Source organism: Breoghania sp. JC706, from assembly GCF_037026715.1.
GTDB lineage: Bacteria > Pseudomonadota > Alphaproteobacteria > Rhizobiales > Stappiaceae > Breoghania.
Genome location: NZ_JBANCG010000009.1, coordinates 1 through 57,671, shown reverse-complemented (window position 1 = coordinate 57,671; position 57,671 = coordinate 1). Strand labels below are relative to the sequence as shown.

The 57,671-nt window shown below is 63.8% G+C and carries 50 protein-coding genes and 1 pseudogene (1 of these 51 running past the window's edge); 39 read left to right on the top strand and 12 right to left on the bottom strand.

All coding sequences use genetic code 11. From position 1 onward, the window contains the following. Window positions 1-466, top strand: the 3' portion of a protein-coding gene (locus tag V2L18_RS18715) for a MurR/RpiR family transcriptional regulator (protein ID WP_336179836.1). It extends 416 nt beyond the left edge of the window; the window shows 466 of its 882 coding nt (coding positions 417-882); its start codon lies beyond the left edge, outside the window; it ends in the stop codon at window positions 464-466. Between the two features lie 43 nt (window positions 467-509). Here the strand turns inward: V2L18_RS18715 and V2L18_RS18710 are convergent, their stop codons facing one another. The 4 genes from V2L18_RS18710 to V2L18_RS18695 all read right to left on the bottom strand — a co-directional run bounded on the left by V2L18_RS18710 (window position 510) and on the right by V2L18_RS18695 (window position 8,053). After that, window positions 510-2,279, bottom strand: a complete 1,770-nt coding sequence (locus V2L18_RS18710; protein ID WP_336179835.1) for a hydantoinase B/oxoprolinase family protein — start codon at window positions 2,277-2,279, stop codon at window positions 510-512. Then, window positions 2,276-4,393, bottom strand: coding sequence for a hydantoinase/oxoprolinase family protein (locus V2L18_RS18705; RefSeq protein WP_336179834.1), 2,118 nt, complete (start codon window positions 4,391-4,393; stop codon window positions 2,276-2,278). The genes V2L18_RS18710 and V2L18_RS18705 overlap by 4 nt, the downstream gene beginning before the upstream one ends. 68 nt (window positions 4,394-4,461) lie before the next feature. Further along, window positions 4,462-7,206 carry a molybdopterin cofactor-binding domain-containing protein gene (locus V2L18_RS18700; protein WP_336179833.1) on the bottom strand — a complete coding sequence of 915 codons (2,745 nt, stop codon included), beginning with the start codon at window positions 7,204-7,206 and terminating at the stop codon, window positions 4,462-4,464. Between the two features lies 1 nt (window position 7,207). Then, entirely contained in the window at window positions 7,208-8,053 is an 846-nt protein-coding gene (locus V2L18_RS18695) for a xanthine dehydrogenase family protein subunit M (protein WP_336179832.1), read from the bottom strand. Between the two features lie 197 nt (window positions 8,054-8,250). Here V2L18_RS18695 and V2L18_RS18690 point away from each other — a divergent pair, with 197 nt between their 5' ends. The 10 genes from V2L18_RS18690 to V2L18_RS18645 all read left to right on the top strand — a co-directional run bounded on the left by V2L18_RS18690 (window position 8,251) and on the right by V2L18_RS18645 (window position 18,614). Continuing rightward, window positions 8,251-9,090 carry a ferredoxin--NADP reductase gene (locus V2L18_RS18690; RefSeq protein ID WP_336179831.1) on the top strand — a complete coding sequence of 280 codons (840 nt, stop codon included), beginning with the start codon at window positions 8,251-8,253 and terminating at the stop codon, window positions 9,088-9,090. A 186-nt stretch (window positions 9,091-9,276) separates the two neighbouring features. After that, window positions 9,277-10,734: a 6-hydroxynicotinate reductase gene (locus V2L18_RS18685; protein ID WP_336179966.1), complete on the top strand. Its 1,458-nt coding sequence runs from the start codon at window positions 9,277-9,279 to the stop codon at window positions 10,732-10,734. After that, window positions 10,713-11,642, top strand: a complete 930-nt coding sequence (locus V2L18_RS18680) for a UPF0280 family protein (protein ID WP_336179830.1) — start codon at window positions 10,713-10,715, stop codon at window positions 11,640-11,642. Before V2L18_RS18685 ends, V2L18_RS18680 begins: the two co-directional genes overlap by 22 nt. Then, window positions 11,635-12,219, top strand: a complete 585-nt coding sequence (locus V2L18_RS18675) for an amino acid synthesis family protein (RefSeq protein ID WP_336179829.1) — start codon at window positions 11,635-11,637, stop codon at window positions 12,217-12,219. The genes V2L18_RS18680 and V2L18_RS18675 overlap by 8 nt, the downstream gene beginning before the upstream one ends. A gap of 32 nt (window positions 12,220-12,251) precedes the next feature. Further along, the gene (locus V2L18_RS18670) at window positions 12,252-13,319 is read left to right on the top strand and encodes an aromatic ring-hydroxylating dioxygenase subunit alpha (protein ID WP_336179828.1); all 1,068 of its coding nucleotides are present in this window, start codon (window positions 12,252-12,254) and stop codon (window positions 13,317-13,319) included. 105 nt (window positions 13,320-13,424) lie between these two features. Then, on the top strand, window positions 13,425-14,627 hold the full coding sequence (locus tag V2L18_RS18665) for an ABC transporter substrate-binding protein (RefSeq protein ID WP_336179827.1): 1,203 nt from the start codon (window positions 13,425-13,427) through the stop codon (window positions 14,625-14,627). A gap of 79 nt (window positions 14,628-14,706) precedes the next feature. Continuing rightward, window positions 14,707-16,569 carry an ABC transporter permease gene (locus V2L18_RS18660; protein ID WP_336179826.1) on the top strand — a complete coding sequence of 621 codons (1,863 nt, stop codon included), beginning with the start codon at window positions 14,707-14,709 and terminating at the stop codon, window positions 16,567-16,569. Then, window positions 16,566-17,345: an ABC transporter ATP-binding protein gene (locus tag V2L18_RS18655; protein ID WP_336179825.1), complete on the top strand. Its 780-nt coding sequence runs from the start codon at window positions 16,566-16,568 to the stop codon at window positions 17,343-17,345. Before V2L18_RS18660 ends, V2L18_RS18655 begins: the two co-directional genes overlap by 4 nt. Further along, window positions 17,338-18,051 (top strand): ABC transporter ATP-binding protein, encoded by a 714-nt coding sequence (locus V2L18_RS18650; RefSeq protein WP_336179824.1) that lies wholly within the window; start codon window positions 17,338-17,340, stop codon window positions 18,049-18,051. The genes V2L18_RS18655 and V2L18_RS18650 overlap by 8 nt, the downstream gene beginning before the upstream one ends. Before the next feature lie 80 nt (window positions 18,052-18,131). Continuing rightward, window positions 18,132-18,614 carry a MarR family winged helix-turn-helix transcriptional regulator gene (locus V2L18_RS18645; RefSeq protein ID WP_336179823.1) on the top strand — a complete coding sequence of 161 codons (483 nt, stop codon included), beginning with the start codon at window positions 18,132-18,134 and terminating at the stop codon, window positions 18,612-18,614. Window positions 18,615-18,713: 99 nt separating this feature from the next. Here V2L18_RS18645 and V2L18_RS18640 read toward each other — a convergent pair whose 3' ends face one another. The 5 genes from V2L18_RS18640 to V2L18_RS18620 form a co-directional block, all read right to left on the bottom strand. Then, window positions 18,714-22,175, bottom strand: coding sequence for a pyruvate carboxylase (locus V2L18_RS18640; RefSeq protein WP_336179822.1), 3,462 nt, complete (start codon window positions 22,173-22,175; stop codon window positions 18,714-18,716). Window positions 22,176-22,516: 341 nt separating this feature from the next. Then, window positions 22,517-23,335 (bottom strand): CoA ester lyase, encoded by an 819-nt coding sequence (locus V2L18_RS18635; RefSeq protein ID WP_336179821.1) that lies wholly within the window; start codon window positions 23,333-23,335, stop codon window positions 22,517-22,519. A gap of 2 nt (window positions 23,336-23,337) precedes the next feature. Then, a complete protein-coding gene (locus tag V2L18_RS18630; RefSeq protein WP_336179965.1) occupies window positions 23,338-24,432 on the bottom strand; it encodes a CaiB/BaiF CoA-transferase family protein in 1,095 nt (364 codons plus the stop codon). Window positions 24,433-24,434: 2 nt separating this feature from the next. After that, on the bottom strand, window positions 24,435-25,595 hold the full coding sequence (locus V2L18_RS18625) for an acyl-CoA dehydrogenase family protein (protein WP_336179820.1): 1,161 nt from the start codon (window positions 25,593-25,595) through the stop codon (window positions 24,435-24,437). Window positions 25,596-25,805: 210 nt separating this feature from the next. Further along, window positions 25,806-26,774, bottom strand: a complete 969-nt coding sequence (locus V2L18_RS18620; RefSeq protein ID WP_336179818.1) for a LysR family transcriptional regulator — start codon at window positions 26,772-26,774, stop codon at window positions 25,806-25,808. A 96-nt stretch (window positions 26,775-26,870) separates the two neighbouring features. On the opposite strand from V2L18_RS18620, the gene V2L18_RS18615 reads away from it, so the two are divergent. From V2L18_RS18615 to V2L18_RS18570, 10 genes are all read left to right on the top strand, one after another. Continuing rightward, window positions 26,871-27,737 carry an ABC transporter permease gene (locus V2L18_RS18615; RefSeq protein ID WP_336179817.1) on the top strand — a complete coding sequence of 289 codons (867 nt, stop codon included), beginning with the start codon at window positions 26,871-26,873 and terminating at the stop codon, window positions 27,735-27,737. Further along, window positions 27,737-28,522, top strand: a complete 786-nt coding sequence (locus V2L18_RS18610; protein ID WP_336179816.1) for an ABC transporter permease — start codon at window positions 27,737-27,739, stop codon at window positions 28,520-28,522. The genes V2L18_RS18615 and V2L18_RS18610 overlap by 1 nt, the downstream gene beginning before the upstream one ends. Before the next feature lie 64 nt (window positions 28,523-28,586). After that, window positions 28,587-29,726 (top strand): extracellular solute-binding protein, encoded by a 1,140-nt coding sequence (locus tag V2L18_RS18605; RefSeq protein WP_336179815.1) that lies wholly within the window; start codon window positions 28,587-28,589, stop codon window positions 29,724-29,726. Window positions 29,727-30,000: 274 nt separating this feature from the next. Continuing rightward, the gene (locus V2L18_RS18600; protein ID WP_336179814.1) at window positions 30,001-31,083 is read left to right on the top strand and encodes an ABC transporter ATP-binding protein; all 1,083 of its coding nucleotides are present in this window, start codon (window positions 30,001-30,003) and stop codon (window positions 31,081-31,083) included. Between the two features lies 1 nt (window position 31,084). Beyond that, window positions 31,085-32,440 carry an aspartate aminotransferase family protein gene (locus V2L18_RS18595; protein WP_336179813.1) on the top strand — a complete coding sequence of 452 codons (1,356 nt, stop codon included), beginning with the start codon at window positions 31,085-31,087 and terminating at the stop codon, window positions 32,438-32,440. 11 nt (window positions 32,441-32,451) lie between these two features. Continuing rightward, a complete protein-coding gene (locus V2L18_RS18590; protein ID WP_336179812.1) occupies window positions 32,452-33,381 on the top strand; it encodes a 3-keto-5-aminohexanoate cleavage protein in 930 nt (309 codons plus the stop codon). A gap of 2 nt (window positions 33,382-33,383) precedes the next feature. Then, a complete protein-coding gene (locus V2L18_RS18585; protein ID WP_336179811.1) occupies window positions 33,384-33,872 on the top strand; it encodes an N-acetyltransferase in 489 nt (162 codons plus the stop codon). Next, window positions 33,869-34,891 (top strand): histone deacetylase family protein, encoded by a 1,023-nt coding sequence (locus tag V2L18_RS18580; protein WP_336179810.1) that lies wholly within the window; start codon window positions 33,869-33,871, stop codon window positions 34,889-34,891. Before V2L18_RS18585 ends, V2L18_RS18580 begins: the two co-directional genes overlap by 4 nt. Beyond that, window positions 34,888-35,988 (top strand): FAD-binding oxidoreductase, encoded by a 1,101-nt coding sequence (locus V2L18_RS18575; protein WP_336179809.1) that lies wholly within the window; start codon window positions 34,888-34,890, stop codon window positions 35,986-35,988. The genes V2L18_RS18580 and V2L18_RS18575 overlap by 4 nt, the downstream gene beginning before the upstream one ends. Window positions 35,989-36,016: 28 nt before the next feature. Next, window positions 36,017-36,364, top strand: a complete 348-nt coding sequence (locus V2L18_RS18570) for a RidA family protein (protein WP_336179808.1) — start codon at window positions 36,017-36,019, stop codon at window positions 36,362-36,364. A gap of 90 nt (window positions 36,365-36,454) precedes the next feature. Here V2L18_RS18570 and V2L18_RS18565 read toward each other — a convergent pair whose 3' ends face one another. Next, on the bottom strand, window positions 36,455-37,723 hold the full coding sequence (locus V2L18_RS18565) for an acetate kinase (RefSeq protein ID WP_336179807.1): 1,269 nt from the start codon (window positions 37,721-37,723) through the stop codon (window positions 36,455-36,457). Window positions 37,724-37,860: 137 nt separating this feature from the next. Then, window positions 37,861-38,772, bottom strand: a complete 912-nt coding sequence (locus V2L18_RS18560) for a permease (protein ID WP_336179806.1) — start codon at window positions 38,770-38,772, stop codon at window positions 37,861-37,863. Between the two features lie 728 nt (window positions 38,773-39,500). Here V2L18_RS18560 and V2L18_RS18555 point away from each other — a divergent pair. From V2L18_RS18555 to V2L18_RS18475, 17 genes and pseudogenes are all read left to right on the top strand, one after another. Then, window positions 39,501-40,091: a DJ-1/PfpI family protein gene (locus V2L18_RS18555; protein ID WP_336179805.1), complete on the top strand. Its 591-nt coding sequence runs from the start codon at window positions 39,501-39,503 to the stop codon at window positions 40,089-40,091. A gap of 95 nt (window positions 40,092-40,186) precedes the next feature. Further along, entirely contained in the window at window positions 40,187-42,688 is a 2,502-nt protein-coding gene (locus tag V2L18_RS18550; RefSeq protein ID WP_336179804.1) for a glycyl radical protein, read from the top strand. Between the two features lie 68 nt (window positions 42,689-42,756). Further along, window positions 42,757-43,938 (top strand): 1-propanol dehydrogenase PduQ, encoded by a 1,182-nt coding sequence (locus tag V2L18_RS18545; protein ID WP_336179803.1) that lies wholly within the window; start codon window positions 42,757-42,759, stop codon window positions 43,936-43,938. Window positions 43,939-44,026: 88 nt separating this feature from the next. Beyond that, a complete protein-coding gene (gene pduA / locus V2L18_RS18540; RefSeq protein ID WP_107991078.1) occupies window positions 44,027-44,317 on the top strand; it encodes a propanediol utilization microcompartment protein PduA in 291 nt (96 codons plus the stop codon). Between the two features lie 28 nt (window positions 44,318-44,345). Next, on the top strand, window positions 44,346-45,161 hold the full coding sequence (pduB, locus tag V2L18_RS18535) for a propanediol utilization microcompartment protein PduB (protein ID WP_336179802.1): 816 nt from the start codon (window positions 44,346-44,348) through the stop codon (window positions 45,159-45,161). Window positions 45,162-45,183: 22 nt separating this feature from the next. Continuing rightward, window positions 45,184-45,462: pseudogene (locus V2L18_RS23460) on the top strand (BMC domain-containing protein); the annotation flags it as partial. 505 nt (window positions 45,463-45,967) lie between these two features. After that, window positions 45,968-46,639: a phosphate propanoyltransferase gene (locus V2L18_RS18525; RefSeq protein ID WP_336179800.1), complete on the top strand. Its 672-nt coding sequence runs from the start codon at window positions 45,968-45,970 to the stop codon at window positions 46,637-46,639. A gap of 29 nt (window positions 46,640-46,668) precedes the next feature. Further along, complete coding sequence (gene eutJ, locus V2L18_RS18520; protein ID WP_336179799.1) at window positions 46,669-47,508, top strand: ethanolamine utilization protein EutJ; 840 nt, start codon at window positions 46,669-46,671, stop codon at window positions 47,506-47,508. Further along, window positions 47,508-48,356, top strand: a complete 849-nt coding sequence (locus V2L18_RS18515) for a hypothetical protein (RefSeq protein WP_336179798.1) — start codon at window positions 47,508-47,510, stop codon at window positions 48,354-48,356. Before eutJ ends, V2L18_RS18515 begins: the two co-directional genes overlap by 1 nt. 11 nt (window positions 48,357-48,367) lie before the next feature. Next, on the top strand, window positions 48,368-48,634 hold the full coding sequence (locus tag V2L18_RS18510; protein ID WP_336179797.1) for a EutN/CcmL family microcompartment protein: 267 nt from the start codon (window positions 48,368-48,370) through the stop codon (window positions 48,632-48,634). A gap of 9 nt (window positions 48,635-48,643) precedes the next feature. After that, window positions 48,644-49,165, top strand: coding sequence for a heme-binding protein (locus V2L18_RS18505; protein ID WP_336179796.1), 522 nt, complete (start codon window positions 48,644-48,646; stop codon window positions 49,163-49,165). Then, a complete protein-coding gene (locus V2L18_RS18500; protein WP_336179795.1) occupies window positions 49,162-50,868 on the top strand; it encodes an aldehyde dehydrogenase family protein in 1,707 nt (568 codons plus the stop codon). The genes V2L18_RS18505 and V2L18_RS18500 overlap by 4 nt, the downstream gene beginning before the upstream one ends. Before the next feature lie 54 nt (window positions 50,869-50,922). Next, window positions 50,923-51,222 carry a BMC domain-containing protein gene (locus tag V2L18_RS18495; protein ID WP_336179794.1) on the top strand — a complete coding sequence of 100 codons (300 nt, stop codon included), beginning with the start codon at window positions 50,923-50,925 and terminating at the stop codon, window positions 51,220-51,222. A 71-nt stretch (window positions 51,223-51,293) separates the two neighbouring features. Beyond that, window positions 51,294-52,211: a glycyl-radical enzyme activating protein gene (locus V2L18_RS18490; protein ID WP_336179793.1), complete on the top strand. Its 918-nt coding sequence runs from the start codon at window positions 51,294-51,296 to the stop codon at window positions 52,209-52,211. A 56-nt stretch (window positions 52,212-52,267) separates the two neighbouring features. After that, a complete protein-coding gene (gene metK / locus V2L18_RS18485; RefSeq protein WP_336179792.1) occupies window positions 52,268-53,416 on the top strand; it encodes a methionine adenosyltransferase in 1,149 nt (382 codons plus the stop codon). Next, a complete protein-coding gene (locus V2L18_RS18480) occupies window positions 53,413-54,750 on the top strand; it encodes a PocR ligand-binding domain-containing protein (protein WP_336179791.1) in 1,338 nt (445 codons plus the stop codon). The genes metK and V2L18_RS18480 overlap by 4 nt, the downstream gene beginning before the upstream one ends. 88 nt (window positions 54,751-54,838) lie before the next feature. Next, a complete protein-coding gene (locus V2L18_RS18475) occupies window positions 54,839-55,972 on the top strand; it encodes a helix-turn-helix domain-containing protein (RefSeq protein ID WP_336179790.1) in 1,134 nt (377 codons plus the stop codon). 168 nt (window positions 55,973-56,140) lie between these two features. Here V2L18_RS18475 and V2L18_RS18470 read toward each other — a convergent pair whose 3' ends face one another. Beyond that, window positions 56,141-56,731, bottom strand: a complete 591-nt coding sequence (locus V2L18_RS18470; RefSeq protein WP_336179789.1) for a TetR/AcrR family transcriptional regulator — start codon at window positions 56,729-56,731, stop codon at window positions 56,141-56,143. A gap of 170 nt (window positions 56,732-56,901) precedes the next feature. On the opposite strand from V2L18_RS18470, the gene V2L18_RS18465 reads away from it, so the two are divergent. Beyond that, complete coding sequence (locus V2L18_RS18465) at window positions 56,902-57,486, top strand: NAD(P)H-dependent oxidoreductase (RefSeq protein WP_336179788.1); 585 nt, start codon at window positions 56,902-56,904, stop codon at window positions 57,484-57,486. Window positions 57,487-57,671: the final 185 nt, after the last annotated feature.

Genomic DNA, 57,671 nt, shown 5'->3' with positions numbered 1-57,671 from the left:
CTATTGCATCGGCGTCCGGAGCTGCTTCTCCGTCGCCCACTATTTCACCTATGTGGGCGCGATGGCATTCGCGAACGTCATCCACACTCCCAATGAGCCAGGCGGCATCATGGACATGGTGTCGCAAGCCGGTCCCGAGGATATGGTCATCGCCATAACCTACGAGCACTATTCCTGGGAGGTTGTGCGCGGCGTTTCAATCGCGCGTGATTGCGGAGCACGCGTCATCGCGCTGACCGACAGCATGAAATCCCCGATCGCGCGAGGCGCCTGGAAAGTGGTCCCCTTGCCCATGGAAGGGCCGCACTTCATGCCTTCGCTGGCGCCCGCATTCTCGATCATCGAACTTCTTCTCGCTGAGATGATCCTGCGCGCGCCAGCCGCGGAAAAACGCGTCCGGGATTTTGAGGAACGGATCAGACGCTTCCGCGGCTACGTCTCAAGCGATCCTTTGTCAGACCCGTAAGGCTTTATTGCAGGAAATACTCAGGCAGCGTCGGCCCGGCCCATCAAGAGGCGGCCTGCACGTCGAGCCCGCCGCCTCCACGCGCTCTCAGTCGAGCGGTTTCGGCCTGCTTGACCGAGCCGTCTGCCGCCAGCACCACCGCGAAAAGATCACGGACCTCAGCCAACGTGTAGCGGCCGCGCCGCACATCCTCGGCGACCAGCTCCGGGTCCCGCTCAAACGGATCGCCGTAACCGCCGCCGCCGGGAGTTCCGACCCGCACCCGGTCGCCGGGTTTCAACGGAATGTCCTGCGCCTTGGACAGATGATCCGGCACGATGGCCTTGCCGCCCTGCCAGACGATGACGGAATTGGGCTTGCCATCCCTGCCGCCGAGCGCGCCCTGCGGGCCGAAGCGGCCGTGATCCATGACGAAGCTCGCCGTTGCGTGCCCGCGCCTCAGCTCGATTTCGTAATCGAGCCCGAAGCCGCCGCGATGCTTTCCGGCACCGCCTGATCCTTCGCGCAATGCATAGCGATGATAGAGAACCGGAAACTGCTGTTCCATGATCTCCACCGGCGGCGCCTTTGAGATGCCGATGGTGGAGCATCCGTTCGACAACCCGTCGTGATCGGAATTGCCGCCGTAACCGCCGCCGGAGATCTGGTACATGACGAAGCCTCGACCGCGCTCGGGATCGTGACCGCCAAGCGCGAAGTTGCCGGAACTTCCCGCCGGCGCCGCCGTCACCCGGTCAGGCAGCGCCTCGACGAGGGCGGCAAACACGGCTTCCGCGATGCGCTGGCTGACCTCCGCCGCGCACCCCGAGACAGGGCGCGGATAATGCGCGTCGAGGAATGTCCCTTCAGGAGTGATCACGTTCAAGGGCTCGAAGGCGCCGGCCGAGATCGGCACATCGGGAAAGATATGTCGCATGGCGAGATAGACCGACGACAGCGTCGTCGCCAGCACCGAGTTCATCGGCCCCATGCACGGCTTTGATGAGCCGGCAAAGTCGAAGGTCAGCTCTCCGTCCTTCGCGGTGACGGCAAGGCGGATCTCCAGCGGCTCGTTCACCACACCGTCGCTGTCCACGTAGGCGAGCGAGCGATAGAGCCCGTCGGGGATCAGGCGGCAATTGGCCCGCATCTGCTCGGCCGCGCGCCGGCGCAACTCGCGAATAGCCCCGCGCACCACGTCGTCGCCGTAGCGGTCGAGAATGCGATTGAGTCGCGCCTCCCCGACGAGAAGGGCCGCGGCCTGCGCCTTCACATCGCCTATGCGCTGTTCGGAAACGCGGATGTTGGAGCAGATGATCGAATAGATTTCCTGATCGAGCACGCCCTTTTTGAAAAGCCGCACCGGCGGAAGCCGCAGGCCTTCTTGCTCCACCGACGTCGCGGAGGCCGAGAAACCGCCAGGAACCGCCCCGCCCGTATCGGGCCAGTGACCCGTGTTCGACAGCCAGCAAAAGATCTCGCCGTCCCGGTAGAACGGCATGGCGAAGCGCACGTCCATCAGGTGCGTGCCGCCGAGATAGGGATCGTTGACGATGTAGATGTCGCCGGGCTCGGGTGCCGCAACCTTGCCTTCAGCGATCATCGCAATCAGCGTGCGTGTCGAGGCCTGCATCGTGCCGACGAAGACCGGCAGCCCGCCGACACCTTGGGCGATGAGCGAGCCGTCCTCGGCCGAATAGATGCCGTCGGAGCGGTCGTTCGCCTCCGCGATGACGGGCGAGAAGGCCGCGCGCGAAAAGCTCAGATCCATCTCGTCGCAGACCTGCTGGAGCCCCGACTGGATGACGGAAAGCGTGATCGGATCAAGGCTCATGCGTCGTCTCCCCAATGGCTCGGCGCCAGCGTGATGATGAGGTTGCCGTCACCGTCCTGGATGCCCCTGTCGCCCGGCTCGATGACGATGGTCGTGTCCATCTGCTCGATGATGGCCGGCCCCTCGATTTCCGCATCGAGAGGAAGAAAGTCGCGCCAGTAGACGGGCGTTTCAGTGAAGTCGCCGAACCAGACGCGACGTATCCCGGTGCGGGCTTCCTCTAGCGAAGCCTTTCGGCCGACCGGATCGATCAGCAGCGACAGGTCGATCTCCTCCCGCCGCCCGACGACGGAGGTGTTCACGTTGACGAGGCTCGCCTTGATTTCCGGCAGTTCCACGTGGAAGCGGTTGAAATAGGCCTCCTCAAACAGCCGCTGGAGATCGTCCAGGCTCGGCCGGTCGGTATCGATAGGCACGCGCAGCAGGTGCGTCTGGCCGATGAACTGCATGTCGACGGAGCGGATCTCCTTCACCGCCTCGATGCGCACGTTCTCCTTGCCGATCAGCGCCCGGCCTTCCGCCGACTGCTGGTCGAAAAGCGCATGCACCGTCTCGATGTCGAGTGCCGCCAGCGGCTTGTTCACGGTGTTGACGAAATCGTGCCTGAGATCGGCGACGACACATCCGAGCGCATTGGTGATGCCGGGGCGCGCCGGCACGAGCACGCGCGGCACACCGAGTTCGCGCGCGATCGCGGTCGCGTGCAGCGGACCCGCGCCACCAAAGGCGAAAAGCGCGAAATCGCGTGGATCCTCGCCGAGGCTGACCGACACCATGCGCACCGCGTCCGCCATGCGCGTATTGGCGACCCTGAGCACGGCGGCCGCAGCCTCGATGGCACCGATGCCGAGCGGCTTTCCGAGCTTTTCGGCAAAGATCGCCTCGATATCGCCGAGCGAGACCTTGCTTGCGACCGAGTTGAGCTTTTCCGGGTTCATCCGACCGAGCAGCAGATTGGCATCCGAGATCGTCGGCCGGATGCCGCCGCGCCCGTAGCAGATCGGGCCGGGGGTGGAGCCGGCACTTTCCGGGCCAACCTGTAGAAGCCCGGCTTCCGTCACCTGCGCGATCGATCCACCGCCCGCGCCCACCGTGCGCACATCCACCATCGGCACGTGGATCGGCATCGCGTATTCGATCTCGATCTCGTTGGAGACGGCGGGTTCCGCATCGCGGATGAGGGCGACGTCGGTGGAGGTGCCGCCCATGTCGTAGGTGAGCAGATTGGGAATGCCGGCGCGCCGGCCCGTCGTCGCCGCCGCCATGACGCCGGAGGCCGGGCCGGACATGACGGTTTTAGCCGCCTCAATGGCCACCCGCCGCGCCGACACCATGCCGCCGTTGCCGTTCATCACCAGCACGTCGTGGCGATAGCCCTCGCTTTCGAGCCGATCGGCAAGCCGTTCCACGTAGCGGCGCAGGAGCGGCTGGACGGAGGCATTGATCGCCGCGGTCACGCCACGCTCGAATTCCCGGCTTTCCGACAGCAGTGCGTGGCCGAGCGTGATGTTCTCGTTCGGCCAGACGTCTGCCGCGATTTCGCCGGCGCGAAGCTCGTGGGCGGGATTGGCATAGGCATGCAGGAAGTGGATCACCACGGCCTCGCAGCCCTCATCGATGAGCTGGCGCAAGGCGGCCCGCAGCGCATCCTCGTCAAGCGGCACCAGTTCATTGCCGTCCGCATCGAAACGCTCGGGAACCTCCAGCCGCAGGTTGCGCGGAATGATCGGCACGAAGTGACCCTTCATGCCGTAGGCGTTGGGGCGGGTCCGGCGGCCAAGCTCCAGCACGTCGCGAAAACCTTGCGTGGTGATAAGCCCGGTCTTGCAGAGATTGCGCTCGAGCACGGCATTTGTCGTCGTCGTGGTGCCGTGGACGATCAGATCGAGCGCACCGAGATCCGTTTCCGCCGCATCCAACGCGTTGAGGACCCCGAAAGCCTGGTTGTCGAGCGTCGTCGGTGTCTTGGCGAGACGCACCGTACGGGCACCCGCATCGAAAAGGACGAGATCTGTGAAGGTACCGCCGACATCGATGCCCGCCACCAGCGACTGGCGCGCAGGGGCATCCGGGGAGGCGGTTTCTGTCGGGGCGGCCAGAGGCGACACGCTCATGAATTGATCTTCTCGTTGACTGATGGAATGGGAAGGCGGGGCGTGCGCCCCGGAGCCGGTTCCGCCGCTCAAATGGCGCCGGACCGCCCGCGGATGGCCTGGAGAACCTTGTCGGGCGTTGCCGGCATGTGCCGGACTTTCGCACCCGAGGCATCGGTGATGGCGTTGATGATCGCCGGCGCCGTCGGAATCAGGCAGTGCTCGCCAAGCCCCTTCGCGCCATAGGGACCGTGCTGGTCGCCCGTCTCCAAAATCAGCACGTCGATGGGCGGTACATCGCCAATGGTCGGGATCAGGTAGTCGTGCAGGTTCTCGGTGCGTCCGGGCAGGAACTCCTCCATCAAAGCCAGACCGATGCCCTGCGCGACCCCGCCATGGACCTGCCCTTCCACCAGAAGCGGATTGATCGCCTTGCCGACATCGTGCGCGGCGATGATCCGCAGAAGCTTTACCGTGCCGAGCGCCATGTCGACCTCGACCTCCGCCATCTGGGCGGTGGTGCCGAACACGGCGTAAGGCTCGCCTTGCCCGTTCTCGTCGAGCGGCGCGGTCGGTGGATCGTAGCTCTCAACTGCCTCCAGCACATATGTCGCGTTGTCCGGCTTCAGCGAGGAAATATCGATAACTCGCTCACCGGCGGCATCGCGGGCAACGATGGTAGGCCCGGAGAGAGTCAGCTGCGCGTCGCTGGACACGTTGCAGAGCCTGAGGATCCGCGCCCTTAGTGCTTCGCCGCAGAGTCTGGCGGCATTCCCGGTGATGAAAGTCTGCCGGCTCGCGGAGGTCTTGCCGGCATCGGGGGTCTGGTCGGTATCCGGACCGATGAGCGAGATGGCCGCGACAGGCACACCCAGCGCCGTGGCAAAGATCTGGGTGATGACCGTGTTCGAGCCCTGCCCGATATCGGTCGCGCCCTGATGCAGGACGACCCTGCCATCCGCCGTGATGCCGGCGCGGATCGTGGACGGATTGGACATCGAGGTGTTGCCGCAGCCATACCAGCCGCCGGCAACGCCGACGCCGCGGCGGACATCTCCTCCAACCGATGCGTTGAAGCTTGCGGCATCAGCCAGAGCCCGCTTCCAGTGCGGCTCCAGCGCATCGAAGCAATCGATGATGCCCATGCCTTCGTTGAAGACCTGTCCCGTCACCGTGGGATCGCCGTTGCGAAGCGCGTTCCTGCGGCGAAATTCCAGCCGGTCGATGCCGAGTGCACGCGCGAGATCGTCGTAGAGCGGCTCTTGCGCAAGCGCGGATTGCGGCACGCCGAAACCGCGAAAGGCGCCGGCCGGCGCGGTGTTGGTGTGAATGCCGGCGCTACGTGCGACATAATTCGGTGTGCGATAGGGGCCGGAGGCATGGATCGGGACGCGGTTCGCCACTGTCGGACCCCAGCTTGCGTAGGCGCCGGTGTTGAAGGTTCCGTCGAACTCGACCGCGACGATGGTCCCGTCAGCCGCAGCACCAATCTTCATGGTGATTTCCGATGGGTGCCGCTTGGTGGAGGTGGAGATGGATTCGGTGCGCGAATAGGTGATGCGCACCGGCTTGCCACTCAGCCACGCGGCCAGCGCGGCATAAGGCTGGGCGGTCAGGTCGAGCTTGGACCCGAAGCCGCCGCCGACGGCCGTCGGCACCACGCGTACCGCGTCTTCGGGCAATCCCATAAGCCCGGCGAGCCCGGCCCGGTTCATGTAGGGCGCCTGCGTACAGCAATGGACTTCCAGCCGGTCGCCGCGCCGCTCCGCGTATCCCGCCTCCGGCTCGATATAGCCGTGTTCGATGAAGCCGGTGGAGAACGATCCTTCCACGACCACCGCCGCTCCCGGCATGGCCGCTTCGGGGTCACCGTGCTTCACGAACCCGCGACACATCACGTTGTCCGCCCGCCCCTCATGAAGATCGGCGATCGCGGTCGCCTCGTGCGGAGAAAGCGCGTGCGGCAGCGGCGTCCAGGTCACGGGAAAGGCGGAGAGATCAAGCGCGTCGACGACTTCGCCCGCTCCGACGACAGCCGCCACGGCCTCGCCTTTGAATCGGGTCTCGCCTTCCGCGAACATCGGCTGGTCCTCGAAACCCGGGATGACGCCGAAGCGGTTCACACCCGGCACGTCCGCCGCGCTCAGCACCAGATCGAGGCCGTTCGCCCGCCGATAGGCCTCAAGATCGCCCAGCTCGAAGGCTGCATGATGGTGCGGGCTGCGGATGAGCCTCACGACCAGCGCGCCTTCAGGTGCCACATCGTCGCCGAAACGCTCGGCACCTGATACCTTCGGCCAGCCGTCGACGCGCGCCATCGGCGTTCCGACGCCGCCCGGCGCGATGTGACCAGCGCTGCCCACATCCATCACCGCATCGATGATCTTGCGATAGCCGGTGCAGCGGCACAGGACACCGCCGAGCGCATCGAGAACCTCGCTCTCTTGCGGAGCCGGGTTCTCGCGCAGCAGGGCGACGGCGGACACCATCATGCCCGGCGTGCAGATGCCGCATTGGGCCGCCTGATGGCGCTGGAATGCATCGGCCAGCGCCTTTGCCTGGCGGTCATGGGCGACGAGACCGGCCTGCGTCTCGACATGCGCGCCCTCCACCTGGCCCAGCGCCGTGGTGCAGGAACACACCGCCACGCCATCGACCAGAACGGTGCACGCGCCGCAGTCGCCCGCGTCGCAGCCGACCTTGACGTCTTTCGCTCCACCGCGTTCGCGCAGCGCCAGCGACAGCCGCTCCGCCGGCGAGGCATCGATCTGGACGGCCTCGCCGTTCAGCCGGAAGGACACGCCGACCGGCGCTTCCACATCCACCAATGCCATTTCATGCCTCTCCCTTTGCGCACCGGACGATGGCGCGGCAGATCAGTTCGCGCGCGGCACTGCGCCGGTAGGAGGCGGGCGCACGCACATCGTCGATTGGGGTGAGTTGCGAAAGATCCGCGTCCATGAGCAGCGCCTTCAGCACGGCAAGCTCCGGTCGGGCTCCGACAAGCCGGCGCTCCGCATCGGGCAGTCGCGTCGCGACCGCCGAACAGGAGCCGACCGCGATGTTCACGTCCTTGATCGCGCCATCGACATCGAGGTCTAGCGCGACCGCGACCATCGCGATGGAGATGACGAGATAGCGCCGGGCACCGAGCTTCAGGAACGCCGAGCGCGCCTGCGGCCGGTCCGGAACCAGGATCGCGGTGACGATCTCGCCGCGCATGAGTTCCGTCTTGCGCACGCCGGTGATGAACCGCGCCAGAGGAAGAACACGGCGCCCCGAACGCCCCGCGACTTCCACCTGCGCATCGAGAGAGAGAAGCGGCGGCACGCCATCGGCCGCCGGCGAGGCGTTGCAGAGATTTCCCGCGATCGTCCCGGCGTTCTGGATCTGGATGGAGCCGACGTCGCGCGCCGCCTGGCGCAGCCCGTCGAACATCGCCGGCAGCTCGACTGCCTTCGCGATTTTCGACCATGTCGTGGTCGCACCGAAACGCCAGACATCGCCTTGTCTTGAGATGCCGGAAAGTCCGTTCACACGGGAAAGGTCGACAATCGGTTCCCGCGTGGTTCTGCCACCCAGTGCCGGAAAGAAATCGGTGCCGCCGGCCAGAATACGGGCCGGCCGCTCCGCAATGAGGACAAGGGCACTCTCAAGGGTCTCTGGGCGGTGGAACTGCATTGTCTCCCTCAACGCATTCGTTTGTATGCTAACAAAGTAGAGCCGCAACCCGGGAGGACTGTCAAGCACAGCCCCGAGGCATCGTTGCGCAAATTTTCAGCACGCACTTTTTGTTTGCACGTCTTGCAATTTTCGTTTGTATACTAACAATAATCGACCGCAACGGCAATTCCCCGATCCAAGCCCCGGAGCCTCCGATGTCCGACACGCTCGCCAGCGAAACCGTCACTCCCGTCCTTGAGGGCAAGCCCTCCCCCTTTGCCGTTCCCACCGGCTGCTATCCGCTGACGGTGAGCGAGGTGCAGCACTACACCGACCGGCTCTTCCGCTTCCGCGTCACGCGCCCCCGGGAATTCCGGTTCCGCTCCGGCGAGTTCGTCATGATCGGCCTGCCCAATTCCGAAAAGCCGGTCTTCCGCGCCTACTCGATCGCAAGCCCGTCCTGGGACGAGGAACTGGAGTTCTTCTCCATCAAGGTTCCCGACGGCCCGCTGACCGAACACCTCCAGAAGATCCGCGAGGGCGACACGGTGCTGATGCGCAAGAAAGCAACGGGAACGCTGGTGAACGATGCCTTGGAGCCGGGAAAGCGGCTGTGGATGTTCTCCACCGGCACCGGCATCGCCCCCTTCGCCAGCCTCATCCGCGATCCCGAGACCTACGACAAGTTCGACACCCTCATCCTGACCCATGGTTGCCGGCTCGTCGATGAACTGAAGTACGGTCAGGATCTCGTGGCCGCGCTCCGCGAGGATCCGCTGATCGGCGAACTGGTGGAGGGCCGGCTGATCCACTATCCGACCGTTACCCGCGAACCCTTCGAACGCCAGGGCCGCATCACCGATCTCATCACCTCGGGCAAGCTTTTCGAAGACCTCGGCCTGCCGCGCATGGGGCCCGAGGACGACCGCGGGATGATCTGCGGCTCCATGGCCATGCTGAAGGACACCAAGGAGCTTTGCATCTCCCACGGCCTTGAGGAAGGGGCGAACAACAAGCCCGCGCAGTTCGTGGTCGAGCGCGCTTTTGTCGACTGATCTTCGGCGAAACACTGCCGATTGATGCGTTTCGCGGCATTCCTGCCCAGCAAATCAGCGATGCCGCTGCGCAAATCCCGTTGACGGGATTTTCTGAAACATGTTTGCATACTAACAAATGGAGGGCCGAGAGTGAGTGCAGCCAACGGCAAACCGGAAAAGATCCGCTGCGATGCATGCCCGGTCATGTGCTACATCGCCGACGGTCGCTCCGGCGCCTGCGACCGCTACGCCAACGAGGACGGCAAGCTCGTCCGCCTCGATCCGCTGAAGATCCTTGAGAACGCCGCCGAGGCGGGGACCGAGATCGTGCCCTTCCTGGAGCGCGAGTGGGACGGCGAGATCGTGCCCGGCCCCGAGACCTTCATCACCGCGATCGGCGCCGGCACCACCTATCCCGACTACAAGCCGGCCCCCTTCATCGTCGCCTCCGAACATGAGGGCGTCGACATGGTCACCGTCGTGACGGAGGGCATTTTCAGCTACTGCGGCGTTAAGCTGAAGATCGACACGGACCGGCATCTGGGCACCGAGTGCGCGCCCGTGCGCGCCGACGGCGAGATCGTCGGCCACGTCACCACATCCGAATATGGCAGCCAGATGCTGTCGCTCGGCGGCGTCCATCATCTGACCGGCGGCTCCAAGAAGGAAGGTCGCGTCACCTGTTCCACGATGCTTGGCCTTTGCAACGGCGAGGCCGCCGACCTGACCATCGACGGCGGCGCCGAGATCACTGTGCAGGCGGGCAGACCGCCTGTCATCAACGGCGCTCTGGAGGAGCGCATGCGGGTTGGCTGCGGCTCGGCCACGGTCGGCATGTTCGCCGCCCAATGGATGGGGCTCGTGGACGAGGTGGTTGTCGTCGACGATCACATCACCGGCGTCATGTCCGAGCACCAGGCCGGCAAGGTCATCGGCTGGCAGCCAACCGGCATCAAGATCAACGGCCGCCGCTCCACCCCCGGCCGCTATTTCCAGGTAGCCCAACCCGGCACCGGCTGGGGCGGCACGAACCTCACCGATCCCCTGAAAATCATCGGCGCGTTCGATCCCAAGACGGCAAAGCCCGGCCTTTCCCTGCTGATGGTCTCCACCACCGGCGAGCACGCCGCCTATTTCGAACTCGACGAGAACCTCGACCCCATCGAGAAGGACATGCCGGAACGCCTTCAGCCCTCGGTGAAGCGCATCGAGGAGAACTGCGAACCGGCGCTTACTTCCGTGCTGTTCATGGCGGGCGCGGGCGGCTCGCTGCGCTCCGGCGTGACCGAACATCCCGTCGGCCTCACGCGTTCGGTGCAGAAGGCGCTGACCTACGTGTCTTCCGGCGGCGCACCGGTGTTCATCTGGCCGGGCGGCGGCATCACCTTCATGGTCGACGTCACTCGCCTGCCGAAAAACGCCTTCGGCTATGTGCCGACGCCCGCTCTCGTCGCCCCCATCGAATTCACCATGCGCGCCGACGACTACAGGGCGCTCGGCGGGCACATGGACTACGTTATGCCCTTGGCGGAAGCGCTGGACGGCAAGACAGGGCGGCAGTCCGACCACATCCTGAAAGGCCGTCGCGGCGTGACCCGGTCCGGTGAAAACCCCTGGCCAACCGGACCCGGCAACTATCCGTGGAACAGGACCGCATCATGAGCAAAACCGTCCCATTCGAAGGCCCGACTGCCCGATGGCTGCCCGACCGCAACTCGTCGGGCCGTCGCCGGCTGCACCTGAGCCAAGGCCCAATAGACCTTGTGATCGAGGCGGTCGGTGACGAGCAAGAGGTGGCGCGCGCTTATGCCCAGGCGCATGAGGCGTTCGAGATGGTGCTCGAAGAGCTGGCACGCGAGCTCCCGCTGCTGCGTTCGTCGAACGCGGCGTGCCCGCGAGGCAGGGTGGCCCGGCTGATGCATGCGGCGACGGCCCCCTATCGGCCGGAGTTCATCACCCCCATGGCAGCGGTTGCAGGAAGCGTCGCCGATCACATCCTGGCGCGCCTCGTCGAGGGGCGAACGCTTGCGCGCGCCTACGTGAACAACGGCGGCGACATCGCGCTCCACCTCTGCGAGGGCATCTTCCGTATCGGAATCTGCGATGATCCGGTCACGGGCGCTGCCGGCGGCGTGGTGCTGCTAAACGCCAATGATGAAATAGGCGGCATCGCGACCAGCGGCTGGCGCGGACGCTCCCATTCTCTAGGCATCGCCGACGCCGTGACGGTTGTCGCAAGAAGTGCTGCAGAGGCAGATGCTGCCGCGACGATGATCGCCAACCAGGTCGATCTGCCCGGCTCGCCGCGCATCGAACGTACGCCGGCCCACGATCTCGCCCCAGACAGCGATCTGGGAGGCCGGCTCGTGACGACCGGCGTCGGCGATCTGACGCGGTCCGAAATAGCTACCGCGCTCGCCAACGGCGAAACAGCGGCGCGAAGCTATCTCGAACGCGGTCTTCTTTCGGCCGCCTATCTCGGCCTTGCCGGCGAGCGGCGTACCGTCTCGCCAACGACAATGATAACGCACCCCCAAAACCCTTTCAGGGAGGAACCTGTCTGTGCCTGAACCCGAAGTGCGCAAGCGCTCCATCATCATCGAAGAGATCTTCCACGAAGGCGGCCCCCTTGCAAAAGTACCGCGCCGCCGCGCCGCCATCCTGGCAGTGATCAAGAACCCCTTTGCCGGCAAATATGTCGAGGATCTCACCGGCTTCATGGACGACCTGAAGCCGCTGGGCCTGCAGATGACGAAGGATCTCGTCGACGCGCTCGGCGGCGATGTCAATGCGATCGAGGGCTACGGCAAGGGCGCCATCGTCGGTGCCGCGGGCGAGCTGGAGCACGGCGCGCTGTGGCATGTGCCGGGCGGCTACGCCATGCGCGAGATTCTGCCCGCATCGAAGGCCATCGTGCCGTCTGCCAAAAAGGTCGGCGGTCTGGGCGCGCGCATTGATGTGCCGATCACCCACACCAACGCATCCTTCGTGCGTTCGCATTTCGACGCGATGGAGGTCGGAATTCCCGACAGCCCGCGCGCAGACGAGATCCTGCTCGCACTTGTCATGACGACGGGCCCGCGCGTCCACGCACGCATGGGCGGGCTCAAGGCATCCGAAATCAAGGGAGAGGACGGCCTGCGATAGCGAACGGCCAGCCAGAGGAGGGAGAACTCGGCATGGAATTCATCCGCAACGCCTGGTACGTCGCAGGCTGGGCCCGCGAATTCGACCAGGAGCTACGCCGCTTCACGATCCTCGACGAGAACATCGTCATGTACCGCAAGGCCGACGGCACCGTCGCGGCGCTGGAGGACCGCTGTCCGCACAGGCTCTTGCCGCTCTCAAAGGGCAAGCGCATCGGCGACGACATCCAGTGCGGCTACCACGGCATGACCTTCGACTGCGAGGGAAGGTGCGTGCGCATTCCCGGCCAGTCCAACCTGCCAGCCTCGGCCTATGTCGAGACTTACCCCGTCCATGAGCGTCACGACATCGTCTGGATCTGGATGGGTGACAAGGAGAAGGCGGACCCGGCCGAGATCTTCGACATGCCCCAATTCGACGATCCGGACTGGGCCGTCCACCAGGGCGACGCGCTGCACCTGAAGGCCAATTACCTCAACGTTGCGGAAAATCTCGTGGACCCGGCCCATGTCAGCTTCGTCCACCCCACGACGCTTGGCAATTCGTCCTCGGAGAATGTGCCGGTCCACGTCTCCACAGAAGGCAGGGCCATCGTCGCCTGGCGCTGGATCCGCGATGGCGAACCTGTCGGTTTCTTCCGGAAATTCGGCGGCTTTACGGAGAACGTCGACCGCTGGCATTATTACTATCTCTACACGCCCTCAACAGCGGTCATCGATTTCGGCAGCGCGCCCGCAAGCAAGGCCATCTCCGAGGACGAACGCGACAAGGGCATCCGCATCTTCGCCCTTCACTTCATGACACCGGTCACCGCCAATCACACGATCGATCGCTGGATGCACATCCGCAACACCGCGCTTGATGACGAGACGGCAGCGGAGACGATGGACGAGCTGCTGCGCGGCGCGTTTCAGGAAGACAAGGAGGTTCTGGAGGCGATCCAGCAGGAAGAGGAGCGCCCACAAAGACGTCGTCCGATCCGCATCGCCATCGACAAGGGACCGATGGTCTACCGCAAACGCATCCGCGAACTGGTCGAACGGGAACGGACCCAGGATCTCGCGGCCTCACCGACGCCCGCCTACGTCTATCACGACTGACCGATAACAACGCCTGACAGAACCAGACCGGATAGAACCGGCACCCTTTCAGATCTGAAGAACGGTCGCAAAGACCGCGCACGCGACAACCAGAAAGAGGGACTAATGAAGAAGCTCATCACCACGGTGGCCGCATTGGCCACGGCTCTTGTTGCGGGAAGCGCGGCCATGGCCGCCGACAGCATCAAGATCGGCGACATCAACCACTTCAAGCGGCTTGCGGCCTTCGCGGAGCCGTATCGGCAGGGTATCGAACTGGCCGCCAAGCAGATCAACGACGCCGGCGGCGTCCTCGGCCGGCCGCTGGAATTCATCCACCGCGACGATGACGGCAAGCCGGGAGATGCGGTCAAGATCGCAGAGGAACTCATGACGCGCGACGGTGCGGTCATGCTGACCGGTTCGATCCTGTCGAACGTCGGCCTCGCCATCTCCTCCTTTGCCGGCCAGAAGGGCTACATCTACCTGGCCGCCGAACCGCTCGCCGATGACCTCGTGTGGGGCTCCGGCAACAAGTACACGTTCCGTCTGCGCGCCTCCACCTATGTCCAGGCTGCGATGCTGGCCGAGGAAGCCGCAAAGACTGATGCCGTAACGTATGCGACGATCGCCCCCAATTACGCTTACGGCAAGGCCGCGGTCGAAGCCTTCAAGAAGAACCTGAAAGCGCTGAAGCCGGACGTGAAGTTCGTGACCGAACAGTGGCCGGCGCTCTTCAAGATCGACGCTGGTGCAGAAGTCCAGGCGATCGAGGCCGCCAAGCCGGACGCGATCTATAACGTGACGTTCGGAACCGACCTGCAGAAGTTCGTGCGTGAGGGCACCACGCGCGGTCTTTTCGAGGGCCGCAAGGTTTACGGTCTGCTGACAGGCGAGCCGGAATATCTGGAGCCGCTCGGCGCAGAGGCGCCCGAAGGCTGGTACGTCACCGGCTATCCCTGGTATGCCTTCACCGACGGCCCGGCCAAGCAGTTCGTGGACGACTACGAGGCCGCCTATCCGGGTGAAACCCCGAAGATCGGCAGCCTGGTCGGCTACATGACGGCAAAGAGCATCGCCGCGCTTATCACCAAGGCCGGCTCCACGGACACAGACGCCATGCTTGAAGCCTTCAAGGACTTGAAGGTCGCAACGCCGATGGGCGAGATCACCTACCGTTCGCTCGACCACCAGTCGACCATGGGCGCCTATGTCGGCACCACGGCCGTGAAGGACGGAAAGGGCGTGATGGTCGACTGGTCTTACAAGGATCCGGCGCCCTACATGCCGAGCGACGACGAGATCAGGGAAATGCGGCCCGCAGACTGAGCGGCCGCTCTTCGCCCGTCGACACGTCCGCCGCCTTTGCGGCGGACGGCTCCCTTCCCGCGAAAATAGAACGAATGCTATGGGCCTTTTTGTTGCGCAGCTCCTGACCGGGCTTGCAAACGCGGCGGCGCTTTTCCTGGTGGCCTCCGGTCTCTCCCTGATTTTCGGCGTGACACGCATCGTGAACTTCGCCCATGGCTCGCTCTACATGCTGGGCGCCTATGTTGGCATTACGCTGATGGGCGTGCTGCCGGGCGTCGTCGGCTTCTGGGCTTCCATCGTTCTGGCCGGCGTCGCCGTCGGATTGATCGGCGTCGTCATCGAGATCTGTGTGCTGAGGCCCGTCTATCGAGCGCCGGAACTCTTCCAACTCGTCGCCACCTTCGGCGTCATTCTGGTGATCCAGGATCTAACGCTGATGGTCTGGGGCGGAGAAGACATGCTCGGGCCCCGTGCTCCGGGCCTCAAGTCGGTCGTGCGCATCCTCGGCGAACCCGTGCCGCAATACGATCTGGCCCTGATCGGGATCACACCCTTCATCCTGCTGGGCCTGTGGTGGCTCATCACCAAGACGCGCGTCGGCATCCTCGTGCGCGCGGCGACGCAAGACCGCGAGATGGTCGGCGCGCTGGGCGTCAACCAGTCCTGGCTCTTCACCGGCGTCTTTTTCCTGGGTTCCGCGCTCGCCGGCCTCGGCGGCGCGATCCAGTTACCCAAGGGCGGCGCAGACCTCCTGATGGACTTCTCCATCATCGCGGAGGTCTTCGTGGTGGTCGTGATCGGCGGCATGGGCTCCATTCCCGGCGCCTTCATCGCGGCCGTGCTGATCTCCGTCCTTAACGTTTTCGGCGTCGCCTACGTGCCCCAGAGCACGCTGGTGCTGATGTACATCGTCATGGCGGTCGTGCTGATGATCCGGCCCTGGGGCCTGCTGGGGCGCGAGGAGAAGGCCGGCGAGCACGGCCAGGTCGGCGAGCCGCAGCGCCCCATCAGACCGGCCGGATGGATCGGCCGAAGCTTCGTTCTCGCGGTCGTCGCGATCCTGGCGCTGGTGCCCATTCTCGGCTCGACCTTCGCGCAGGTGTTGATCACCGACATCCTGATCTTCTGCCTGTTCGCCACCTCCCTGCAGTTCATCCTGTCGACCGGCGGCCTCGTCAGCTTCGGACATGCGGTCTTCTTCGGCGGCGGCGCCTATGTTTCCGCCCTCCTCGTCACCTATTTCAACACACCGATGGAACTGGCCTTTGCGCTCGCTCCGCTGGGCGCCGGCATTCTCGCCATCGGCATCGGCTGGTTCTGCATCCGGCTTTCCGGCGTCTACTTCGCCATGCTGACGCTCGCCTTCAGCCAACTTGTCTGGTCGCTTGTCTTCCAGTGGGGAGAAGTAACTGGAGGCGACGACGGGCTGGTCAGCATCTGGCCCTCGAAATGGCTGTCGGGCACAACCGCCTACTACTATTTCACCCTCGCCATGGGCATCGGCGGCATCCTCGTGCTGCGCCATATCATGCATTCGCCCTTCGGCTACGCGCTGCGGGCAACCCGCGACAGCGCCCGCCAGGCGGAAGCGACAGGCATAAACGTCAAGCAGATCCAGTGGATGGCCTTCACCCTCGCCGGTGCCTTCGCAGGCCTCGCCGGCGGGCTGTTCGTCTTCTCCAAGGGCTCGATATTTCCCGATGAACTCAGCATCTCGACCAGCTTCGATGCGCTGATCGTCGTCTTCCTCGGCGGCGTGAAGACGCTGTCGGGCGGCGTCGTCGGCGCCGCCTTCATGGAGGGCGCCAAGGACTGGCTGACCCGGCTGGAATACTGGCGCCTGGTCCTCGGCCTTGTCATCATCGCGGTCGTCATCATCGCCCCCGACGGCATCGTCGGATCGCTGCGCAAGCTCGGAGAGCGGCTCGGGATCGTGCGCGAAGAGGAGAGCATGCAATGACCACGCCCGTCCTCAGCGTCAAGAACCTGACCCGCTATTTCGGCGGCCTGCGTGCCGTGCACGAAGTGAGCTTCGACGTCGCCCCCGGCGAACTCAAAGCTCTCATCGGCCCGAACGGGGCCGGCAAGTCCACCTGCTTCAACATGCTGATGGGCCAGATCCCGCCATCGAGCGGCAAGGTCGCGCTCAACGGCGAGCCGGTCACCGGCCTGCCGCCGCGCGAGATCTGGCGGCGCGGCGTCGGCCGCACATTCCAGATCACCGGCACCTACCAGTCCATGACGGTGGCGGAAAACGTACAGATGGCGCTGATCTCGCACCATCGTCGGCTGTTCTCCATGCTGCCCTACGCCTACCGGCTCTACCGCGAGGAGGCCGTCGCCCTGCTCGACGTCGTCGGCATGGCGGAACAGGCGGACCGTGCCTGCGCGATCCTTGCCTATGGCGACCTGAAGCGGCTGGAACTGGCCATTGCCCTTGCCCACAAGCCGAAGCTGCTGCTGATGGACGAGCCGACGGCGGGCATGGCGCCGCGCGAGCGCATCGCGCTGATGCAGCTCACCGCCGACATCGTGAAGGAACGCGGCATCTCCGTTCTGTTCACCGAGCACGACATGGACGTCGTCTTCGCCCATGCCCATCACATCATGGTGCTGAACCGGGGCGAGCTGATCGCCGACGGTACGGCGACCGAGGTCCGCTCCAACGCCCACGTGCAGGAAGTCTATCTCGGCGGCGGCACGCTCTATGCGGCGCAGGAGGCTCCCCATGCCTGATCACATGCTCACCGTCGAAGGACTGAACAGCTTCTACGGCAAGGCGCATATCCTCAACGACCTCGGCTTCTCGATCGATCGCGGCGAGGTGGTCGCACTACTGGGCCGCAATGGCGCCGGCAAGACCACGACCATGAAATCGATAATGCAGATCGTGCGGCCGCGCCGCGGCCGCGTGCACTTTCGCGGAACCGAAATCACCGGCATGCCGCCGCACAAGGTCGCCCGGCTCGGCCTCGGCTATGTGCCGGAGGAACGGCGGATCTTCACCGACCTGACGATCCTGGAGAATCTGGAGGTCGGCCGGCAGCCACGGCGCGCCGACACGCCGTTCTGGACGGAAGCCGACATGTTCGAGCTGTTTCCCAACCTCTGGGAGCGCCGCAACGCACAGGGCAAGGCCATGTCGGGCGGCGAGCAACAGATGCTGACAATCGCCCGCACGCTGATGGGAAATCCGAGCCTGCTGCTACTGGACGAGCCATCCGAAGGCATCGCGCCGATCATCGTGGAGCAGATGGCCGCGACGATCCTGAAGTTCAAGGCGCAGGGGCTGACGGTGATCATCTCAGAGCAGAACCTGCACTTTGCGAAGATCGTCGCGGACCGCGCCGTCATCATCGAAAGCGGAGAAAAGAAATTCGACGGTTCTTTTGCCGACCTTGAGAATCAACCGGAGATCCGCGATGCATACCTGTCGGTCTAGGCCGGCGTCCTTTATTCATCAATGAGCGAGGCCACGGCCCGACGGCACCCGACCGCCGCGTTCAGGCCCGCGGAGGGACCGTGTCCGACCACGCAGAAAAAGAGCCCGACACAACGGCGGACGACAGCCGGCGAACGTCCGATCCACGTGCCCGGGGCTACGTTCTCGATGAGCAGATCGGTTACCTGCTGCGCAAGGCCTACCAGCGCAACGCCGTGCTGTTTGCCGAGAAGGTGCAATGCGGTCTGACGCCGACGCAATTTGCCGTCATGGCGCGGCTCACCGAGATTGGCTCGGTCTCGCAAAACCAGCTCGGCCGTACCGTCGGCCTCGACGTCGCCACCACGAAGGGCGTAGTCGACCGGCTGCACGCGCGCGGATTGATCGAGACCGCGCGCGATCCGAAAGATCGCCGCCGCCAGATGATCTCGCTGAGCGAAGAAGGTCGGCAGCTTTTTGCCGAAAACGCCGAAATCGGCCTTGATGTCTCGGAGGAAACGCTGGCGCCACTCACCCGGACAGAGCAGCGTTCGCTTTTGAAGATCTTGAAGAAACTTCAGTAGGTAACAGCGGCGGCGCGCATGGGAGCCCCTCCGTCGAGACGACGCTGCCCCCAGCGCGGCGAGGCTCACCAAGAGCGCGCCGGGGCAACGCGATCTCGCTCACGCTTCCGCGGCTTCGAACTCCACCAGCAGATCCTTGGCGTCGATCTGGTCGCCCGGCGCGATGTGTACGGCAGCAACAACCGCATCGCGCTGCGCGTGAATGCCGGTTTCCATCTTCATCGCCTCGATCGTCAGCAACAGATCGCCAGCGCTCACCTTCTGCCCCGCCTTGACGCCGAGAGAAGCGATGACGCCGGGCATCGGCGCGCCGACATGGCTCACATTGCCCTCCTCGGCCTTGGCGCGCGTCTGAACCTTGCTGCCGCCGTGCAGGCGGTCCGCGACGCGAACCACCCGCGGCTGCCCGTTGAGCTCGAAGAATACCTTCACGCTCCCCTGTTCGTCCGTCTCGCCGATGGCCTGACAGCGGATCTCGAGCGTCTTGCCCGGATCGATCTCGACGCTGATCTCCTCACCCGCCTCCATGCCATAGAAGAACGTGTAGGTGGGCAGCGTCCGGACGGGACCGTATTCCTCGAACCGTTTGCGATAGTCGGCAAAGACCTTCGGATACATCAGATAGGCATTCAGATCTTCGTCATCGATCTCAACCCCTCCGGCGGCTCCCGAGGCCTCCCGGCGCTTGGCTTCGAAATCGACGGGCGGCAGATACTTGCCGGGACGGACTTCGAGCGGCGTCTCGCCTTTCAGGATCTTCTTTTGCAGAGTGGCCGGGAACCCTCCGGCGGGGCGACCGAGATTGCCGCGCATCATGTCTACGACACTGTCGGGGAAGGAAATTTCGCGCTCGGGATCCTCGACTTCGGCCCGCGTGATCCCCTGGCTGACCATCATCAGCGCCATGTCGCCCACCACCTTCGAGGACGGCGTGACCTTGACGATGTCGCCGAACATCCGGTTGACCTCGGCATAGGTCTTGGCGACCTCGTGCCAGCGCTCCTCCAGCCCGAGCGAACGGGCCTGTGCCTTGAGGTTGGTGAACTGGCCGCCCGGCATCTCGTGAAGATAGACCTCGGATGCGGGCGCCTGCAGGCCGCTCTCGAAAGCCACGTAGTGGCCGCGCACCGCTTCCCAGTAGTTCGAAATCTCCCGAATGGCATCGATATCGAGCCCGGTATCGCGCTCGCTGCGGCTCAACGCTTCCACGATTGTGCCGAGCGTCGCCTGCGAGGTGTTGCCCGAAAGCGAATCCATCGCACAGTCGACGGCATCGACACCGGCCTCGGATGCGGCAAGGATCGTGGCGCACGCGATACCGGCGGTATCGTGCGTGTGCAGATGGATGGGAAGTCCAATCTCCTCCTTCAGGACGGTCACGAGCTTGCGCGCCGCAGCCGGTTTCAGGAGGCCAGCCATGTCCTTCAGTCCCAGGATATGGACGCCCGCATCGCGCAATTCCCGCGCCATGGCGAGATAGTACTTGAGGTCGTACTTCGCCCGATCCGGGTTGCCGAGGTCACCGGTGTAGCAGATCGTGCCTTCGCAGATCCGCCCCGTCTCGATGACCGCATCGATGGCGACGCGCATGTTCTCAACCCAGTTGAGGCTGTCGAACACGCGGAAAAGGTCGACGCCCGAGGTTGCGGCCTGATGGACGAAACCTTGGACCACGTTGTCGGGATAATTGGTGTAGCCGACGCCGTTGGAGCCACGCAGCAGCATCTGGGTCAGAAGGTTCGGCATCGCGGCGCGCAAGGCCCGCAGGCGCTGCCAGGGGCATTCCTGCAGGAAGCGGTAGGCAACGTCGAAGGTCGCCCCGCCCCAGCATTCCACCGAAAAGAGTTCCGGCAGGTTCGCTGCATAGGCTGGCGCCACCTTGACCATGTCGATGGAGCGCATGCGGGTCGCCAGGAGCGACTGCGGGCCATCACGCATCGCGGTGTCGGTGATCAGCAGCCGGGTCTGCTCGCGCATCCAGTCGGCGACGCCCTGCGGCCCCCTTTCCAGCAGGATCTGGCGCGTGCCGGCCGGCGGCGTGTCGCGACGCTCTTCCGGGGGAACCGGAATGCGCGCATCCGCCGGAGGCCTCGGGCGCCCAGCGGTTTCCGGATGGCCGTTCACCGTGATGTCCGCGATATAGGTCAGGATCCTCGTCGCCCGGTCGCGCCGGCCCTGAAAGTCGAACAGCTCCGGGGTCTCGTCGATGAATTTGGTATGGTATTCGCCGTTCACGAAAGTCGGGTGGCGCAACAGATTGATGACGAAGTCAATATTCGTCGAAACACCGCGAATACGGAATTCGCGCAATGCCCGGTCCATGCGCGCGATTGCCGCCTCCGGCGTCGGGGCCCAGGCGGTCACCTTTTCCAGCAGAGAATCGTAGTAGCGGGTGATCACAGCCCCCGAATAGGCCGTGCCGCCATCGAGCCGTATGCCCATGCCCGTCGCACCGCGATAGGCGGTGATGCGACCGTAGTCGGGAATGAAATTGTTGGTCGGATCTTCCGTGGTGATCCGACACTGGATGGCGTTGCCCGAAAGCTCCACGCTCTCCTGGCTCGAGATCCCCGTCGCCTCGGCGAGCGTCTTGCCTTCCGCGATGAGGATCTGCGCGCGCACGATGTCGATACCGGTAACCTCCTCGGTCACCGTGTGCTCCACCTGGATGCGCGGGTTCACCTCGATGAAGTAGAAGGCCTCCGTCTCCATATCCATCAGGAACTCGACGGTGCCGGCGCACTCGTAGCCGACATGCTCCGCGATCTTCTTGCCGAGCCGGCAGACCTCCTCGCGCTGGGCCGTGGTGAGATAAGGCGCCGGCGCGCGTTCGACGACCTTCTGGTTGCGTCGCTGGACGGAACAATCGCGCTCCCACAGGTGATAGATGCTGCCGTGGGTATCGCCGAGGATCTGCACTTCCACGTGACGGGCGCGGGTGATCATCTTTTCCAGATAACCCTCGCCATTGCCGAAGGCGGCCTCTGCCTCGCGCCGGCCTTCTCGGATCTTCTCCTCAAGCTCGCCCGGACCCGCGATCGGCCGCATGCCGCGACCGCCACCGCCCCAGGATGCCTTGAGCATCAGCGGATAGCCGATCTCGTCTGCAACCTTGCGAGCGGCGTCCATGTCGTCGGTCAGCACCTCGGAGGCCGGAATGACAGGCACGCCCGCCTCGATCGCGATGCGGCGCGCACTCGCCTTGTCACCGAGCTTGCGCATGGTGTCGGCCGACGGACCGATGAAGGCGATCCCGGCTTCGCGGCAGGCGTCGACCAGCGCGGGATTTTCCGACAGGAGACCGTAGCCGGGATGAATGGCGTCCGCGCCCGCGTGTCTGGCAACGCGGATGATCTCCTTGATCGACAGATAGGCCGCGACAGGGCCCAGCCCCTCGCCGATCCGGTAGGCCTCGTCTGCCTTGAAGCGGTGAAGAGAGAGCTTGTCCTCCTCCGCGTAGACCGCGACAGTGCGCTTTCCAAGCTCGTTGGCCGCGCGCATCACGCGGATCGCGATCTCGCCGCGGTTGGCGATCAGAATCTTGCTGAATTCGGACATCATGCCTTCGCTGACAATTGTGCCCGGCCGAAACCGTCCGGACGAAAATCGAAAAATCCGACAGCCGCCATATCACCAGGCGCTGCCACCCTCCTCCGCAGGTCACGATCTCTTCCTGACAGCAGCAATGCCAGAGGCGTGAAACGCAGAAAGCATCATGCCGTCAGGACGCGGCTTCGGGAGCGCCGCCGTGACCGGACCCGTCGGATCCAAACCGGCAAATGGCGTCATTTTCACCAATATGCCAGCATGGTCACATTATGCGCATATAGCAAAGCGGGCATTTAGACCAGCCGATGACGCGGTCAATCCGGTACGGCCAGACAAGGATTTCCAGGAGGCGGTCAACGCGCCGCGGAGAGAATGGTCCGGGCGCGGATGCGCACCGGCTCATCGACCATGGCGCCATCGACCGCAACCGCCCCATCGCCCGCCGCGAGCACTCTTTCTGCCCATTGAACCTCGGCCTCGTTTGGCACGAAGGCACGTTTCACGACCTCGATCTGCTTGGGATGGATGCAGAGTTTTCCGTTCATGCCGAGGCTGCGGGCATGCGCGGCATCGGATTGCGTGACAGAGAGATCGGCCAATGTCGCCGTCACCCCATCGATCGGGGCTGCGATCCCCGCAAGCCGGGAGGCAAGGACAAGCTCGAAACGAGCGGGCAGCAGCACCTCTCGAAGGTGCTCGCACCCCAGATCGGCACAAAAATCGATCGACCCGAAGGCAAGTCGCACCACGCCGGCAACGGCTGCTATCCGGCGAGCCTCGGCAAGGCCTCGTGCGCTCTCGATCAACGCGATGACCGGCGTCGACGCCCCCAGGGCATACACCACACGGGCAACGTCCTCCGGGTTCTCCGACTTCGGCAGCACGACGGCGGCAACGGCAAGAGTCCCAACGGCGGCGATATCCGCCGCATGCCACGCGGTGCGATGGGCGTTGACGCGCACCAGCACCGGCAGGTCGGTGAAATCGCAGGCAAGCGCCTCACGCGCGGCCTCCTTGTCGGCAGGCCCGACCGCGTCCTCCAGATCGAGGATCACCGCATCCGTACCCGAGGCGGCGGCCTTTTTGAAACGATCGGGCCGCGACGCGGGCACAAAGAGCGGCGCGCGGATAGCGGCAATCGCCTCCGCCGCGCGGGACCGGTTTTCGGCCATCGTCAGTCCTCCTCAGGCCCGAGGCCGGGTACCGGACCGTATGCCCGCTGCTCGTCCGCGAAGATCGGCGCCGGCGCAGGAAAGGACACCGGCCCGTTGGGGCTCTCGACCTCGATCCGGCGCAGATGCGGATGGGCGGAAAGCCCGGCCATGTCGTTCACCCGGGCGAGCGCCACATCGGCCTTCAGAAGGGCCTCAATCGCATCGTCGCAATCGCGGCGCGCGAAGGCGGCGGCAACGATGGCGTCCGTCTCCGGCCGGTTCTCCACCCGCGCCACGTTGGTCGCGAATTTCGGATCACTCCCGAGTGATGCGTTGCCGATGAAAATCTCGGCGAGCTTGCGCCATTCGCGGTCGCTCTGGATGGAGATGAGGATCGGCTGGCCGTCGCGCGTCTCGAAGACGCCGTACGGCGAGATGGAAGGGTGCGCGAGGCCGATGCGCTTCGGGGGATTGCCACCCTCGTGATTGAGCAGCGGCACGGTCAGCCATTCAGCGATCACGTCGAACATCGAGACGGAGATATTGGCGCCCTTGCCCGTTATCGAACGCCGGATCAGCGCTTCCAGAATGGCCGCATGCGCTGTAGCGCCTGTCGCGATATCGACAATGGAGAGCCCGACCCGAGAGGGGCCGTCGGCCGTGCCGGTGATCGAACAGAGCCCGGATTCCGCCTGGATCAGCAGATCATAGGCCTTGCGATCGGCGAGCGGCCCGCCTTCGCCGTAACCGGAAATCGAGCACACGATGAGGCGCGGATTGTCCCTGACAAGCTCCTCCGGATCGAACCCGAGACGCGCAAGTGCACCGCGCTTGAGGTTCTGGACGATGACATCGGCCCCCGCGACAAGCTCCTTCAGGCGCGCCTTGCCCTTTTCCGATGCAAGGTTGAGCGTCAGCGATTCCTTGCCGCGGTTGAGCCAGACGAAATAGCTCGACTGCCCCGCCGCCACGTCGTCGTAGCCGCGTGCGAAGTCGCCTTCCGGCCGCTCGATCTTGATGACATGCGCGCCCGCATCGGCGAGCCGCGCGGTACAGAACGGAGCCGCCACCGCCTGTTCGATGGCAACGACCGTCAATCCCTCCAACGGCAACACCATCAGAACGACCGCGGCAGGCCGAGAATGTGCTCGGCGACATGGGACAGGATGAGGTTGGTGGAGATCGGCGCCACCTGGTAGAGTCGGGTCTCGCGGAACTTGCGTTCCACGTCGTATTCGGCGGCGAAACCGAAGCCGCCGTGGAACTGCAGGCAGGCATTCGCCGCCTCCCACGAGGCCTTGGCGGCGAGATATTTCGCCATGTTCGCCTGCGCCCCGCAGGGCTCGCCCGCATCATAGAGCCGGCAGGCCTCGTAGCGCATCAGGCTCGCGGCCTCGATCTCGATGAAGGCTTCCGCAATCGGGAACTGCACGCCCTGGTTCTGGCCGATAGGCCGGCCGAAGACGTTGCGCTCCTTAACGTAGGCCGTCACCCGGTCGGTGAACCAGTAGCCGTCGCCGATGCATTCGGCCGCGATCAGCGCGCGTTCCGCGTTGAGCCCGGTCAGGATGTACTTGAAGCCCTTGCCCTCCTCGCCGATCAGGTTTTCCGCCGGGATCTCCAGATCGTCGAAGAACAGCTCGTTTGTCTCGTGATTGACCATGTTGCGGATCGGCTTGACCGTCATCCCGCTTTCCATGGCCTTCTTGATGTCCACGATGAAGATCGACAGACCTTCCGACTTCTTTTTGACTTCGGCGAGCGGCGTCGTGCGCGCCAGCAGGATCATCAGGTCGGAATGCTGCACCCGGCTGATCCACACCTTCTGGCCGTTGATCACGTAGCGGTCGCCCTTGCGCACGGCGGTCGTCTTGATCTTGGTGGTGTCGGTGCCGGTGGTGGGCTCGGTCACGCCCATCGACTGCAGCCGAAGTTCGCCCGCCGCGATCTTCGGCAGGTAGAAGTCGCGCTGCTCCTTCGAGCCGTGCCGGACCAGCGTGTTCATGTTGTACATCTGGCCGTGGCAGGCACCCGAATTGCCGCCCGCCCGGTTGATCTCCTCCATGATCACCGAGGCTTCGGTAAGCCCCAGCCCCGACCCGCCATATTCCTCCGGGATCAGCGCCGCCATCCAGCCGGCCTTCGTCAGCGCCTCGACGAATTCCTCCGGATAGGCGCGCTCCTCGTCCACCTTGCGGTGATATTCGTCGGGAAACTCGGCGCAAAGCGCCCGCACCGCATCGCGGATATCCTGATATTTGTCGGAAGAATGAAGCAATTGTCTCTCCTGCCCGGCCGTGTCGTCGCGCGCGTGCCGGCCTTTCGGATACCTCTTTGGGATACCGATTTTTCCAAGGCCGGCCTTTTGACAACCACTAAGCGGCTGGCTGCAAACTCTCCAAATACGGAAATGCGATTTGGCCCATAAAGAATTTGTATGGCCAGACAGGAGAGCCATAGGCACCGCATGTCACTGGCGAAAGGCTGCTCAGAGGTAAGTCCGCCCCCCGATCGGGGTTCGACCGATCCCGGCGAGCAGCATTTCCAGGAGCGCGGTTTCGGCCCGGTTCATCTTCGCATTCGGGTTCCACACCACATGAACATCGATAGCGGGCAGGTTCTCGTAAGGGGGCAAACGCCAGAGCAAGCCGTCCTCAAGGTCGCGCTTGACCACATGCACGGGCAAGGGACCGACGCCAAGCCCAGCGATGATCATCCGACGGACCTCCTCCAGGTTCGCCGAGGTGCCAACGACCCGATCGACCAGATCCACATCCGCGCGCATCAGCGTCACCGGCCGCAACGCATCCTCCAGCCGGTCGGTGACGAAACTCACCGCCGACTGGCCCGCCAGATCCCTCTTGGTCAGTCCCTCTAACCCGAAGAGCGGATGGGTCGGGCCACAGAAGAAGCCGAAAAATTCGCGAAAGAGCCTCGAATATTCCAGCTTCGGATTGCGATTGCGCACCAGGCAGACCGCAACCGAGGCACGGCGCGCGAGAACCGCCTCTAACGCATCCTTCGAGGCGGAGATGTTGATCGACAGGGTCGCCGCCGGATGCGCTTCGTGGAACTGGCGCAGCGTCTCGTCGAAAAGCGGGCAGACCACGTGGCTCGCCATGGCGATTTCGACATGTCCGCGCACCTCGTCCGCGACATCGCGCATCAGGGTACCGAGCCGCAGGATCGAGCCTTGGATCTCGACGGCCTCCTTGAGAAGCAATTCCCCCGCTTCGGTCAGTTCGAAATGGCCGGGTTTGCGGTCGATGAGCTTCTTGCCCAGCCGGTTCTCAAGCCGTTTCAAGGCACTGGAGACGGTCGGCTGCTTCAGACTCAATCGCTCGGCCGCCTCGGTAACGCTATGGGAGCGCGCCAGAACAACAAAGGTCCTGAGCAGATTCCAGTCGAGTTCCCTTACCAGACGCTCCGCACCGAGCGGATGCGGCACCTCAATCATAGGTCTACTCTATATTTGGAATTCCTATTATCTATTTGATCAATGAGCTACCAAGCGTCACTCTCTGTCAAGGTATTTCCACGTAAGGCAGAAGGCATGAGCGTCGAGGCGCGCGAAAAGCGGCAACCCTGGATATTGCTGTCCCCGGCGCTTGTCGTGGTGACGCTTCTACTGTTCGTGCCGCTCGCCTTCATCGTCGTCTATTCGTTCTGGCTGCGGACCGCGACCGGCGCAGATCAGGTCGGCTTCTACCTCGACAACTGGAATGAGGCGCTCACCGATCCCTTCTATCGCGACATCCTCTTTTCCACCCTGCGCATCGCGGCGATCACCACGGCGGTCTGCGCCGTGATGGGCTATCCGGCGGCCTATTTCATCGCCCGTTCCAAGGGCAACAAGGCGCTGCTGCTGCTCATGCTGATGCTGCCATTCTGGATCAGCTACATCATCCGCACGATGTCGTGGATCAACATCCTCGGCGTTTCCGGCGCGGTGAACTGGGCGTTGATCGAGACAGGTCTCATCAGCGAACCCTTCCAGATGCTCTACAACGAGACGACCGTCATCCTCGGCCTCGTGCACTTCCTCCTGCCCTTCATGATCCTCAACGTCTACGTGGCGCTGGAAGGTATCGATACCTCGCTGGAGGACGCCGCCTGCTCGCTCGGCTCAACCCGCTGGCAGAGCTTTCTGGAAGTCACCCTGCCACTGTCGCTGCCGGGGCTTGCGGCAGGTGGGCTGCTTTGTTTCGTGCTGAGCGCGGGCACCTACATCACGCCGCTGGTGCTGGGTGGACCGACGGACGCCATGTTCGCCAACCTCGTCTTCGAGGCGATCATCACCCAGCTCAACTGGCCTCTCGGATCCGCACTTTCGCTCATGTTGCTGGCGATCCTCGGCGCGCTGGTGCTCATCTACAACCACTTCCTCGGCATGGGCCAACTGATGAAAGGCTTGGGCTGATGGGCTGGCAGATCATCCGCGGCTGGGCACTCGCCGTCTATCTCTTCATGTTCCTGCCGGTGGCGGTCGTCGTGCTCTTGAGCTTCAACGCCAGCCAGTTCGGGTCCTTCCCGATGACAGGGCTGTCGTTTCGCTGGTTCGTCGAGCTCGCCCACAACGACGCGATCCTGAGGGCTTTCCGCACATCCATCGTGCTTGGGCTCCTTACCGCCCTCATCTCCACCACGCTCGGCGTCCTCGCAAGCCTCGCTCTGGTGCGATACTGGGTGCCTGGCCGCAACATGATCTCCACGATCCTGATCGCGCCGATCCTGGTGCCGGAAGTCGTGCTGGCCGTCGCCCTGCTGCTGTTCCTCAACGCGCTGTCGATCAACAAGAGCTTCCTGCTGCTGCTAATGGGCCATGTGATCTTCACCCTGCCCTTCGTCATCCTCGTCGTGCAGGCGCGCCTCGTCGGCATCCGGCGCGACTACGAGGAAGCGTCGCTGAGCCTGGGTGCGAGCCCGATCCAGACATTCTTCCAGGTCACGCTGCCACTGCTGGCGCCGGCTGTCTTCGCCGGCATGCTCTTCGCCTTCACCATTTCCTTCGACGACATCACCGGCACGCTGTTCTGGAAGCCCGGCGGGGTGGAGACCGTACCGACCCAGATCTTCGCCATGCTGCGCAATTCGATCTCACCGGAGATCAACGCGCTCGGCACCGTAATGATCTTCCTGACCGTCGGGTTGCCCCTGGTGGGGCTGGCGCTCGCCCGACGTCTCGCCATGCAACGCGGCAGCTAGAACCGCGTGCACCCGAATACAAAAAACACCGCCATCCAGACACGAGAAAGACAGGGGAACGACAATGGACAACACGAAACGCTATGAGCGCTTGAGGGAGCGCTATCTGAACGGCGATCTAGACCGACGCAAGTTCCTGGGATTGATCGGCGCGGCGGGCCTTGCCTACGGCGTCCAGACGCCCTTCGCCCGCCACGCCTTCGCGGCCACCGAACAGGTCCGTTTCGACGGCTGGGGCGGGGTCGTGTCCGAAGCTTTCCGCAAGTACGCATTCGGCCCCTACACCGAAAAGACCGGCATCAAGGTGGTCGACGGCACCTTCGGTGGCAGCGACGAGTACATCTCGCGCGTCAAGGCCAGCCAGCCGGGCGAATACAATATCGCCCATCTTTCCGGCGTCTTCGACTATGCCCGCTACGACGGTCTCGGCCTGACCTCGGAACTCAACGAGGACAACATACCGAACCTGAAGTTTGTCATCCCCAAGCTGGTCGATGTTTTCCGAAAGGTGACGAACGGCAAGCTCTCCTGCGTGCCCTACGACTACGGCACCACCGGCCTTGCCTATAACCGCAAGCACATTTCCGACGACGAGATGAAGGAGAAGGGCGCAAAAATCCTCATCGACAAGGCCTTGAAGGGGAAGATTGGCGGCTGGAGCGACTGGCGCACGCGCATCTGGTACGCCTCGCTCCAGACCGGCCAGGACCCGAACGGTGCGGAAGACATGGACGCGATCTGGGACGCGATCCGTGCCCACCGCGACCTCGCGCTCAAATACTGGACATCCGGTGCGGAGCTGATGAGTCTTCTGGCGGAGGAAGAGATCTATGTGACCGAGGGTTGGTCCGGCCGCATCTATGCGCTGCAGGAACAGGGTCACGACATCGGCTACATGGATCCGCCCAACGGCTTCGGCTGGCAGGAATGCCTGTTCGTGATCAAGGGTTCGCCCATGGAAGCCTGCGAGGAACTCCTGAACTTCATGCTGGCGCCGGAGACCTCAATCGCGGTTGCTGAAGGCCAGAATTACCCAACGGCGCTCGACCCCACCAAGGTCGATCTCGGAAAGAAGATCCCGACCCTGCCGGCCTTCGATCCCACGGGCACGCTCGACGGGCTCACCTTCGCCGATCCCACCTACTGGAACGGCCACGAGCAGGAATGGTCGAAGAAATTCGGCCGCATCCAGAAGGGGTACTAGGGCCGTTTTTCGCGAAACAGGCCGTATTCGCCCCCTCTCCCATGGGGAGAGGGTTGGGGTGAGGGGTGTTGCGCTCGAATGGACACGGAGAAATCTCCGCCCCTCACCCGGCGCATACGCGCCGACCTCTCCCCAAGGGAGAGGTGATTGCGGCTGACGTCCCGACGTCAACGCAATCGACTTCGGCTTTCGTAAAACCCTCCTGCGAAATCACTTCGCGCAGATGACCCGCGCGCCGTGCTCCTTTCTTTTCATCCCTTGGCGGAGAACGCGTGTGAGCGCCGTAACCCTGACCAATATCGTCAAGCGCTTCGGCTCGGTGACAGCCGTTCACCGGATGTCGATGGAGATCGCCGAAGGCAGCTTCACGACCTTGCTGGGCCCTTCGGGCTGCGGCAAGACCACCACCTTGCGCATGATCGCCGGCCTGATTGACCCCAGCGAAGGCGACATCGAGATCAAGGGCCGGCGGGTCAATGACATTCCGATCCACAAGCGCAACCTCGGTCTCGTCTTCCAGAACTATGCTCTCTTCCCGCACAAGACAGTCGCGGAAAACGTCGCCTTCGGCCTGAAATATCGCGGCGTTTCCAAAGCGGATGCGCAGGAAAAGGTGCGCAGGGCACTCGATCTCGTTCAGCTTCCGCAGGTCGGCGACCGCTACCCCAAGGCCCTTTCGGGTGGCCAGCAGCAACGCATCGCGCTGGCGCGCGCCATCGTCATCGAACCGGATGTGCTGCTCCTCGACGAGCCGCTGTCGGCGCTTGACGCGAACCTTCGCGAAGACATGCGCGTGGAGCTGAAACGCATCCAGCACCGCATCGGCGTCACCACCGTCTTCGTGACACACGACCAGTCCGAGGCGCTCGCCATGTCGGACCGGCTGGTCGTCATGTCGAACGGCAACGTTGAGCAGATCGGGGGCCCTGAAGAGGTCTACACCACGCCGGCCAGCGAATTCGTGGCCCGTTTTCTCGGCACCTCGAACATTCTCCCGGGCCGCTGCATCGGGCTCGATGCCGTATCCGCCGTGCTGGAGGTTCCCGGTATCGGCAGGATCGAGGTCCCGCGCGAACGCGCACCACACATCGAAGGTCAAGGACCGGCAAAGCTCGTGCTGCGCGCCGAAAAGCTGACCGTCGCAGCGCCGGACGATCCGCCCGACGGCGCCATCGCTCTGCCCGGTACGGTGGAGGCCGTCGACTATCAGGGCCAAGCCGCCCGTTATTTCCTGCGCCTCGGCGAGACCCCGCTTCAGGCGATCAACATGATCGACGAGCGCCCCTTCGCCGAAGGGCAGGCCGTCAGCCTTCGTTTCCGCCCGCGCGACTGCGCGGCCCTTCCGAGTGCCGAGTGACATGACAACGCCTGCAAAATCCCACCTCTTCTATCAAAGCCGGCTCCGCCGCCCCATGCTCGACCAGGCCCGCGGGGTCTACATGTGGGACCTCGACGGCAAGCGCTATCTCGACGGGTCATCGGGCGCGATGGTCTGCAACATCGGCCATTCCAACGAACGCGTTCTGGAGGCGATGCGCCGGCAGATGGAGAAATCCACCTTCGGCTACCGCCTGCATTTCGAAACGGAACCGGCCGAACGGCTTGCAGCAAGGACCGCCGCGCTCGCACCTGCCGGCATGGACAAGGTGTTCTTCGTCTCCGGCGGATCGGAGGCGGTGGAAAGCGCCATCAAGCTCGCCCGCCAGAACGCCATCGCCATCGGCGAGGCACAACGCTGGAAAGTGATCTCGCGCCAGCCGAGCTATCATGGTTCCACGCTGGGAGCCCTGGCGCTGACCGGCTACGCCCCCTTGAGCGCCGCCTTCGATCCGATGATGCGACCGATGCCGAAGATCCCGGCGCCGCGCGCCTATCTCGATCATCTGGACCCGGACGACGAAGCGACAGGCCATCACTACGCCGACATGCTGGAACAGCGCATCCGCGACGAGGGACCGGAGACGGTTCTGGCCTTCATCGTCGAGCCTGTCGGCGGCGCTTCGACAGGCGCGCTTGTCCCCCCGGCCGGATACATGCAGCGCATCCGCGAAATCTGCACGAAATACGGCGTGCTTCTGATCCACGACGAAGTCATGTCGGGCGGCGGGCGCACCGGTAAGTTCTTCGCCGCGGAACACTGGAATGTCGCGCCCGACATTCTCGTGATCTCCAAGGGCTTTGCCGCCGGCTACGTGCCGCTCGGCGCCATGGTCGCGTCAAACGAGATCGTGGAAAACGTGCTCGACGCAGGTGGCTTCCTGCACGGCTACACCTATGCCGGCAATCCGCTCGCCTGCGCCGCGGGCCTTGCGGTGCTTGAAGAAATCGAGCGCGAACACCTGATGGAGAATGCTACGAGCGTCGGCGGCGAGCTGAAGGCTGGCCTTCAGGACCTGATGGAACGCCACGAGATCATCGGCGACGTGCGCGGCATCGGGCTTTTTCTCGCCTTCGAGCTGGTCGGCGATCGCAAAACGCTGGCGCCGCTGCAGCGCGAACTTAACGCCTACACCGCCCTCGTCGACATTGCCTACGACAAGGGCCTGATCATCTATTCCCGGCGCACGCGCGGCGGCTACGACGGCGATCACTTCCTCGTCTGCCCGCCGATGATCGCAACCTCCACCCATGTCGGCGAAATCCTGGAGACACTCGAGGCATCACTTGGCGAATTCGTCGAGACGACCGCCGGTCGTCGTCTGAAGGCGGGGTGAGGTTAAGTCCCATGACCGACGAGATCATCATCACCTGCGCGGTGACAGGCTCCATCCATACGCCCACCATGTCGCCGTATCTCCCTGTTACGGCTGACGAAATCGCGGCCGAAGCGCTTGCGGCCGCAAAAGCCGGGGCTTCAATCCTGCACCTTCATGCCCGCGATCCCGAAAACGGACGGCCCTCCGCAAAGCCGGAACACTTCATGGCCTTCCTGCCGGTGATCAAGCAGCGCTCGGACGCGGTGGTGAACATCTCCACCGGCGGCAGCGCCGTGATGTCGCTGGACGAACGGCTTGCCGCCCCCATTGCTGCGGAACCGGAAATGTGCTCGCTCAACATGGGCACGATGAACTTCGCGCTTTATCCTCTCGCCTCCCGCCATTCGGACTGGAAACACGACTGGGAAAAGCCATTTCTGGAAGGCTCCGACGACCTCGTCTTCAAGAACACGCCCCGTGATATCGCCCATGTGCTCACCCGGCTCGGCCGGGAGCGCGGCGCCCGCTTCGAATTCGAGTGCTACGACGTCGGGCATCTTTACATGCTCCGCCATTTCGCCGATCGCGGTGCGATCGAGCCCCCCTTCTTCATCCAGTTCGTTTTCGGGGTGCTGGGCGGCATCGGCGCGGATCCTGAAAACCTCCAGCACATGAAGCGCATGGCCGACAAGCTCTTCGGGGACGACTACATGTTCTCGGTCCTTGCCGCCGGTCGCCAACAGATCCCGTTCGCCACCATGGCGGCCGCCATGGGCGGACATGTCCGTGTCGGGCTTGAGGACAGCCTTTTCATCGGCAAGGGCGAACTGGCGCAGTCCAATGCGGAACAGGTAGAGAAGATCCGCGAAATCGTCGAGCGATTGGGCCGCACCGTCGCCACTCCGGCAGACGCCCGTCACATGCTCGGCCTGAAGGGCGCGGAGAGGACACGGTTCTGACCATGAGCGAGATCATCATTCGAAGGGCGAAATCCGAGGACGTCGAAAAGCTGAACTGGGCCTTGATCCAGCTCTCCATCGATCTCGGAGACACCCATGCGGCAACGACCGCCGATCTGTTGCGCAACGGGTTTTGCGAGAGCCCTGCCTTTTTTGCACTTCTCGCCAAGACGCCGGCCGACAGCGCAATCGTGGGCGCGCTTATGGCTTCGCCGCTCTTCTCGTCCACCAATGCCGGGGTCGGGCTTTACGTCACCGATCTGTGGGTTGCGGCAACCGCGCGCGGAGCGGGCCTGGGAAGACGCCTTCTTGCTGCTGCGCTGACGACCGCGGAAGAAAACTGGACGGTCCGGTTTCTGGAACTCGCTGTCTACCGAAACAACGCCAAGGCGCGCGCTTTCTACGAGCGGCTCGGCTTTTCGCAATTCACGGACGAGATCTTCCTGACCCTCAAGGGGCCGGCTCTCGAAGACTTGAGGAAAACGCGATGAAGGCCATCTTCGACGACCGCCAACGGAAGCACGATCCAAAACACTTCATGGCGAACGGCTCGCTTTATCCCAATCCCGAACAGCCGCAACGCATCGAAGTCCTGCGATCGGGGGCCGAAAAGGCCGGTTGCGCGTTTCAGGCGCCAAGCGATCACGGTCTGGGGCCCATCGCGGCTCTTCACACACCCGAATATCTCGTCTTCCTGGAAACGATCCATGCCCGCTGGAGCCGGATCGAGGGCGCATCGGACGAAGTGATCCCGAACGTCCATCCCGACCGGCGCAGCGCGAGCTATCCGCGCTCGGCAGTGGGTCAGGCCGGCTTCCATCAGGCCGACACCTCCTGTCCCATAGCCGCCCACACTTGGGAATCCGCCTACTGGTCCGCCCAGAGCGCGATCGAGGGCGCAGATCTCCTGCATGCCGGCGAACACGCGCTCTATGTGCTGAGCCGCCCGCCCGGACACCATGCCTTCGCCGATCTCGCCGGCGGCTTCTGCTTCTTCAACAACACAGGTATCGCTGCCGAACGCCTGCGCATGGCAGGTCATCGCCCCGCCATCCTCGATATCGACCTTCACCACGGCAACGGCACGCAAGGCATATTCTACGAACGCGGCGACGTCCTCACCGTCTCCCTTCACGCCGATCCGGTCCGCTTCTATCCCTTCTTCTGGGGCCATGCGCATGAGCGCGGCGAAGGCGCGGGACGCGGCTATAATCTCAATCTGCCGCTTCCCCGCGGAACCGGCGACGACGATTACCTCAAGTCACTGGAGACCGCGTTCAGCCATATCCGCGCCTTTGGGGCGGACGTCCTCATCGTCGCCCTCGGGCTCGACGCCTTCGAGAAGGATCCGCTGAAAGGTCTCGCCATCACGACACCGGGCTTTGCCCGCATCGGCGAGGCGATCGCCAGGCAGGGCCTGCCGACGCTTTTCGTTCAGGAAGGGGGCTACCTTTGCGATGAACTCGGCCATAACCTGACGAGCTTCCTGAACGGGTACCAGAGCGCATGAGCGAGACGGCAGATATCCTCGTCATCGGCGGTGGCATCGCCGGCATCGGCGCCGCTGCGCGGCTGTCGCCCCATACCCGCGTCATCGTGCTGGAGATGGAAGACGCTCTCGGCCGCCATGCCACGGGTCGCTCAGCCGCCATCTACATTCGCAACTACGGCAACGCCACGCTGCGAGCTCTCAACGTGGCCTCCGAGCCTGTGCTGAAGGAGCCCGACGGCATCGCGGAAGAGACGTTGCTGACCCCGCGCGGCGAGATGCTCATCGCGAGCGAGGACGAGATCGACGCATTCGAGGCCTATCTGAAGGGCGCCGACGGCATGGAAACGCTCACGCCGGAAGAGGCCGTCGACCTGTTCCCCCTGCTGCGGCGAGAGAAGATCGCGGCGGCCGCCATCGAGCGGGACGCCCAGGACATCGATGTCGACCGATTGCTTCAGGGTTTTGCCCGCCTTGCCCGCAGGAACGGCGCCCGCCTCGTGACGGACGCACTGGTCCAGACGGCGACGCGAACAGGCGGCGTCTGGCGCGTTGAGACGCCAAAGGGAACATTCGAGGCGCCCGTCATCGTCAATGCGGCTGGCGCGTGGGCGGATGTTCTTGCCGAAACGGCCGGGATCGCGCGCGTTGGCCTCGTGCCGATGCGCCGTTCGGCGGCAATCGTTCCGCCGCCCTCCGGGATTGATGTCACCCGCTGGCCGCTTGTCGCCAGCGCGTCGGAGACATGGTACGCCAAGCCGGACGCCGGAAAGCTGATGGTCTCGCCCGCCGACGAGGATCCGGCCGAACCGCATGACGCCTGGCCCGACGACATGGTGCTCGCCGAGGGCCTCCATCGGTTCGAGCAGGCGGTCACGATGCCGGTCACGCGCGTCGAGCGGAGCTGGGCCGGCCTGCGCAGTTTTGTCTCCGACCGCACCCCCGTCGTCGGTTTCGCGCCCGATGCGGACGGTTTTTTCTGGCTCGCCGGACAGGGAGGCTACGGCGTGCAGACCGCGCCGGCACTCTCACAGCTTGCAGCCGATCTTTGTCTCGGCCATACACCGAAGCTTCCCGCGGACATTGTCGCCGCACTTGACCCAACGCGCCTTTCCTGAGGCGCCCCTTTCCCGGAACGGAAACCCCATGACGGACATCAAGAGACTGGAAATCGGCCCGCGCATGAGCCAGGCGGTCGTTCACGGCGGGCTCGTCTGGCTCGCCGGGCAAGTCGGCGCACCAGGCGAAAGCGTCACTGCGCAGACCGAAGCCATCGTGAAGCGTATCGACGCGCTGCTCGCGGAGGCCGGCACCGACAAGTCGCGCCTGTTGCAAGCCACGATCTGGCTCGCCTCGATGGACGACTTTGCCGAAATGAACGCGGTCTGGGACGCCTGGGTCGACCCGGCCAATACGCCGGCCCGCGCCTGCGGCGAATCACGGCTGGCGACACCGGACTACAAGGTCGAGATCATCATTACCGCAGCCCTTTGAGCCTCCCCGGATACAAGGCTCCGATAAAGCACAGGGCGGGCCTCACGCGGCCCGCCCCCAAATAACGCAGCTCTTCGCACTATCAATCGATCATACCCGTTCCGCATAGGTGGGCTCCAGCGCGGCAATCGGCGGAGGAACCCGCGTCTCGCCCGAGACCAGCCGGAACGTATCGAGCGCGATCATCCGTTCCTCGTCCGTCGGCACGACGAGGGTGGCAACCGAGGCGTTAGCCGCGCTGATGTTCGGGTAACCGTTGCGCACCATGGAATTCAGGCGCTCGTCGATACGCACCCCCAGAACGCCGAGCCCTGCGCACACGCGCGAACGGATCTCCTTGCTGTTCTCACCGATGCCGGCCGTGAAGACCAGCGCATCGAGGCCGTCCATTGCGGCGGCATAGGCGCCGATGGTCTTCTTGATTTGATAGACGAAGATATCGACCGCGAGCGCGCAACGATCATCGCCGGCCTCGGCCTGCTCCACCACTTCGCGCATGTCGTTGCTGAAACCTGAGATCCCCAGAAGACCGCTCTTCTCGTAACAGAGCGCTTCCACCTCCTCCAGGGACATGCCCCGTTCCTTGACGAGGTGAAAGATGATGGCGGGATCGAAGTCGCCCGATCGCGTGCCCATGGGGATGCCGCAGAACGTCCCGAAGCCGATACTGGTATCGACCGAGCGCCCCTGCTTGACCGCGTCGAGTGTCACCCCATTGCCGAGGTGACAGATGACCATATCCAGATCCTCCAGCGGCCGGTTGAGAATGTCGGCAGCCGCCTTGCTCACATATCGGCACGAGGTGCCGTGAAAGCCGTATCGGCGAATGCCGCATTCCGAATAAAGCTCGTAGGGCAGCGCGTAGACATGGGCCTCGCGGGGCACGCTCTGGTGAAAGGCCGTATCGAACACGACCACGTTGGGCACCCCGGGAAAACGCCGCCGGCACTCTTCGATGCCGGCTATGTTGCAGGGGTTGTGAAGCGGTGCGAAGCGCGCACAGGCGTGGAGCTCCTCAAGCACGGTATCGGTAACAAGCGTCGAGTCCATGAAGACGTCGCCGCCATGGACGGCGCGGTGGCCGATCGCGGTGATCGCCCGCGCATCATCCACGACCGCCAGATCCGAATGCATCAGATTGCCGACCATGACATCGAATGCCGCCTTGTGATCGGCCACGGGCCGACACTCGCGGGCTCTCATTTGACCGGCCTGGTGCTCCGTGTATGAACCGCTTTCGCCGATCCGTGCGATCAGCCCCTTGGCGGCAACTTCGGTCAGATCGGGATTGTAGAGCTGGTACTTCAAGCTCGAGCTGCCGCAGTTGATGATCAGGATCATGGTTTTCTGCTCTTTCACAAAACGCTCCGCCGCGCGCTCTGGTGCTGGCCCCAGCGGCCGGCGGCCACGACGAGAGAAAGGGGGAGGACACGAGGCCGGTTGAGGAACCGAGACCCCGCGTCCGCCGTCGCCTGCGGGAGTGGCCCGCTTGCGGATCAGACCGGAACGGGCAGGAAGGCCCAGAAACCGATCGAGGTCAGGAAGTTGAAGACAAGCGTCATCGTCGCGATCGTGCAGGCCGGCGGATCGATGTGGGTATCGCCACGATCGAGGAAGACCCGGGCATAGAATTCGCCGACGAAGGCGCAGATCAATCCGGCGATGCCGGCAAGCACGATGCTGCCCGAGGCCACCCCGACGATGGCCGCCGGCAGCGCGATGTGATGGGTGACGGGGGTCAGCACGCCGACGGTCAGGAACAGCAGGCTCGCCGCCGTGATGCCGAAGGCCAGGAGCGCACCGGGCGTTCCATAGGTCACCCCGAGCCAGCCACCGAACAGACCGACGCCCACTCCGATGACCACGAGCTGTCCGACGCTGCTCTGGAACGCCAGCCACTTCGTCGCATCCGTGGGGTGGAAGAACCGTTCGCCTTCGGGCGTCTTGCCGCAAAGCCCGCAGGTGCCCCAAGCAAAACGTGCGATGAACGCCGAGATGACCACGCCCATCCCGGGATAGTCCGTCCAGGCCAGACCGGGTCCGAAATCCGGCACCATCGCGATGAGCCAGACGATCACGTATCCGATGATGCCAAAGATTCCGCCGACGAGCAGCACGTCCGGGGCGTTGAGCCCCATGCCGGCGGTCACGATGTTCCGGCCGCTATCGAGCTTGCCTTTGGCGGCCGCATAGGCGGCGGCGGCAACGCCGGAGGCGAAACCACCGACATGAGGCCCGAATACGCCAAACGGAATACCGAAGAAATCGGTTGCCGCCGGCGCGATGGCAAGCTGGATGGCCACACCCAGCATCGTCAGGAGGCCGACGAATGCGAAGGCCGGCAGAGCCCCGATCGCCGCGCCGAAAATGCCGCCGCCAAAGGCGACGAGTAGACCGATTGCACTCATTATATCCCCCGCGCAACGTCATCGACACGGCCCGTGAAGAAATGTCCAACCGCATGTCGGTCGTCGTTTCGGTGACATTCCCGGACAAATGTCGATCGCTCGGTTTCTTTCTCAGGCGTTCGCCCGTTGTCTCGAAGCGGCGCGCACAGATCTACGCTACCCGGCGAAGCTCATCGCCCGGGCTCAAGTCATATTCCTTGAATTACGCGAATACGGAGATCGACCCGAATTCGGGTGCTTCGATAGCCGAAAGACTAGATCCTATTAAATTAGAGGGTCAATGAGATTGACTTGCTCATAACTGGTAAAAACTTGCGAGATAACAACTTCTCAAAACTGCGCACTTGTCGACCGCCCGCATCCGCGATGCCCGCGCCACAGTTCTAAACCAATTCAGCTAGCTATTTCATATACTTCCGTGAAAAGTAGCCTCGGCATATTCAGTCCGAACGCTGGGACTTAGAACGGCGGCAGGGAACGACACAGCCCCCAACGAGCGCAACAGATTACCAATTGGCGCAAGAAATTACCCCGACAGGTAATTTCTTGTCCGCGACATTTCTATACAGGGAACAGCTGAAAACTCTGCATTTCCGCGATCTATTGGCGACTAGACCATTTCACGCAAATAATTACCCGCCATTGTCAAGTGCCTCTCGTTGACCGTTTTATCCGATCGGGAATACGTTTTTCTCGAAATAAGCGGCAGAACTTGGCGGCTACTTATCATGTCCGGAAGAAAATCCCGCAATATCCTCATGCTCGTCGGAGATTTCTCCGAAGACTATGAGGTAATGGTGCCGTTCCAGGCCTTGGAAATGGCGGGGCTTTCCGTTGAGGCTGTTTGTCCCGGCAAGCGCACCGGAGACGTCATCAAGACCGCCGTCCACGATTTCGAGGGCGACCAGACCTACACGGAAAAGCCGGGACATCTGTTCCGGTTGAACGCGAGCTTCTCCTTCGTGGAGCCGGATCAGTACGCGGGCCTCTACATCGCCGGCGGAAGAGCCTGCGAATACCTGCGTCTTGATCCCGATATCCTGGCCCTCGTTCGCGCCTTCATGACATCGAACCGCCCCGTCGCCTCGATCTGCCACGGCGGACAGATCCTGGCAGCCGCTGGCGTACTCGAGGGCCGCCGGCTGACGGCCTATCCGGCCGTCGCCCCAGAGATCCGTGCCGTTGGCGGCGACTTCGTCGCGGTCGAACCGGAAGAAACGGTCATCGACGGAAACCTTGTGACGGCCCCGGCCTGGCCCGGTCATCCGGGGCTGCTGCGCGCATTCGTGCGGCTCGTCGACCCGCAAATCCTGACCTGAAGAAACCGGCTCCGACGGACCGAGAGGGTCCGCCGGATCATCACAGCCTGGAGAAGACTATGATTGAGAAGGGCTTTACGAAACCAACGGACCGCGTGATCCGGTTAAAGAACCAGATCCTGAATGCGCGTCCGTACGTTGAATCCGAGCGAGCCGTCCTGGCGACCGAGGCATACAAGGAGACGGAAGGTCTTCCGGCGATCGTTCGCCGGGCCAAGGTTGCCGAGAAGATCTTCAACGAACTTCCGATCACCATCCGCGACGACGAGCTCATCGTCGGCGCAATCACCAAGAACCCGCGTTCAACCGAAATCTGCCCCGAGTTCTCGTTCGACTGGGTCGAGAAGGAATTCGAGACCATGGCGACGCGCATGGCCGACCCCTTCGAGATCCCGAAGGAAACGGCTGCGGCGCTGCACGAAGCCTTCAAGTACTGGCCCGGCAAGACGACCAGCGACCTGGCCGCGTCCTACATGTCGAAGAAGACGCACGACTGCATCAACAACGGCGTCTTCACGGTCGGCAACTACTACTTCGGCGGCGTTGGCCACGTCTGTGTCGACTACGCCAAGATCATGAAAATCGGCTTCCGCGGCGTGATCGCACAGGCCGTCAAGGAACTTGAACTTCTGGACCGGATGGACCCGTCCTACATCAAGAAGCAGCAGTTCTATAACGCGATCATCATCACCTACAACGCCGCGATCAACTTCGCCCATCGCTATGCCGACAAGGCGGAGGAGCTGGCGCAGCGCGAAAACAACCCGACCCGCAAGCAGGAACTGCAGCAGATCGCCCAGAACTGCCGTCGTGTGCCCGAAAACGGTGCCACGACTTTCTGGGAAGCCTGCCAGACGATGTGGTTCGTCCAGTGCATGCTGCAGATCGAGTCCAGCGGCCACTCCATCTCGCCGGGCCGCTTCGACCAGTACATGCAGCCTTACCTGGAGGCCGACAAGTCCATCAGCCGCGAATTCGCGCAGGAACTGGTCGACTGCATCTGGATCAAGCTGAACGACGTCAACAAGACCCGTGACGAAATCTCCGCGCAGGCCTTTGCCGGCTATGCGGTGTTCCAGAACCTGTGCGTCGGCGGCCAGACCGAAGACGGCCTCGATGCCACCAACGATGTCTCCTACATGTGCATGGAGGCCGTCGCCCACGTCCGACTGCCCGCCCCCTCCTTCTCGATCCGCGTCTGGCAGGACACGCCCGACGAATTCCTGTACCGCGCCGCAGAAGTCGTTCGCCTCGGTCTTGGCGTGCCGGCGATCTACAACGACGAAGTGATCATCCCGGCCCTGCAGAACCGCGGCGTCTCGCTCGCCGATGCCCGCGATTATGGCATCGTCGGCTGCGTGGAGCCGCAGGCGATCCATCGCACGGAAGGCTGGCACGACGCGGCGTTCTTTAACGTCGCCAAGGTGCTCGAGATCACGCTCAACAACGGCAAGGTCGGCGATCTTCAGCTCGGCCCCGTGACCGGCGAGATGTCCGGTTGGAAGTCGATCGACGACTTCTTCGGCGCCTTCGGCAAGCAGATGGCCTTTTTCGTCAAGCATCTGGCCGAGGCCGACAACTGCGTCGACATCGCCCATGCCGAACGCGCGCCTCTGCCGTTCCTGTCGGCCATGGTCGACGACTGCATGGGCCGCGGCATGTCCGTGCAGGAAGGTGGCGCGATCTACAATTTTACCGGTCCGCAGGCCTTCGGCGTCGCCGACAGCGGTGACAGCGTCTACGCGATGAAGAAGTTCGTCTTCGATGACAAAACGCTCTCCATGGCCGATCTGAAGGAAGCGCTCGACGCCAACTTCGGTCTCGCCCAGGGCGCCACGGCCGCAGGCAACGGCGCTTCGGAGCCGACGGAAGAGCAGGTCTACGCCGCGGTTCGCCAGGTGCTGGTCAATTCCAACTCCACGGACATGTCGACGCTGAAGGACGAAGTCTACCGGACGCTTGCGGCCGGCAACGGCATTGGCGGCAGCAACGGCAAGTACGAGAACATCCGCCGGATGCTCGACAGTGCGCCCTGCTTCGGCAACGACATCGACGAAGTCGACATGATCGCCCGCAAGTGCGCGCAGATCTACTGCAAGGAAGTGGAGAAGTACCGGAACCCGCGCGGTGGCCAGTTCCAGGCCGGCATCTATCCGGTGTCCGCCAACGTGCTCTTCGGCAAGGATGTCGGAGCCCTGCCCGACGGACGTCCCGCAAAGGCGCCTCTGGCCGACGGCGTGTCGCCCCGCCAGGGCAAGGACGTGAAGGGCCCGACCGCGGCGGCCAACTCCGTGGCCAAGCTCGACCACTTCATCGCCTCCAACGGAACGCTCTACAACCAGAAGTTCCTGCCCTCCGCCCTTGCTGGCGACAACGGCCTGCAGAACTTCGCGTCTCTGGTGCGCTCCTACTTCGATCACAAGGGCATGCACATGCAGTTCAACGTGATCGACCGGGCAACCCTGCTCGAAGCGCAGAAGAACCCGGAGGCTCACAGGGACCTTGTGGTTCGCGTCGCGGGCTATTCCGCACAGTTCGTCGTGCTCGCCAAGGAAGTGCAGGACGACATCATCAGCCGCACCGAACAGGTGTTCTGAGCACGCAGCCCGAAAAACGGTGCGCGGACCTCGGTCCGCGCATCCGGACCGGGCGGCGGAGCCCGGTGATGCCGACCACGCCGCCCCTCCGCCCGGCCATTTATGAAAAGCCCTCGAAGGACATCGCTCCCATGCCGCGCTACCAGAGCTTCTTCCCCCGGACCGAAATCGTCTTCGGCCCCGGCCTGCTGGAACGGTTGCACGCCTATCGCGGGCAGAAGGTCGGCATCGTCACTGATGCCTTCATGGCCCGGTCCGGCGCACTCGCCCGCGTAAAGAGCTATCTGACGGAATGCGAGGTTCTGGTCTTTGACGAAGCAATCCCGGAGCCGCCCGTCGATACCGTTGCCAAGGGCGCGCGCCTCCTTACAGATTTCTGCCCTGATGTGGTGATCGCGCTGGGCGGCGGGTCTCCGATCGACGCGGGAAAGGCGATCCTTGCGATCGTTCGCGAGACGGTGCACGGCCGCAAGGTCCCCTTCGTCGCCATACCGACCACCAGCGGCACCGGGTCCGAGGTCACCTCCTTTGCGGTGATCTCCGATCCCGCCAATGGGCGCAAGTTTCCGCTGATATCCGATGAACTCGTCCCCGATGTCGCGTTGCTCGATCCGGAATTCGTGCGCACGGCCCCGGCGAGCGTGACTGCCGATACCGGCATGGACGTCATCACCCATGCCATCGAGGCCGTGGTGTCGACCGGCGCCTCCCATTTCTCCGATGCCTTCGCCGAGAAGTCGCTGGAGCTTGCCTTCGCCAACCTGCCGAAGGTGTTCGAGGATGGCGACGACCTGGAGGCCCGCGATGCCATGCATCAGTCCTCCTGCCTCGCCGGCCTCGCCTTCTCCGCCGCCGGCCTCGGCCTCAATCACGGCCTCGCCCACACACTCGGCGGCCGCATCCATGTGATCCACGGCCGCGTGAACGCCGTGCTGATGCCGCTGGTGATCGCGTTCAACGCGGAAAATCCGGAGGCCGCCGCCCGCTACGCACGCATCGCCCGGCGGATCGGCCTCGACACGCCGAGCACCCGCGCAGGCGTGCGCGCCCTGATCCGCGTCATCGAAAACCTCAACATCCGTTTCGGCATTCCGTCAACCCTGCGCGGTCTGGGTGTCGACATGGACGAATTCGGCCGCATCCGATCCGAGATCGCGGCGGCCGCACTGGTCGAGCCCTGCACGGCCAGCAACCCCCGCCAACCATCCCTGACCGAGCTGGACGAGCTGCTCGCCCGTGCCGGCGGATAGGAACGGAGGCTTAAGGCAGCAGAGCACGAAGCGCGAAGCGAAGACGCCAATTGATCAACAACGGAACATCGTGACCAAGGAGACAGCGATGCAACAGGAAGCACTGGGAATGGTCGAGACCAAAGGTCTGGTCGGCGCGATCGAAGCCGCCGACGCCATGGTGAAGTCGGCCAACGTGACGATGATCGGCTACGAAAAGATCGGCTCCGGCCTCGTCACCGTGATGGTGCGTGGCGATGTCGGCGCGGTGAAGGCCGCAACCGATGCGGGCGCCGTGGCGGCCGAGAAGGTCGGCTCCGTGGTGTCCGTCCATGTCATCCCGCGGCCGCACATGGAAGTGGAACGCATCCTTCCGCATCCCGCAGCGGCCGCCGAATAACCCCTGAACGAGACAAGGAGGATCGGTCATGAAAGACGATCTTGTCGAACAATTGATGGGGGAAGTCATCCGCAAGATGGGCGGGGGCGACAGCGCTCCCGCCGCCACCCCGGAGCCGAAGGCCGCGGCGTCCTGCGCCAAGGCCCCGAAGGCATGCAACCTGACCGAATTCGTTGGCACGGCCATCGGCAACACGATCGGCATGGTCATCGCGAATGTCGATCCGATGCTGCACGAGCAGATGAAGATGGACAAGAAGTACCGCTCCATCGGCATCGTCGGATCGCGGACCGGCGCCGGCCCGCACATCTTTGCGGCCGACGAGGCGGTCAAGGCCACGAACAGCGAGGTCGTCCTGATCGAGCTGGCGCGTGACACCGAAGGCGGGGCGGGCCACGGCTCGTTGATCATCTTCGGCGCCGCCGACGTCTCCGACGCCCGCAGGGCCGTCGAGGTCATGCTCGGCGAGCTCGACCGCACCTTCGGCGACGTTTACGGCAATCCCGCCGGTCACCTGGAGTTCCAGTACACCGCCCGTGCGAGCCACGCGCTCAACAAGGCGTTCGGAGCCCCGATCGGCCAGGCCTTCGGCATCACCGTCGGTGCACCCGCTGCCATCGGCGTGATGCTTGCCGATACCGCCGCCAAGGCGGCCACGATCGACGCCGTCGGCTACTCGTCGCCCGCAAACGGCACGAGCTTCTCCAACGAGGTGATCTTCACGTTCTCCGGCGATTCCGGTGCCGTGCGGCAGGCGATCCACGCCGCGCGCGACGTCGGCAAACAGCTCCTGGGCGCGATGGATCCGACCCCGCTGGTGTCGACGACGACGCCGTACATCTGAACCGCGGAGAAGGAGGACAGTCATGACTGAGCAAAGCCTCGGACTGATCGAAACCATCGGCCTGACCGCGGCCGTGGAAGCCGCCGACGCGGCGGTGAAGGCGGCCAACGTGACGCTGGTGGGCTACGAGCTGGCCAAGGGCGAGGGCATGACGGTCGTCAAGCTTCTCGGAGAAGTCGGCGCCATCAAGGCTGCGGTCTCTGCGGGGGCCGCAGCCGCAGGCCGGGTGAACCGTGTGGTTTCCGTCAACGTGATCGCACGGCCGGCCCGGGATGTCTCACAACTCGTGAACAGCCCGGAGACCGTGGGCATCGCCGCTCAGCCCCGCCCGGTCGAAACGCCAGCAAAGGTGGAGGCGGAAAAGCCTGAGACGGCGCCCGTCGGCGTGAACGACGAAGGATCCGACGAGGCCATTGCCGCGTCCGGTCCGGAAACCCCGAAGACGGAAGTCCTTCAGGCGGAACCGGTCAACGACGAGAGCACCGAAGACGAGGCGGCTGGGGACGAGACGGATTTGGACGAGACGGCCAAAACCGAGACGACCGCTGAACTCGAAACGTCCGGCGATCAGCCTGATAGCGAACCCGAGCCTGAACCTGATCCCGGTTCCGGCTCGCAGCGGTCCGGCTCTCGCAATCGCCGCCGGCAAGGATCGTCGCGACGCAAGTAGACGGCCGCGCCTTGCGGCAAACGGCCCCCTCCCAGGGAACCGAACCCTAAGAGTCAAAGGTCGGACCGTCCCGGGTCTGGCCAACGGTTCCGGTCGATCCGGAGCACGTATCAGCAGATGAAGACAGGACCGGCTCATGCAGCCTGTAGAAGCAATCGAACGGATCGTCGCGGAACTCCTGGCGCAAGGCGTGACCGCGGCGCGGGATGCGGCACATGCGACAGCGGCCGCCGACCCCGCATGCGTTCCCGTCGGCGTTTCCAACCGTCACATTCACCTCTCGCGGTCCGACATGGACGCCCTGTTCGGCCCCGGGTCTTCGCTGACCCGCAAGAAGGCGATGAAACAGCCCGGCCAATACGCGGCCGAGGAAACCGTTACCTTGCGCGGCCCCAAGGGAGAGATCGGCAAGGTTCGCGTGCTGGGTCCGCTGCGCAAGGAAACGCAAATCGAGGTCTCCGTCGCCGACGGCTTCGTGCTCGGCGTCCGCCCGCCACTGCGCTTATCCGGCCATCTGGAACAGTCGCCGGGCATCGAAGTGATCGGGCCCTGCGGCAGCGTCCGCAAGGAATGCGGCGTCATCGTCGCCATGCGCCATATTCACATGCCTCCCGAAACCGCGGCACGGCTCGGTCTCGTCAATGGCGACGAGGTGGACGTTGAGGTGGACGGTCCTCGCGGCGGCATCATGCACCGCGTGGCCGTTCGTGCGGCCGAGAACTCCGCCCTGGAGATGCACATCGACATCGAGGAGGCCAACGCCTTCGGGCTGAAAAACGACGATCTCGTAAGAATCCGCAAGGCCTGAGGAACGGCGCGCGCGAAGGAATGGTGGCCATGGGCACGGACAGGACATTGCTGGAATTCGCCGGATTGGTTCGGTTCGGCTCCGTCTTGCCGCGCGATCAATGGGCACCGGGGCCGCTGAAGGTCGGCGTCGACCTCGGCACGGCGAACCTCGTGCTCGCCGTGGTCGATGCGGAAAACCGGCCCGTTGCGGGCATCACCCACCACTCCAGCGTCGTGCGCGACGGCATCGTGGTGGATTATATCGGCGCGGTTCAGGCAGTGCGCGGCATGAAGGCAGAGCTCGAACAACGCATCGGCCAGCCACTCACCCACGCGGCCGCCGCCATCCCTCCCGGCATACACCCGGGTAGCGCCAAGACCATCGGCAATGTCGCGGAAGCCGCCGACTTCGAGCTCGTCGAGATCGTCGACGAGCCGACGGCCGCGGCCCGCTTCCTCGGTATCGCCGACGGTGCGGTCGTCGACGTCGGCGGCGGCACCACGGGAATTTCGGTTCTGAAGAACGGCGAAGTTCTCGCCTCCTTCGACGAGGCAACCGGGGGCACCCACATGACGCTGGTTCTCGCTGGCGCCCACCGCATTTCTTTCGCCGAAGCCGAGGCGGAAAAGCTCAACACAGACAACGAGCGCGACGTTTTCGCGATCATACGTCCCGTCGTCGACAAGATGGCCCGCATCGTCTCGACGTTCCTGGAAGCCTATCCCGAGATCGCCACCATCCACATTGTCGGTGGCGCCTGCACCTTCTCCGAATTTAGCAGGGTGTTCGAAACCCAGACCGGGCGGCGGATCATAAAACCCGCCGAGCCCCTTCTGGTGACACCGCTCGGCATCGCCATGTATCCGCAACCGACGAGAGGTGCGTGATGGATCGCGCCCGCCTCGCCCCCGCTCTTGACGCCATCCTCGACAGGGCTCTGCTCGACCTTCTGTCGGACAGGATCGTCGCTGCGCTGAAAGCCCGCGCGCGCTCCGCGCTGGTGCTGTTTTCCGAAACCGACTTGGGGCTGGAACCGGCCGTGCGCGCGCTCGCGTCGCTCGTCGGTGCGGGCTGGTCGCTGGAAATCCGCCGCAGCCCGGGTGCCTGCGATGTCGTCTCATCCGATAGCCTCGCGTCGATGGGTGGAAGTGCCCTCGTTCCGTTCCTGCACCCGATGGAAAACGAAAACCGCACCGTCGACGCAATTCTCGCCCGCCACGCCGTCGTGGTGGTACCGACGCTAAGCCTGCCGCTCGCCGCACGTGTTGCCCTCGGGCTCGCAGACGATGAGATTTCCGCACTTCTGGCAGGCGCACTCGAACGTGGCCAACGCGTCGTCGCGGCCCGCGATGGCTGCTGCCCTGCCGCACGCGACCGCAATGCCCGGGGCCTCACCGGGACCGCAGCCTATCGCGAGATGATGGCGAACCACCTGGGCCGACTGGAAAGCTACGGCGTGGAATTCTCCTGGGCCGCAAAGCTCGAGGGGGCGGTGGAGGCACAGGCGTCCGGCATGCCCGCCCCGCACCCGGTTCAGGCCCTTGCCCATCAGATCATCGTTCCCGCTCAAAACGCCATCGCGGCGGCTCCAACGACCGCCCGCGGGCACGTCTTCGGTTGGAGCGCGGCAAAGGCGGTGGCGGGGACGGAACTGTGCCTGGGGCGGGATGTGCTGGTCACCCCGCTCGCGGCAGAGGAACTCAACGCCCGGCAGATCCGGCTCGTCAGGCAATAAGGAGAAGGACGATGCATCTCGGACGCGTGATCGGAACGGTCGTCTCCACCAGCAAGGATGCCTCGCTATGCGGCTCCAAACTGCTGATCGTCGCCCGTCTCACCGAAAAGCAGGAGCCCGACGGCACCACCGAAATCGCCACCGACACCGTTGGCGCCGGCTACGGGGAGATCGTCATCGTGGCAACCGGCAGCGCGGCGCGACAGGCCGGCGCCCTTGTCCATTCGGTCACCGATGCCAGCATCGTCGGCATCGTCGATACGGTTGAGACACACTAGGGGACCACGATGCACGCCCATACGCATCTTCCGACGAGCGACGCGCTGATCGAGCGGCTCCTTCGGGCCGAACTCAAAGCGCCCTCTCCCGCCACGCTGAGGCTCGCCGACGCGCAGCAGATCGCTGCAAGCGCGGAGAAGACGGCGCGCGCGATGGGCCTGCCGGTGGTGATCTCGATCGCCGATGCGCAGGGCGAAGAGATCCTCTTTCACCGAATGGAAGGCAGCCTGCCGGCAAGCGCGAGGCTTGCGACCGACAAGGCCTGGACCGCCGCAGCCTTCCGCATGTCCACCGAGGAACTCGGCCGGCTGGCACAGCCCGGCCAGATGCTCTTCGGCCTCGAGGCGAACCACGGCGGACGGGTCGTGATCTTCGGCGGCGGTCTTGCCTGCTGGCGCAACGGGACGGTGATCGGCGCCATCGGCATCAGCGGCGGAACCGCGGACGAAGACGCGGTCATCGCCCGCTACGCCCTCAGCGATTTTTCAGACAAGTCGGGGCAAGCCCCCGTCAAAGGAGCGGAAAAATGAACGACCAACAGATCAGCGATGCCGTGGCGCAGGTGCTCGGCGGCTATGGCGAAGCCCCCGCGGTGAGCCCCGAGCAGCCCTCCGTTCAGACGTCGGCTCCCGCAGCTTCGTCCACAACGCCGGCATGCGACCCCGTTTCCGATCTGGTTGCCAGCATTCTCGCCGATGCGGGTTCTGCCCCGGCGCGGAAGGACGGCCCCGCCTTCGTGCCCGGTTCGAAGCGCTGCTGCTGGCAGCCGGCACCGTCGGGTCCAGATCCCCTCGACGCAATTCTCTCCAAGGCGCTGGAAAGCGGCATCGGCGCAAAGAAGAACGGCACAGTTGCACCAGCAATGCCTGCGGCGACGGCCAGCGTGACGGTGAGCGACGAGGAGGCCACAACCCTGGGTGATGGCGTCTTCGCCACGATGGACGAGGCCATCGCGGCGGCCGAACAGGCGCAGCGCCGGTACCTCTTCTGCTCCATGGCGGCGCGCAAGGCCTTCGTCGACGGCATCCGCGAGGTCTTCCTCGATCCCGCCACGCTGGAGCGGATCTCGGTGCAGACGGTGGAACAGACCGGCATGGGCAACGTCGCCCACAAGATCATCAAGAACCGGCTGGCAGCGGAAAAGTCTCCGGGCGTGGAAGACCTGACCACGGACGCCGCTTCCGGCGACGGCGGCCTGACGCTGGTCGAGTATTCGCCCTACGGTGTCATCGGCGCCATCACGCCGACCACCAACCCGACCGAGACCATCATCTGCAATTCCATCGGCATGCTGGCCGCCGGCAACGCGGCCGTGTTCAGCCCGCACCCGCGCGCCAAGAACGTCTCGCTGCTGGCGGTCAAGCTGATCAATCGCAAGCTCGCCTCGCTCGGCGCCCCCGCCAATCTCGTCGTGACGGTGCAGGCCCCCTCCATCGAGAACACCAACGCGATGATGGCTCATCCGAGGATCCGGATGCTTGTCGCAACGGGCGGACCGGGCATCGTCAGGACCGTGATGTCGACCGGCAAGAAGGCGATCGGCGCCGGCGCAGGCAATCCGCCGGTCGTGGTCGACGAGACCGCCGACATCGAGAAGGCGGCGCAGGACATCGTCAACGGCTGCAGCTTCGACAACAACCTGCCCTGCATCGCCGAGAAGGAAATCATCGCGGTCGACCAGATCGCCGACTACCTCATGGCCTGCATGCAGAAATGCGGCGCCTATCTCGTCACCGACCGCGCGGTCGTCGACAAGCTTCAGGCGCTGGTCATCAACGACAAGGGCGGACCGCAGACCTCCTGCGTCGGCAAGAGCGCCGTCCACCTGCTCGACAAGGTCGGCATCACGGCCGGCGACGACATCAAAGTCATCCTGATCGAGCTGCCAAAGGCCCATCCCTTCGTGCAGGAAGAGCTGATGATGCCGATCCTGCCGCTGGTGCGCGCGCCGAGCGTCGACGACGCCATCGACCTGGCGGTGGAGCTGGAGCACGGCAACCGCCACACCGCGATGATGCACTCCACCAACGTGCGCAAGCTGACCAAGATGGCGAAGCTCATCCAGACGACGATCTTCGTCAAGAACGGCCCCTCCTACGCCGGCATCGGCGTCGGCGGCGAGGGTCATGCCACCTTCACCATCGCAGGGCCGACCGGCGAGGGACTGACCTCGGCCCGTTCCTTCGCCCGCAAGCGGCGCTGCGTGATGGTCGAGGCGCTCAACGTCCGCTGAGGCGCGTCGCGCCTCGCACGAAGAAGAAGAGCTCCGGGGAGTCGGCAAACCATGATGAGCATTCGCGTTATCAATGCACCGCATGAAGAGGTGCTCCAGATGCTCCAGCGGCGCATGCCGCCGCACGGACGCGCCCATGTCCGCGATCACAGGATCGGCGCGGTCGGGCTCGTGCAGTCCAACATCACCGACCTCTTCTTCTTCTCCGACGTCGCGATGAAGGCGGCCGACGTCTTCACCGTGGAGATCTACGGAACCTGCCCGCAGCACGTCACCTCGCTCGCGGTCATGGGCGAGGTGTCGGCCGTCCGCACCGCGATGGACGCCATCGAGGCACAGCAGTCCTCCTTCTGAACATTACCCCGTGCCTTCCGGCCTCCCCAGACGCGGGCAAGAGCCGGACGGGCGAAACAAGGTGAAAAACCATGGACGGCATCGACTATGAAATGGAGGGCACTGTCTTCGACATTCAGCGCTTCTCGATCCACGACGGCCCGGGGGTGCGCACCATCGTCTTCCTGAAGGGCTGTCCGCTGCGCTGCCGCTGGTGCTCCAACCCGGAATCCCAGAACCCCGAGCCGGAGCTTTTCTACCGCGCATCGAGCTGCATCCATTGCGGGCAATGTGTGCCGGTTTGCCCGGTGAAGGCGCTGGCGCGCGAGAACCCCGGGTTCGTCGATCGTGACACGTGCATCAAGTGCGGCACCTGCACCACCGTCTGCCCGACCGACGCGCTCACCCGGACGGGCAGGAAGATGACTATCCGCCAGGTCATGCTGGAGCTGCGCAAGGACGCGACCCAGTACCGACGTTCGGGCGGCGGGATCACGCTGTCGGGCGGCGAGCCGCTGTTCCAGCACGAATTCGCCCGCGAGCTTCTGAAAGCCTGCCACGAGATGGGCTGGAACACCGCCATGGAGACGACCGGTTACACCACCCGCGACATCGTGCGGGACGTGATGCCCCACGTGGATCATGCCCTGATCGACCTCAAGGCTATCGACCCCCATGTGCATCAGGCGAATACCGGCGTCGACAACCGGATCATTCTGGAAAACGCGCTGTGCATCGCATCACTCACCCATGCCGTCGTGCGCGTGCCGGTGGTCTCCGGCGTCAACGACACCGAGGAAGCGATCGGCGCGATCGGGCGTTTCGCCAAGCTGATGCCCGGCGTCGATACAGTGCACCTGCTGCCGTACCACACCTACGGCGAGAACAAGTACGCGCTTCTCGGCCGCCCCTATCCCATGGGTGACCTGCCCAACCTGAAGCCCGAGAACATCGCCCACCTGACCCACGTGATCGAGAGCCTCGGCCTCAGGTGCCAGATCGGCGGATGAATGACGCCCCCAGGAATGCCGGAAGGAGGCCCCCGCGTGGGCCAGGAGTAAATGCGATGGCTTCCACCTATACCAGCTCTGAGTCCGTAACCGAGGGCCACCCGGACAAGGTCTGCGACCAGATCTCGGACGCGGTACTCGATGCCCACCTAGCCCAGGATCCCGACGCCCGCGTCGCCGTGGAGGTCATGGCATCCGGCAATACGCTCCACATAGCCGGCGAAGTCACGTCCACGGCTCAGGTGAACGTCACCTCGACCGCGCGCAACGTCCTGCGGCGCATCGGCTACACCGATCGGGATCTCGGCTTCGATGCCGACGGCTGCTTCATCCTGACGGATCTGCGCCGGCAGTCACCCGACATCGCGCAAGGCGTTCTGCGGGACAACGAATTGGGCGCCGGCGATCAGGGCATCTTCTACGGATACGCCTGCGACGAGACCGCAACGCTCATGCCCGCCGCCATCCACTACGCGCACCGGCTGACTGAAGGCCTCGCACAAGCGCGCAAGTCGGGCCGACTGCCATGGCTGAAACCTGACGGCAAGGCGCAGGTGACCTTCAGGAACGACGCCAACGGACGGCCGGTTGAGCTGACCAGCCTGGTTCTTTCCGCACAGCATGCCGCCGACATTGATCGCGAGCATATGCTGCGCGGATTGATCGGCGAGGTGATCGCTCCGGTGATGGGCAAATGGCTCAGACGCGACACGCGTGTGCTTATCAATCCGACCGGACGCTTCGTGCACGGCGGCCCGGCAGCTGATACGGGACTGACCGGGCGCAAGCTGATGGTCGACACCTACGGGGGCATCGGCCGGCACGGCGGTGGGGCATTTTCGGGAAAGGACGCCACGAAACTCGACCGCACTGCAGCCTACATGGCGCGTCTTATCGCCAAGACGGTTGTTGCCTCAGGCCTTTCGTCGCACTGCGAGATTTCGCTGGCGTTTGCGATAGGTCAGAGCGAACCTGAAATGGTCGGAGTACGGATTGACGACAAGAACGACGTGGACCCTGAAGGGCTTGTTCGCGCAATCCGCACAGTATTCCCCTTGTCGGTAGCGGGAATGATCGAAGCTCTGGAAATGCGTCAGCCGATCTTTGAAAGAACCGCGGCCTACGGACACTTTGGACGGGAGATAGAGGCATTCTTGTGGGAGCGGACGGATCGGGCGGATGCCCTGATCAAGGCCTACCATTGAAGTCTGATTTCCTGGAGAGACCCAATCGCGGCGATCTCTCCACGTCGCAGCCGCGCCTCGCAACCACCGAGGCCCAGACCGCGGGACGCAAGCGCTTGGCCAACCTGACCAGCGTCGACATGCTGCAGAAAGTGCAGGACAACTTCAGCGCCGCCGTCGGCGTCGCGATGGTGATCGTCGATCCTCAGGGCGAGCCGGTAACCAACCCCAGTGGTTTCAGCGGTTTCTGTCACACCATCCGCAACCACGCGCAGTGGCGAGAACGGTGCTACCATTGCGACGCCGTGGGCGGCCGCACAGCGCTTTCGACCGGCAGCCCCTCCATCTACAAGTGCCATTGCGGCCTGGTCGACTTTGCCGCACCGATCATCATGCGCGGCGAATATCTGGGCGCGGTCATCTGCGGCCAGGTGAACCTCGCTCCCGGCGACAACGACCCGAAACTGGTCGATTTTTCAGGCTTGTTCCCAACGGAACAGTCGTGGCGGCAGGACCCGGAACTGCTGACGCTCTATAACCAGACCGGCAAGATCACCTACGAACGTCTCCGCTCCGCCGCCTATTCGCTCTATTACATCGCCTCCTACATAGTGGAGGAAAGCTATTCGAGCAGCGTGAGCGAAGAGCTCTACGCCAAGAACCTGCGGCTGATGGAAGAATCCAAGCGGCGCGCGGAGCTGGAACGGTCCTTGCGCGAGGCCGAGCTGCAGGCGCTCTCCTATCAGGTCAACCCGCATTTCCTCTTCAACGTCCTGAATACGATAGGACGTCTCGCGCTCATCGAAGGCGCCGAGGAGACCGAGACCACGGTCCACGCCTTTGCGGACATGATGCGCTATGTCCTGAAGAAGAGCGGATCGCAGTTCGTCCCGCTCTCGGTCGAGCTGGAGCATGTCCAGAACTATCTCTATCTGCTCCGCCTGCGGCTTGGCGACCGCTTCACGTTCCGCATCGATGTTTCCGACGAACTCGGACGCGTGACCTGTCCCTTCATGGTGCTGCAGCCGATTGTGGAGAATTGCATCAACTACGCCATCGAGCCCCGGGAAAGCGGCGGTATCGTCGATATCATGGCCTATCGCGACGGCCGCGACGTGATCGTCGACATCGTCGACAACGGCGAAGGCATCGCGTCCGATCGCAAGCAGGCCGTCCTTGCCGGCGTGGCCGATCGTGACGGACGCAAGAGCATCGGGCTCTACAACGTCGACAGCCGCCTCAGGCATTATTTCGGCGACGATCACGGGCTGGAGATCGTCAGTCCGTTCCGCGACGGCCGCGGAACGTTGGTGCGCCTGCGGTTGCCTGTCGATTTCGACGATGCGGCATGCTGAGCACCGTCGCGTGCATCCGGCATGACGACTTTCCCGCCCCGGCAGCCGGATGCGGGGAGGAATTGGAGCGAACACGCGGATATCTTCCATGTTCAACATCGTGATCATAGAGGACGAGGAACTGGAGCGCCGGGCCCTGCGAAAGATCCTCGAGGCCAACCTCGACGGCGCCAATATCGTCGGCGAGGCGCGTAACGGCAACGAAGCCGTGCGCCTGCTCGACACCGTTTCGATCGATCTGATGCTGGTCGACATCAAGATCCCACGGCCCAACGGCATCGAGATCATTCAGATGGTGCGCGACCGCGGCCTGAAGACCAAGGTCATCATCCTCACGGCCTACGACTATTTCGAGATCATGCAGAGCGCGATCCACCTGAAGGCCGACAACTTCCTGTTGAAGCCCGTTCGCACAGACGATCTCCTGAGCGCCGTCACCGAATGTCTGCGCGCCAGTCACTCGGCGGCTCCGGTCTCCTTAACTCCGGCGGCTCCGGCTCCTGCCGACGCGGTATTGGCACGCCCATCCGCACAAGGCGATGCGACCGTGACATCCGATGTCGCGGTGGAGATTACGCGTCTCGTCGACCAGTCGGCCTATCGCCAATGCCTGGGTTTCGTTCGCCGGCATCTGGAGACGATCTACGCCCGCAAGGATGTGGCTCCCCGTCGCGCGATTTTGGAATACGTTCGAACGATGGTCCAGATCGTCGCGGATCGGGGGCTCGACCTGCCCTCTGCTCTGGCGTGCCAGATCGACGCGCTCGCGCCGCAGCGTCTCGACCTGCACAGCCATTTCCGGATTCAGGAACTGCTCTACCAGATTACAGACGTTTTGTTTGAAGCGAACGAGGCCGGCGGCGCCCATGCGTCGGGGCGCATCCAGGACGTTCTGAACTTTATCGAACGTAACATCCACAAGGGCGTCACATTGGATGACGCCGCGGACTTTGCGCATATAAGCCCCTGTTACCTGAGCCGGCTTTTCCGCAAAGAGATGAACATGACGTTCATTTCCTATCTTAAGAAACAGCGGATCGAGCGGGCCAAGGAACTCCTGCAGGACAGCGACCTGCCGATCACGAATGTCTCTCTGGATCTTTCCTTTCAGGACGCCAATTACTTCTGCAAGGCCTTCAAGAAGGAAGTCGGGCTCTCGCCATCGGAATACCGGCGCCGATACAGATGCCCCGCGGTCGGCAGTCCCGCGCTTCCTGCGTAATGGCCGCGTCCGGCGTAACAGCAGTGTCCGGCCCACCGCCGGACAGCAGGGCCGATCAGCTTGTGAAGTGATGCCGGAAGCGGCGTGGATGTCTTACAATACCGGGGAGTGATACGTCTTCGGGACGTCTTCGAGGGGAGGCAAGAGCGCGTCGCTGTCCCGGAACCATCATCGAGCTGATTTATGCGGAGGTTCCAGCCACGCCTTGAGATATGTCTCAAGGCGCGATCGGAGCGGTTGGGCCCCATGCAAGGCACAGAAATGCAAGGCCATGGCCTGCGTTGCAAACGCCTGTACGCCTTCTGCCAACAACGCGGGAGATATGTCTCGCCGAAAAGTCCCCGAGGCGAACCATTGCCCGAAAGCGTCCACTTGCCGGAGGAATGTGCGGGCAATGGGGCCGATCTCTTCACGGGCGGCGGCTCCGGAATGACGCAAAATGAGATCGAAGACATAGCGCTCGCTGATGATGAAGTCGCACAGCGGCATCAGGAGCACAGTCACTTCTGCTGCATTTCGCGGCGCGCGCGCGCGCATCATCGTATCGATCAGACCATCAATCTCCTCGCCCAGCAGCAATTCCATGAGGGCATCCTTATCCGCGAAATGCGCAAAGAATGTGCCTTTCGCCACCCCCGCCTCAACAACGACATCCTCCACTCGAATTGCTGAGTAACCGCGGCGGGCGATGATCTGACGCGCTGCTGCGATCAGTCTGCGTCGTGTCTCAACCGTCCGCTTCTGAGGAGCTCTGGTCATTGTCTCAATCCTCTGCGTCCGCGCTTCGCGTCGCCCTGGCGGTCACTATCCGATGGGTCGGATCCGGTCAACATTTTGACCGCGGTCATTTTATGATTGACCATGGTCACTTTATTGGGCATGGGTGCCCGTCAATTACTTGACCACGGTCAAATTATGGGAACCGAAACATGAAACGTATCTTTGTGCTGGACGGGCACCCTGCCATGGGAACTCTTTCGCATCATCTCGCAACGTCTTATGCCGAAGGCGCGAAAGCAGCCGGTCACGAGGTTCGTATTGTGAACTTGTCGATGCTGTCATTCGACATTGACCAGCACCCCAACTACCGCGAGCTGAAGCCGCTGGAGCCCGATCTGGCTGCCGTCATCAACAATCTGGAATGGGCCGATCACGTCGTTATTGCGACACCCATGTGGTGGGGCGGTCTGCCCGCGCGCCTCAAAGGACTACTGGACCGTGCGCTCCTGCCTGGACGTGCCTTCAGCACGCGCGAGACAACAGCTTTCGGCGTGCCGAAACCCATGCTCACGGGAAGAACGGCGCGAATGATCGTTACCTCGGATACGCCCGGATGGTTCTTCCGACTGATCTACAGAAGCGCCCTTCTCGTGCAAATGAAGCGACAGGTGTTTGATCTCATCGGCCTCAGCCCCGCCCGTTTCACTCTGCTCGCGAGAGCCAGTCATCCAAAACATGGGGTGGTGCAACGCTGGCTGGAAATGACAGCCGTGCTGGGCCGGAAGGCGATTTGAGCCACACGGCGCGCCCGGGGGCTGCGGTTCCAGGACCGGGGTCACATTAACATTAGTCAGGCAGCTTTTTCTGCGCAAGGAAGCCGCCAGCCGCCAGCCGCCAGCGCGGACATTTTGGTTTTTTTCTGGATGGTTTAACGCAAGAAGCCCCCATGCATTTCTGCTTGGGGGCTTTTTTTATAATT

Bases quoted from the DNA above. Each gene is read 5' to 3' on its own strand.
- V2L18_RS18700 (WP_336179833.1), bottom strand. From the start codon at position 7,206: ATGGCATTGGTGGATGTGGAAGCGCCGGTCGGCGTGTCCTTCCGGCTG.
- V2L18_RS18610 (WP_336179816.1), top strand. From the start codon at position 27,737: ATGGGCTGGCAGATCATCCGCGGCTGGGCACTCGCCGTCTATCTCTTC.
- V2L18_RS18620 (WP_336179818.1), bottom strand. From the start codon at position 26,774: ATGATTGAGGTGCCGCATCCGCTCGGTGCGGAGCGTCTGGTAAGGGAA.
- V2L18_RS18545 (WP_336179803.1), top strand. From the start codon at position 42,757: ATGCCGACCACGCCGCCCCTCCGCCCGGCCATTTATGAAAAGCCCTCG.
- V2L18_RS18670 (WP_336179828.1), top strand. From the start codon at position 12,252: ATGGAATTCATCCGCAACGCCTGGTACGTCGCAGGCTGGGCCCGCGAA.
- eutJ (WP_336179799.1), top strand. From the start codon at position 46,669: ATGGGCACGGACAGGACATTGCTGGAATTCGCCGGATTGGTTCGGTTC.
- V2L18_RS18500 (WP_336179795.1), top strand. From the start codon at position 49,162: ATGAACGACCAACAGATCAGCGATGCCGTGGCGCAGGTGCTCGGCGGC.
- V2L18_RS18490 (WP_336179793.1), top strand. From the start codon at position 51,294: ATGGACGGCATCGACTATGAAATGGAGGGCACTGTCTTCGACATTCAG.
- V2L18_RS18665 (WP_336179827.1), top strand. From the start codon at position 13,425: ATGAAGAAGCTCATCACCACGGTGGCCGCATTGGCCACGGCTCTTGTT.
- V2L18_RS18650 (WP_336179824.1), top strand. From the start codon at position 17,338: ATGCCTGATCACATGCTCACCGTCGAAGGACTGAACAGCTTCTACGGC.
- V2L18_RS18590 (WP_336179812.1), top strand. From the start codon at position 32,452: ATGACCGACGAGATCATCATCACCTGCGCGGTGACAGGCTCCATCCAT.
- V2L18_RS18685 (WP_336179966.1), top strand. From the start codon at position 9,277: ATGTGCTACATCGCCGACGGTCGCTCCGGCGCCTGCGACCGCTACGCC.
- V2L18_RS18595 (WP_336179813.1), top strand. From the start codon at position 31,085: ATGACAACGCCTGCAAAATCCCACCTCTTCTATCAAAGCCGGCTCCGC.
- V2L18_RS18495 (WP_336179794.1), top strand. From the start codon at position 50,923: ATGAGCATTCGCGTTATCAATGCACCGCATGAAGAGGTGCTCCAGATG.
- V2L18_RS18660 (WP_336179826.1), top strand. From the start codon at position 14,707: ATGGGCCTTTTTGTTGCGCAGCTCCTGACCGGGCTTGCAAACGCGGCG.
- V2L18_RS18640 (WP_336179822.1), bottom strand. From the start codon at position 22,175: ATGATGTCCGAATTCAGCAAGATTCTGATCGCCAACCGCGGCGAGATC.
- V2L18_RS18560 (WP_336179806.1), bottom strand. From the start codon at position 38,772: ATGAGTGCAATCGGTCTACTCGTCGCCTTTGGCGGCGGCATTTTCGGC.
- V2L18_RS18555 (WP_336179805.1), top strand. From the start codon at position 39,501: ATGTCCGGAAGAAAATCCCGCAATATCCTCATGCTCGTCGGAGATTTC.
- V2L18_RS18475 (WP_336179790.1), top strand. From the start codon at position 54,839: ATGTTCAACATCGTGATCATAGAGGACGAGGAACTGGAGCGCCGGGCC.
- pduA (WP_107991078.1), top strand. From the start codon at position 44,027: ATGCAACAGGAAGCACTGGGAATGGTCGAGACCAAAGGTCTGGTCGGC.
- V2L18_RS18585 (WP_336179811.1), top strand. From the start codon at position 33,384: ATGAGCGAGATCATCATTCGAAGGGCGAAATCCGAGGACGTCGAAAAG.
- V2L18_RS18690 (WP_336179831.1), top strand. From the start codon at position 8,251: ATGTCCGACACGCTCGCCAGCGAAACCGTCACTCCCGTCCTTGAGGGC.
- V2L18_RS18515 (WP_336179798.1), top strand. From the start codon at position 47,508: ATGGATCGCGCCCGCCTCGCCCCCGCTCTTGACGCCATCCTCGACAGG.
- V2L18_RS18615 (WP_336179817.1), top strand. From the start codon at position 26,871: ATGAGCGTCGAGGCGCGCGAAAAGCGGCAACCCTGGATATTGCTGTCC.
- V2L18_RS18635 (WP_336179821.1), bottom strand. From the start codon at position 23,335: ATGGCCGAAAACCGGTCCCGCGCGGCGGAGGCGATTGCCGCTATCCGC.
- V2L18_RS18705 (WP_336179834.1), bottom strand. From the start codon at position 4,393: ATGAGCGTGTCGCCTCTGGCCGCCCCGACAGAAACCGCCTCCCCGGAT.
- V2L18_RS18570 (WP_336179808.1), top strand. From the start codon at position 36,017: ATGACGGACATCAAGAGACTGGAAATCGGCCCGCGCATGAGCCAGGCG.
- V2L18_RS18575 (WP_336179809.1), top strand. From the start codon at position 34,888: ATGAGCGAGACGGCAGATATCCTCGTCATCGGCGGTGGCATCGCCGGC.
- V2L18_RS18710 (WP_336179835.1), bottom strand. From the start codon at position 2,279: ATGAGCCTTGATCCGATCACGCTTTCCGTCATCCAGTCGGGGCTCCAG.
- V2L18_RS18525 (WP_336179800.1), top strand. From the start codon at position 45,968: ATGCAGCCTGTAGAAGCAATCGAACGGATCGTCGCGGAACTCCTGGCG.
- V2L18_RS18505 (WP_336179796.1), top strand. From the start codon at position 48,644: ATGCACGCCCATACGCATCTTCCGACGAGCGACGCGCTGATCGAGCGG.
- pduB (WP_336179802.1), top strand. From the start codon at position 44,346: ATGAAAGACGATCTTGTCGAACAATTGATGGGGGAAGTCATCCGCAAG.
- V2L18_RS18510 (WP_336179797.1), top strand. From the start codon at position 48,368: ATGCATCTCGGACGCGTGATCGGAACGGTCGTCTCCACCAGCAAGGAT.
- metK (WP_336179792.1), top strand. From the start codon at position 52,268: ATGGCTTCCACCTATACCAGCTCTGAGTCCGTAACCGAGGGCCACCCG.
- V2L18_RS18655 (WP_336179825.1), top strand. From the start codon at position 16,566: ATGACCACGCCCGTCCTCAGCGTCAAGAACCTGACCCGCTATTTCGGC.
- V2L18_RS18580 (WP_336179810.1), top strand. From the start codon at position 33,869: ATGAAGGCCATCTTCGACGACCGCCAACGGAAGCACGATCCAAAACAC.
- V2L18_RS18465 (WP_336179788.1), top strand. From the start codon at position 56,902: ATGAAACGTATCTTTGTGCTGGACGGGCACCCTGCCATGGGAACTCTT.
- V2L18_RS18470 (WP_336179789.1), bottom strand. From the start codon at position 56,731: ATGACCAGAGCTCCTCAGAAGCGGACGGTTGAGACACGACGCAGACTG.
- V2L18_RS18605 (WP_336179815.1), top strand. From the start codon at position 28,587: ATGGACAACACGAAACGCTATGAGCGCTTGAGGGAGCGCTATCTGAAC.
- V2L18_RS18695 (WP_336179832.1), bottom strand. From the start codon at position 8,053: ATGCAGTTCCACCGCCCAGAGACCCTTGAGAGTGCCCTTGTCCTCATT.